The organism is Rhodococcus sp. IEGM 1406 (assembly GCF_030056745.1).
GTDB classification, from domain to species: domain Bacteria; phylum Actinomycetota; class Actinomycetes; order Mycobacteriales; family Mycobacteriaceae; genus Rhodococcus_F; species Rhodococcus_F erythropolis.
In genome coordinates this window covers 115,344-173,014 of record NZ_JASHKO010000002.1, presented here as the reverse complement: position 1 = coordinate 173,014, position 57,671 = coordinate 115,344, and the positions used below count along the sequence as shown (strand labels likewise).

Annotated in this window: 43 protein-coding genes and 1 riboswitch (2 of these 44 cut by a window edge); of the genes, 18 read left to right on the top strand and 25 right to left on the bottom strand. The window is 64.1% G+C overall.

Going from position 1 to position 57,671, the window contains the following annotated elements:
* On the bottom strand, positions 1–16,311 hold the 5' portion of the coding sequence (locus tag QM596_RS10200) for a non-ribosomal peptide synthase/polyketide synthase (RefSeq protein ID WP_283308876.1). It extends 10,272 nt beyond the left edge of the window; the window shows 16,311 of its 26,583 coding nt (coding positions 1–16,311); the start codon lies at positions 16,309–16,311; its stop codon lies beyond the left edge, outside the window.
* A gap of 279 nt (positions 16,312–16,590) precedes the next feature.
* Positions 16,591–16,947: a hypothetical protein gene (locus tag QM596_RS10195; RefSeq protein ID WP_080657174.1), complete on the bottom strand. Its 357-nt coding sequence runs from the start codon at positions 16,945–16,947 to the stop codon at positions 16,591–16,593.
* Between the two features lie 189 nt (positions 16,948–17,136).
* Here QM596_RS10195 and QM596_RS10190 point away from each other — a divergent pair, with 189 nt between their 5' ends.
* Entirely contained in the window at positions 17,137–17,475 is a 339-nt protein-coding gene (locus tag QM596_RS10190) for an RNA polymerase-binding protein RbpA (RefSeq protein ID WP_019748472.1), read from the top strand.
* A gap of 358 nt (positions 17,476–17,833) precedes the next feature.
* Here the strand turns inward: QM596_RS10190 and QM596_RS10185 are convergent, their stop codons facing one another.
* The 7 genes from QM596_RS10185 to QM596_RS10155 form a co-directional block, all read right to left on the bottom strand.
* On the bottom strand, positions 17,834–18,487 hold the full coding sequence (locus QM596_RS10185; RefSeq protein WP_283308875.1) for a PrsW family glutamic-type intramembrane protease: 654 nt from the start codon (positions 18,485–18,487) through the stop codon (positions 17,834–17,836).
* Positions 18,403–18,996, bottom strand: a complete 594-nt coding sequence (locus QM596_RS10180; RefSeq protein WP_283308874.1) for a PrsW family glutamic-type intramembrane protease — start codon at positions 18,994–18,996, stop codon at positions 18,403–18,405. The genes QM596_RS10185 and QM596_RS10180 overlap by 85 nt, the downstream gene beginning before the upstream one ends.
* The gene (locus QM596_RS10175; protein WP_283308872.1) at positions 18,993–19,652 is read right to left on the bottom strand and encodes a hypothetical protein; all 660 of its coding nucleotides are present in this window, start codon (positions 19,650–19,652) and stop codon (positions 18,993–18,995) included. Before QM596_RS10175 ends, QM596_RS10180 begins: the two co-directional genes overlap by 4 nt.
* 130 nt (positions 19,653–19,782) lie before the next feature.
* Positions 19,783–20,628 (bottom strand): DUF3159 domain-containing protein, encoded by an 846-nt coding sequence (locus QM596_RS10170; RefSeq protein WP_283308870.1) that lies wholly within the window; start codon positions 20,626–20,628, stop codon positions 19,783–19,785.
* Positions 20,629–20,720: 92 nt separating this feature from the next.
* Positions 20,721–22,289: an apolipoprotein N-acyltransferase gene (lnt, locus tag QM596_RS10165; protein ID WP_256064607.1), complete on the bottom strand. Its 1,569-nt coding sequence runs from the start codon at positions 22,287–22,289 to the stop codon at positions 20,721–20,723.
* A gap of 37 nt (positions 22,290–22,326) precedes the next feature.
* A complete protein-coding gene (locus QM596_RS10160; RefSeq protein WP_020969641.1) occupies positions 22,327–23,961 on the bottom strand; it encodes an amidohydrolase in 1,635 nt (544 codons plus the stop codon).
* 12 nt (positions 23,962–23,973) lie between these two features.
* The gene (locus tag QM596_RS10155; protein ID WP_003944915.1) at positions 23,974–24,534 is read right to left on the bottom strand and encodes an FxsA family protein; all 561 of its coding nucleotides are present in this window, start codon (positions 24,532–24,534) and stop codon (positions 23,974–23,976) included.
* A 250-nt stretch (positions 24,535–24,784) separates the two neighbouring features.
* Here QM596_RS10155 and QM596_RS10150 point away from each other — a divergent pair, with 250 nt between their 5' ends.
* On the top strand, positions 24,785–25,444 hold the full coding sequence (locus tag QM596_RS10150; protein WP_020969642.1) for a hypothetical protein: 660 nt from the start codon (positions 24,785–24,787) through the stop codon (positions 25,442–25,444).
* 37 nt (positions 25,445–25,481) lie between these two features.
* On the opposite strand, the gene QM596_RS10145 is transcribed toward QM596_RS10150, so the two are convergent.
* The gene (locus tag QM596_RS10145; protein ID WP_003945024.1) at positions 25,482–26,141 is read right to left on the bottom strand and encodes a response regulator; all 660 of its coding nucleotides are present in this window, start codon (positions 26,139–26,141) and stop codon (positions 25,482–25,484) included.
* A 57-nt stretch (positions 26,142–26,198) separates the two neighbouring features.
* Complete coding sequence (locus tag QM596_RS10140; protein WP_019748480.1) at positions 26,199–27,362, bottom strand: sensor histidine kinase; 1,164 nt, start codon at positions 27,360–27,362, stop codon at positions 26,199–26,201.
* Positions 27,363–27,400: 38 nt separating this feature from the next.
* Here QM596_RS10140 and QM596_RS10135 point away from each other — a divergent pair, with 38 nt between their 5' ends.
* From QM596_RS10135 to QM596_RS10120, 4 genes are read left to right on the top strand one after another with little or no spacing between them, the layout of a single operon-like run.
* Positions 27,401–28,168, top strand: a complete 768-nt coding sequence (locus QM596_RS10135) for a TSUP family transporter (RefSeq protein ID WP_080910376.1) — start codon at positions 27,401–27,403, stop codon at positions 28,166–28,168.
* A 30-nt stretch (positions 28,169–28,198) separates the two neighbouring features.
* Positions 28,199–29,719, top strand: coding sequence for a TldD/PmbA family protein (locus QM596_RS10130; RefSeq protein ID WP_197942234.1), 1,521 nt, complete (start codon positions 28,199–28,201; stop codon positions 29,717–29,719).
* Complete coding sequence (locus QM596_RS10125; RefSeq protein ID WP_256064489.1) at positions 29,716–31,074, top strand: metallopeptidase TldD-related protein; 1,359 nt, start codon at positions 29,716–29,718, stop codon at positions 31,072–31,074. The genes QM596_RS10130 and QM596_RS10125 overlap by 4 nt, the downstream gene beginning before the upstream one ends.
* Positions 31,074–31,979: an epimerase gene (locus tag QM596_RS10120; RefSeq protein ID WP_256064484.1), complete on the top strand. Its 906-nt coding sequence runs from the start codon at positions 31,074–31,076 to the stop codon at positions 31,977–31,979. Before QM596_RS10125 ends, QM596_RS10120 begins: the two co-directional genes overlap by 1 nt.
* Positions 31,980–31,984: 5 nt before the next feature.
* Here QM596_RS10120 and QM596_RS10115 read toward each other — a convergent pair whose 3' ends face one another.
* On the bottom strand, positions 31,985–32,365 hold the full coding sequence (locus QM596_RS10115; protein WP_029255376.1) for a PPOX class F420-dependent oxidoreductase: 381 nt from the start codon (positions 32,363–32,365) through the stop codon (positions 31,985–31,987).
* Between the two features lie 218 nt (positions 32,366–32,583).
* Between QM596_RS10115 and QM596_RS10110 the strand changes: the two genes are divergently transcribed.
* Complete coding sequence (locus QM596_RS10110) at positions 32,584–34,224, top strand: GMC oxidoreductase (protein WP_483633442.1); 1,641 nt, start codon at positions 32,584–32,586, stop codon at positions 34,222–34,224.
* Between the two features lie 36 nt (positions 34,225–34,260).
* Here QM596_RS10110 and cobN read toward each other — a convergent pair whose 3' ends face one another.
* Positions 34,261–37,881, bottom strand: coding sequence for a cobaltochelatase subunit CobN (cobN, locus tag QM596_RS10105; RefSeq protein WP_283308867.1), 3,621 nt, complete (start codon positions 37,879–37,881; stop codon positions 34,261–34,263).
* 39 nt (positions 37,882–37,920) lie between these two features.
* A riboswitch (cobalamin riboswitch) is annotated at positions 37,921–38,053 on the bottom strand.
* Between the two features lie 51 nt (positions 38,054–38,104).
* On the opposite strand from cobN, the gene cobG reads away from it, so the two are divergent.
* The 9 genes from cobG to QM596_RS10060 all read left to right on the top strand — a co-directional run bounded on the left by cobG (position 38,105) and on the right by QM596_RS10060 (position 43,856).
* Positions 38,105–39,247, top strand: a complete 1,143-nt coding sequence (gene cobG / locus QM596_RS10100; RefSeq protein WP_029255379.1) for a precorrin-3B synthase — start codon at positions 38,105–38,107, stop codon at positions 39,245–39,247.
* Between the two features lie 19 nt (positions 39,248–39,266).
* Positions 39,267–39,893: a precorrin-8X methylmutase gene (locus QM596_RS10095; RefSeq protein WP_007729839.1), complete on the top strand. Its 627-nt coding sequence runs from the start codon at positions 39,267–39,269 to the stop codon at positions 39,891–39,893.
* Positions 39,890–41,377 carry a precorrin-3B C(17)-methyltransferase gene (gene cobJ, locus QM596_RS10090; protein ID WP_283308866.1) on the top strand — a complete coding sequence of 496 codons (1,488 nt, stop codon included), beginning with the start codon at positions 39,890–39,892 and terminating at the stop codon, positions 41,375–41,377. The genes QM596_RS10095 and cobJ overlap by 4 nt, the downstream gene beginning before the upstream one ends.
* A gap of 26 nt (positions 41,378–41,403) precedes the next feature.
* Complete coding sequence (locus QM596_RS10085; protein WP_078377497.1) at positions 41,404–41,763, top strand: HNH endonuclease; 360 nt, start codon at positions 41,404–41,406, stop codon at positions 41,761–41,763.
* Entirely contained in the window at positions 41,760–42,164 is a 405-nt protein-coding gene (locus QM596_RS10080; protein ID WP_283308865.1) for a nuclear transport factor 2 family protein, read from the top strand. Before QM596_RS10085 ends, QM596_RS10080 begins: the two co-directional genes overlap by 4 nt.
* Positions 42,165–42,269: 105 nt before the next feature.
* The gene (locus QM596_RS10075) at positions 42,270–42,521 is read left to right on the top strand and encodes a hypothetical protein (RefSeq protein ID WP_283308863.1); all 252 of its coding nucleotides are present in this window, start codon (positions 42,270–42,272) and stop codon (positions 42,519–42,521) included.
* Complete coding sequence (locus tag QM596_RS10070; protein ID WP_037119480.1) at positions 42,518–42,850, top strand: type II toxin-antitoxin system HicB family antitoxin; 333 nt, start codon at positions 42,518–42,520, stop codon at positions 42,848–42,850. The genes QM596_RS10075 and QM596_RS10070 overlap by 4 nt, the downstream gene beginning before the upstream one ends.
* Before the next feature lie 98 nt (positions 42,851–42,948).
* A complete protein-coding gene (locus QM596_RS10065) occupies positions 42,949–43,188 on the top strand; it encodes a PLDc N-terminal domain-containing protein (protein WP_283308862.1) in 240 nt (79 codons plus the stop codon).
* A 77-nt stretch (positions 43,189–43,265) separates the two neighbouring features.
* The gene (locus QM596_RS10060) at positions 43,266–43,856 is read left to right on the top strand and encodes a dihydrofolate reductase family protein (RefSeq protein WP_283308861.1); all 591 of its coding nucleotides are present in this window, start codon (positions 43,266–43,268) and stop codon (positions 43,854–43,856) included.
* A gap of 415 nt (positions 43,857–44,271) precedes the next feature.
* On the opposite strand, the gene QM596_RS10055 is transcribed toward QM596_RS10060, so the two are convergent.
* The 9 genes from QM596_RS10055 to dprE2 all read right to left on the bottom strand — a co-directional run bounded on the left by QM596_RS10055 (position 44,272) and on the right by dprE2 (position 51,564).
* Positions 44,272–45,054 (bottom strand): alpha/beta hydrolase family protein, encoded by a 783-nt coding sequence (locus QM596_RS10055; RefSeq protein WP_283308860.1) that lies wholly within the window; start codon positions 45,052–45,054, stop codon positions 44,272–44,274.
* A 200-nt stretch (positions 45,055–45,254) separates the two neighbouring features.
* Positions 45,255–45,770, bottom strand: coding sequence for a DUF1990 domain-containing protein (locus QM596_RS10050; RefSeq protein WP_283308859.1), 516 nt, complete (start codon positions 45,768–45,770; stop codon positions 45,255–45,257).
* On the bottom strand, positions 45,770–46,129 hold the full coding sequence (locus QM596_RS10045; protein WP_021344312.1) for a VOC family protein: 360 nt from the start codon (positions 46,127–46,129) through the stop codon (positions 45,770–45,772). Before QM596_RS10045 ends, QM596_RS10050 begins: the two co-directional genes overlap by 1 nt.
* A gap of 10 nt (positions 46,130–46,139) precedes the next feature.
* The gene (locus tag QM596_RS10040) at positions 46,140–46,781 is read right to left on the bottom strand and encodes a ScbR family autoregulator-binding transcription factor (RefSeq protein ID WP_283308857.1); all 642 of its coding nucleotides are present in this window, start codon (positions 46,779–46,781) and stop codon (positions 46,140–46,142) included.
* 159 nt (positions 46,782–46,940) lie between these two features.
* Positions 46,941–47,840 (bottom strand): HAMP domain-containing protein, encoded by a 900-nt coding sequence (locus QM596_RS10035; protein ID WP_225320034.1) that lies wholly within the window; start codon positions 47,838–47,840, stop codon positions 46,941–46,943.
* A gap of 166 nt (positions 47,841–48,006) precedes the next feature.
* Complete coding sequence (locus QM596_RS10030; RefSeq protein WP_256064464.1) at positions 48,007–48,753, bottom strand: cobalt-precorrin-6A reductase; 747 nt, start codon at positions 48,751–48,753, stop codon at positions 48,007–48,009.
* 23 nt (positions 48,754–48,776) lie between these two features.
* Positions 48,777–49,526 carry a precorrin-4 C(11)-methyltransferase gene (gene cobM / locus QM596_RS10025; protein ID WP_283308856.1) on the bottom strand — a complete coding sequence of 250 codons (750 nt, stop codon included), beginning with the start codon at positions 49,524–49,526 and terminating at the stop codon, positions 48,777–48,779.
* Positions 49,523–50,806: a precorrin-6y C5,15-methyltransferase (decarboxylating) subunit CbiE gene (gene cbiE / locus QM596_RS10020; protein ID WP_283308854.1), complete on the bottom strand. Its 1,284-nt coding sequence runs from the start codon at positions 50,804–50,806 to the stop codon at positions 49,523–49,525. Before cbiE ends, cobM begins: the two co-directional genes overlap by 4 nt.
* Positions 50,803–51,564 (bottom strand): decaprenylphospho-beta-D-erythro-pentofuranosid-2-ulose 2-reductase, encoded by a 762-nt coding sequence (gene dprE2 / locus QM596_RS10015; protein WP_021344316.1) that lies wholly within the window; start codon positions 51,562–51,564, stop codon positions 50,803–50,805. The genes cbiE and dprE2 overlap by 4 nt, the downstream gene beginning before the upstream one ends.
* A gap of 30 nt (positions 51,565–51,594) precedes the next feature.
* Between dprE2 and QM596_RS10010 the strand changes: the two genes are divergently transcribed.
* Positions 51,595–52,020: a PPOX class F420-dependent oxidoreductase gene (locus QM596_RS10010; protein ID WP_019748505.1), complete on the top strand. Its 426-nt coding sequence runs from the start codon at positions 51,595–51,597 to the stop codon at positions 52,018–52,020.
* On the opposite strand, the gene QM596_RS10005 is transcribed toward QM596_RS10010, so the two are convergent.
* The gene (locus tag QM596_RS10005; RefSeq protein ID WP_021344317.1) at positions 52,021–53,157 is read right to left on the bottom strand and encodes a M24 family metallopeptidase; all 1,137 of its coding nucleotides are present in this window, start codon (positions 53,155–53,157) and stop codon (positions 52,021–52,023) included. It abuts the gene before it with no gap.
* Positions 53,158–53,194: 37 nt separating this feature from the next.
* Between QM596_RS10005 and QM596_RS10000 the strand changes: the two genes are divergently transcribed.
* On the top strand, positions 53,195–54,160 hold the full coding sequence (locus tag QM596_RS10000) for a 5'-3' exonuclease (RefSeq protein ID WP_151532074.1): 966 nt from the start codon (positions 53,195–53,197) through the stop codon (positions 54,158–54,160).
* A gap of 4 nt (positions 54,161–54,164) precedes the next feature.
* Here the strand turns inward: QM596_RS10000 and QM596_RS09995 are convergent, their stop codons facing one another.
* Positions 54,165–54,998 (bottom strand): DUF4333 domain-containing protein, encoded by an 834-nt coding sequence (locus QM596_RS09995; protein WP_256064458.1) that lies wholly within the window; start codon positions 54,996–54,998, stop codon positions 54,165–54,167.
* A gap of 52 nt (positions 54,999–55,050) precedes the next feature.
* Positions 55,051–57,671 carry the 3' portion of a DEAD/DEAH box helicase gene (locus QM596_RS09990; protein ID WP_021344319.1) on the bottom strand. Its footprint extends 91 nt past the window's final position, so only the last 2,621 of its 2,712 coding nucleotides appear in the window; its start codon lies off the right edge, out of view; its stop codon occupies positions 55,051–55,053.

Sequence of the window (57,671 nt, the reverse complement as noted above, 5' to 3'; positions counted from 1 at the left end):
GCGGCCGATCAGGAGCCGCGCCAGGCGGTTCGCGCGCCCGTCCAGTTCGGCGTACGTCATGGCGCCGTCGCTGTCGTTGACCGCGGTCGACGACGGATGTGCTGCAACAGCTTCGAAGAATCGGTCCGCGATGTTGTCGGCCGGAGCCGGTTCGGCGTGAGTGTTCCACTCGGTCAGCATCTGTCGACGCTCGCCGGCGCCCACGACGTCGATGTCACCGGTAGGAGTCGACGGCTCTCGTGAGACCGCATCGAGGAGGGTGAGCAGTCTGCGCGAGAACGACTCGATCAATCCATCGTCGAACAGGTCTGTGGCGTAGATGAATTCGGCGTCGATTCCATCCGTTCCGCCATCCGCGTCGTAACGCTCGGTGACCGAGAGTTGCAGATCGAACTTGGCGACGGGTAGGTCGAACTCGACTCCCGAGACCGACAGCCCTGGCAGTTCGAGTTGCGGTAGCGCGTTGTTACGGAACTCGATGAGGATCTGGAACAACGGAGTGTGCGACGTCGAGCGTTCCGGGGCGAGTGCGTCGACCAACCTTTCGAAGGGCAAGTCGGTGTGTTGGAACGCGCCGAGGTCGCCTTCGCGAACCTGGGCGAGGACGTCCTCGAACGACGCGTCGGGCGTGATCTGTGTTCGCAGCACAAGAGTGTTGACGAACATTCCGACCAGGTGATCGAGTTCGGCCTCGCCGCGCCCGGCGACAGGTGTACCGATGGCGATGTCCTCGGTACCGGCCAGGCGTGCCGCAAGTACCGCCAGTGCTGCGTGCATGACCATGAACATGGTGCTGCCGTGCACGCGGGCCAGGTCGGTCAGCGCCCGATGGGTCTGCGGCGATACCGCGAACCGGTGAACAGAGCCGACCATGGACGGCTTTGCCGGACGTGGGAACGACGTCGGCAGGGCGATCGGCTCGCCCAGTCCCGCGAGTCGGTCCTTCCAGTAATCGAGCTGACGGGTCAGAGCCGAGTCCGGATCTTCCTCGGAGCCGAGCACTTCGTGCTGCCACACAGCGAAGTCGCCGTACTGCACGGCCAGTTCCGACCAGCTCGGCGCACTGCCGGCGCTGCGGGCCGCATATGCCGCTGCCACGTCCGCTGCCAGGGGGTTCATCGAGAACCCGTCGGCGACGATGTGGTGGACGACGATCACGAGTACATGCCTGCGCTCGTCCCCGTCGACGCGCAGGACCGCGCAGCGGATCGGAACTTCGGCCGAGGCGTCGAAGCCTGCCGAGGCCAGCTCGAGGATTCGATCGGACACTCTGGCAGCAGTGACGATTTCCGGCTCCAGGATCGGCATGACCTCGTCGCTGGACATCACCTGCTGCACCGGCTGTCCGTCGATCGAGGGGAACTTCGTCCGCAAGCTCTCGTGGCGACCCAATACGTCCGCTACCGCGGCCTGCAATGCGGCGAAGTCCAGATCGCCGTCGAGGCGCACTGCCAGGGGAACGTTGTAGGCCGGCGAGGTCACGTCGAACTGGTTGAGGAACCACATCCGCTTCTGTGCCAATGACACGGGCAGTGGATCCGGGCGAGATCGCCGAGTCAACGGTGGTCTGGGGTTCTCGCCGCGGCCGACACTCTCCGCCAGACGAGACAGCTGCCGAACTGTCGGAGACTCGAACAATCCTCGAACGCCGATGTCGGTGCCGAGAAGTGCGTTGACGCGGGCGATGACGCGGGTCGCGGTCAGTGAGTTTCCGCCGATGTCGAAGAAGTGAGTGTCGATACCGATCGGGGACACTCCGAGCACGTCCTCGAAAACGCCCACCACCAGCCGTTCGAGCTCGGTCGCCGGTGCAGCGAGTGTTTCGGGATCGGTGTCGAAGCGAGGCGCCGGAAGAGCAGCCCGATCGACCTTGCCGACGCCGGTCAGTGGTAGCTCGTCGAGCACGACGACGCTCGCTGGCACCATGTGTGCCGGCAGTAGCTCCCGTGCCGCCGCCCGGATGTCCTCGGCGCTCACCGGGCGTTCGTCGTCGCAGACGACATATGCCGCCAAGGCCTGCTCGTCGGAGGGTCCGCGCACCGCCAATGTGACCGCGTACTCCACACCGGGCAGCTGACCCAACGCCGTGTCGACCTCGCCGAGTTCGATACGGAACCCGCGGATCTTGACCTGGAAGTCGCTGCGTCCGAGGTACTCGATGGTGCGGTCACTGCGCCAGCGCACCACGTCTCCGGTGCGGTACATCCGCTCCCCCGGCTCGCCGTACGGGTTGGCGACAAACCGTTCGCTCGTCAGCGGTGAACGCCCGTGATAGCCGCGCGCGAGTCCAACTCCGGCGACATACAGTTCGCCCGGAACTCCGACGGACACCGGTTGAAGTCTGCGATCGAGGACGACCTCGCTGAAGCCGCGGTTCGGCGGCCCGAGATAGACCTTCTCACCGGCTGGGATGGGGTCACTGAGGTTGCAGGAGATGGTGGTTTCGGTGGGTCCGTAGACGTTGACGAACGATCTTCCCGGCGCCCAGGTGCGCACCAGGTCCGCCGAGGGCGCCTCGCCACCGACCGTGATGGTGGTCAGTTCGTCGAGTCCCTCGGGATCCACCGACGTCAGCGCTGCGGGCGTGATGAACGCGTGCGTGACATGTCCCTCTCGGAGAACGTCGGCCAGTTCGGCCCCTCCGTAGACGGTGGTGGGAGCTACGACCAGTTCGCCGCCGACGGCGAAGGCGAGCAGATACTCGAGAACGGAGGCGTCGAAACTCGGCGAGGCGAAATGCAGTGCGCGTGAATTCTCCGTGAGACCGTAGCGATGACGCTGTTCGTCGGCGAAGTTCTCGAGACCGGTGTGCGTGACGACGACACCCTTGGGCCGGCCGGTCGAGCCCGAGGTGTAGATGAGGTAGGCAGTGTTCTCCAGCCGCGGGGTTCCCCGGCGCTCGTCTTCGCGTAGCGGTGACGTGGACACTCCGGAGAGCCGAGTGGCGTTCTCCGGGTCGTCGAGTTCGAGCCACTTCGTTGCGCCACCGCCGGCCGGTGCGTGTGCAGCCGTGGTCATTCCGAGCGATGATGCCGAGTCCTCGAGCATGAACGAGATCCGGTCACTCGGGTAGCGAGGATCGATCGGCACGAAGGCGGCGCCGGTCTTGGTGATCGCCCAGACCGCTGCGACGGATTCGAAGGACCGTTCCACACAGATCGCCACCCGTGAGTCCGGGCCCGCGCCTTCCGAGATGAGCACGCGCGCCCACTGATTCGACGCCTCGTCCAGCTCTCGATAGGTCATCTTTCTGTCACCACAGGACAGTGCGACCCGTTCGGGGAATCTGCTCGCGGTGTCCGAAAAGATGCGATCGAGTGTCCTTACCGAGCGGCCTTGCCGGCCGCGCGCGGGAACCAATTGCTGCACTTGCGAATCCGGCATCAAACGCAGTTTCGCCAGCGGAAGATCCGGTTGTGCGGTGATCAGTTCGAGGGTGCGGAGCAGCCGGTCCGCGATCGCGTCGATGTCGTGATCGCCCAGGACTCCCGGGAAATACTCGAATTTGAGCCGCAGTCGCCCGTCTGCCGCAGAGGCAACGATCGCGAGTGGATAGTGCGCGGCATCCTCGGCGTCGTGGACGTCGAGAACGTGCATTCCGGCGATGTCGGTGCCCGAGGAGAGTCCACCGCGGTCAACGGGATACGACTCGAACACAGTCAGCGTGTCGAACGATGCAGCGGCCCCCACTGCCGAAGTGATGTGCGAAAGCCCCACATGATGGTGATCGGACAACCGCGCCTGTTCCGCTTGGACACGAACGCACAGCGCTGCCAGTGACTCTCGCGGGTCGAGGCGAACTCGGACGGGGACAGTGTTGATGAACAAACCCACCATCGACTCGACGCCGGACACCTGGGGTGGTCGGCCGGAGACGGTTCCACCGAAGACGACGTCGTCGCGGCCGAGGAGTTCGGCGAGCACGATTCCCCAGGCCACCTGGATCAAGGAGGCTGTCGTCAGGCCACGGGAGCGGACGAATCCACGCAGAAGTTCCGTCTCACGTTCTCCGAGGGCTGTGGTGGTCGAGCGTGAGGTGGCGCCGTCCTCGTCGACGGCGTGAGTTCCGGTCAGCAGCGTCGGGTCGCCGAGTCCGCGGAGTGCTTCGCCCCAGGCTTCGATCGACACGCTGTCGTCGCGAGTGCTGATCCAGCTCAGATAGTCCCGGTAGGGGTGCACGCGTGGGATGGCACTGTGATCACTGTCGGTGGCGTAGAGCGTCAGTAGGTCACGGACCAGCAGCGGCATCGACCATCCGTCGAGGAGGATGTGGTGGTTGGTCAGGATCAACCGATACGCGTCGTCTCCGGTTCGCAGAAGCAGGAACCGCAGCAGGGGCGGCGTGGCCATGTCGAAGCCTCGCACCCGATCCGCATGGAGGAGCTCGCGTATCTCGGTTGCCTGTTCGGTGGGGGCCAACGGAGAGATGTCGATCTCGGTCCACGGCACGTCCACGTCGGCGCTGATCACCTGCACCGATCGCCCACCGGTGTCGGTCGTGAACGCAGCTCGCAGGTTCTCATGACGGTCGAGCAACGCCTGTGCGGCGCGGTGCAACCTGGACGCGTCGACGCCGTCGAGTTCGAGTGCGAGTTGGACGGTGTACGCGTCGACTGTGTGTTCGGCGTAGCGGGCGTGGAAGAGCAGTCCGGATTGCAGCGGTGAAAGGGACCAGACGTCGGTCAGTGTCGGGAACTCGCGCTCGAGGTGGTCGATGGACTCCTGGTCCAGTTCGATCAGGTCGATGTCCGACGGTGTGAGTCCCCCGCGTTCGCTGTGTTCGGCGTAGGTGGCCAGAGCGCGCAACGACTGCACCCAGAGTTCGGCGATGGCGCGAGCATCGCGCTCTGCCAGCACGCCGGTGGGATAGGCGATAGTGGCACCGATGTGCGGTGCACCCGAGATTTCGGTGGTGACGACATTGACGTCCAGGACCGAACCCACGGGCATCTCGGACCGAGCTGCCGCTTCCAGATCGACGTCGCGGGCCAGCGCCCAGTCCCCCAGCGACTCTCCTGCCTCGGTGCCGGAAAAACGACCGAGATAGTTGAACGAGATCTGCGGTTGACGGAGATCTTCCAGTTCCGCTCGGCCCACCTCGTCGAGATAACGCAGAACTCCGTACCCGATGCCACTGTCCGGAACTCCCAACAGTTCTTCCTTGACCCGCTTGAGAACCACCGCTGCCTCGGGGCCGCTGCTCATCACGTTCGCGATGTCGATGTCGGCGAGGTCGATTCGCATCGGGAAGACACTGGTGAACCAGCCGACGGTGTGCAGGACGTCCGCACCGGGCACCACGTGAGCCTCGCGTCCGTGACCTTCCATCGAGACGAGCACGTTGTCGGTTCGTATGCCCTGTGCCTGCCTCCACTGCGTCAGTGCCAGCGCGAGAGCAGCAACGAGACCGTCGTTGACGGATCCACCGAAGAGCGCGGGAAGCGTGGTCAGGACTGTGTCGGACAGTTCGACGGGCACGTCGGCGACAACTCGGCCGACCGAATCGAACGTGTCGAGCCGCGGGTCCAGCGGCCGGGTTCCGATCAGGGGGTCGTCACCTTCGAGGATCGAACGCCACCGCGGCAATTCGACTCTTCGATCGGGCGCGATGTCACGGAGCGCATGCGACCAACGACGAACCGACGTGCCCGAATACGACGGCTCCGGCTCCTCGCCGGCGTCGATCCGGTGGAAAGCGGACGCAAGTTCCGGTACGAGCACGCGCCAGGACACACCGTCCACCGCGAGGTGGTGGATCACCAGGAGCAACCGGCCGGTGTTGCGTACGCCGGACAACCAGACGACCCGCACCATCTCGCCCCGGACGGGGTCGAGTTCTCGACGTGCATCACCCAGGGCAGCGACGATCGCCGCGTCGAACACTGCGGAGCCCGGCTCGGCCTCGACCTCGACTACCCGGCAGATGTCCTCGGCTGCAACAGATCCCGGATCGTCGACAACGAGCCCGCGCTCGCCGTCGAGTTCGAGACGCGCGCGAAGGATGTCGTGACGATCGAGAACAACTTGAAGCGCTGCGGTCAACTGCTCCACACTGCGAAGCCCGTGCGGCGCATTGAGAAGGGTCGCTTGGGAGAACGAATCGAGCCCCTGCAGATCGGAGCCGAGCCGGTCGAGCCACCACTGTGCCACCGGCAACAACGGCACGTGGCCGACGCCGCCTCCGGGAAGTTCCTCGAGCACCTCGGGTTCGTCGTCCTTGGTCGATGCCAGCAAAACCGCAAGACCGGCGACCGATTTCACCTCGAAGACGTCACGCGGGGTGAACACGAGCCCGGCGTCGCGGGCACGGGCGACGAGCTGAATCGACATGATCGAATCGCCGCCCATCGAGAAGAACGAGTCGTCGACGCCCACCGATTCGACACCGAGGACATCGACGAACAAGGCGGCCAGCGTGCGCTCGGTATCGGATTCGGCAGCCCGCGAGCGCGCTTGGGTTGCTCGCAGGTCGGGAACCGGCAGGGCTCGGCGGTCGAGCTTTCCGTTGGCAGTCATCGGCAGTTCGTCGAGAACGACCACCGCCGCAGGAACCATGTACGGGGCCAGAGCCGAGCCCGCGAACGCGATGACGGCCTCGGGATCCACAGTCTGAGCATCGTTGGCGGGCACGACGTATCCGACGATTCGCGCGGCGCCTCCGTCACGTTCGAGCGTGGTCACCACGGAATGCGCGACCCCGGGGTAACGAGCCAGAACTGCTTCGATCTCGCCGAGTTCGATGCGGAACCCACGAATCTTGACCTGGAAATCACCTCGGCCCTGGTACTCGAGTTCGCCGTTCTTGTTCCACCTGGCGAGGTCGCCGGTGCGGTACATCCGTGTGCCCGCACTGCCCGCGGGATTGGGCACGAAACGTTCTGCGGTGGTGCCGGCGCGGTTGCGGTAACCGCGGGCGAGTCCGTCGCCACTGACGTACAGCTCCCCCGTCACTCCGACCGGGACGCGGTGCAGGCGATTGTCGAGGACCCACGCAGTGATGCCTGTCGACGGGCGACCGATCGTCACTCGATCGGCCGGGGACATCGGCTCGGTGATGCTGGCGACGACCGTCGATTCGGTCGGTCCGTAGGCATTGATCATGATCCGGTGATCACTGACCCAGGCGGCGACGAGATCGGGCGGGCAGACGTCGCCACCGGTTCCGATGCAAACCAGCTCGTTCAGTTCGCTCGGATCGACCGTGGCCAGAGCGGCCGGGGTGATGAAGGCGTGCGTGACGTGCTGATCGGCGATCAGGCTCGTCAGTTCGGTTCCGCCGATGATGCTCGGTGGAGCGATGACCATCGTGGCCCCGGCACCAACGGCCATCAGGAGTTCGAGAATCGAGGCGTCGAAGCTCGGTGAGCTGAAATGCAGCGTGCGCGAAGTCGATTCCACCCCGAATCGAGTACGTTCCTGTTCGGCGAGTGCCGAAAGCCCACGGTGAGTGACCATGACACCTTTGGGGACGCCGGTGGAACCGGAGGTGTAGATGACATAGGCGGGATTGTCCAGAGACACCGTCCCCGCCAGTTCCGAGGCCTCCAGCCGCTGATCTCCGAACTGTTCGAGGGTTGCCAGTGTCTCGGCCTGATCGAGCAGAACTGCGTCTGCCTCGTCGGGGACGACACCCACATGCTCGGCGGTGGTGAGGACGACGCCCGCTCCCGAGTCGTTGATCATGTGATGTACGCGGTCGACGGGGTACGCCGGGTCGACGGGTACGAATGCGGCGCCGGTCCGAGCAACCGCCCAGATCGCGACCACGGATTCCAGTGAGCGTGGCAATGCCAGGGCGACAACGGATTCCGGACCTGCCCCGCGGCCGATCAACAGTCGTGCAAGCCGATTGGCCCGGCGGTCCAGATCGGAGTACGTCAGATGTCGGTCGCCGAAAATCAGTGCAGTTCTCTGCGGTTCGTCGACGTACTTCCGCTCGAGCAACGTCGAGAAGTGAATCTGGCCGGGAAGTTCCGGTGCAGACACGACGCTCATCGTGTCGGTGTCGACCACGAGATCGATGTCGCCGACCGGCGTGTGCGGTGATTCGGTCACCGCACCGAGGATCCGAACAAGATATCGAGCGAAGCCTTCGACCGTCGACTCGTCGAACAGGGCGCTCGCGTAGGTGAACCCGGCCTCGATTCCCGCCGGCCGGCCGTCGTCGTCGAATGTCTCGGCAAGCGTGAGTTGCAGATCGAAATTCGAGACGGCGGATTCGAGTTCGAGGACCTCGACCTCGAGGTCCGTCAGACGAACTGCTGGTCGACTGGTGTTCTTGAACTCCAGCATCACCTGGAACAACGGTGAATGCGAAGTCGACCGCTCCGGAGCGAGCGCATCGACGACGCGCTCGAAGGGGACGTCTGCGTGAGCGAAGGCGTCGAGGTCGGTGCTGCGAACTCTGGCCAACAGATCGGTGAACGAGGCTGCGGGGTCGACATCGGCGCGCAGCACCAACGTTCCGACGAACATACCGACCATCGGATCCAGGAGGGCATTTCCGCGTCCGGCGATCGGTGAGCCGATCGTGATGTCTTCCATGCCGGACAATCTGGCCACGAGCACCGCGTACGCGGCGTGTATCGCCATGAACATACTGCTTCGGTGTTCGATCGCGGTTTCGCTCAGACGACGATGAATGCCGGCATCGATGTCGAATCGAACGACGCCGCCCGAGAGATCCTGTACGCGCGGCCGCGGGCGATCTGCGGGGAGCGCGAGAAGCTCGGGCACACTTGCCAGCTGACGTGTCCAGTACTCGAGCTGGCCGGCGAGGGTGCTCTCCGCTTCGTCTATCCGTCCGAGAGCCCTTTCCTGCCAGATCGCGAAGTCCGCGTACTGGACCGGGAGAGGAGACCAGTCGGGTGCCTCACCTCGATGCCGTGCCGAGTACGCGCTCATCACGTCGAACGCCAACGGTGCCATCGAGAATCCGTCGGCGCAGATGTGATGGACGACCACAGCCAGGACGTGATCTTCTGCGTCGACCTCGATCAGTTCCGCCCTGATCGGTGGAGCCTGCGTCACGTCGAAGCCCCTCGAGGTGACGCGTTCGATCTCCCCGAGTACCGCTTCGGTGCTCGCGCCGACAATCGGTAGCGACCCCAACGCTTCACCGGGTTCCACGATTACCTGCGCCGGCACTCCCTCGATCATGGGAAACAGCGTGCGCAGCGATTCGTGGCGATCGAGCACATCGGTGATCGCGCCTTCCAAGGCCGCAACGTCCAACCGGCCTCTCAGCCTGATCGCTATGGCCACGTTGTACGCCGCGGAGGTGACGTCGAATTGATTGACGAACCACATGCGCTTCTGGGCCAGCGACAGCGGAATCGACTGCGGCCGCGGCAACGCCTCGAGCGGAAGAACGGCTGCTCCCCCTCGCGCCGTGGCGCACTCGACCGCCAACTGCGCAACGGTCGGCGCGTCGAACAACTCTCTGATCGACAGGTTCAACGAGAGTGAATCGTTCACGCGCGCCACGGCTCGGGCAGCGACGAGACTGTTTCCGCCGATCTCGAAGAAGTTGTCGTGAACACCGACTGCCCCGGATTCCAGAAGCTCCTCGAAGATCGCCGCCAACTGTGCTTCGAGCGGTGTTCTCGGCGCCAGATACGTCTGCGAGCTGTCGAAGCTGGGCGCGGGCAGAGCTTTCCGATCGAGCTTGCCGGTCGAGCCGAGCGGAAACACGTCGAGGGCGATGACCACTGCGGGAACCATGTAGGCGGGAAGGAGACCTCTCAACTCTGCGCGCAGGCCGTCCGTGTCGATCGAGGTGCCGGTCTCGGCGATGACGTAGCCGACCAAGCTGTCACCGACCACGTCGTCGTGATGGACGAGAGCAGCAGCTTGCGTGACACCGGGCAGCCTGAGCAACGCTGCTTCGACCTCGGCGAGCTCGATGCGCTGGCCGCGGATCTTGACCTGGAAATCGCGTCGACCGACGTAGTCGAGTAGCCCGTCGGCGCGCCACCGGACGACATCACCGGTTCGGTACATCCGGGTGCCAGCCGGGCCGTACGGATCGGCCACGAATCTGTCGGCGGTGAGATCGCTGCGCCCGAGGTATCCACGCGCCAGTTGCACTCCCGCCAGGTACAGCTCGCCGTGAACGCCGACCGGAACGGGATGCAGCCGCCCGTCGAGGACATAGAGCTGGGTGTTCCACACAGGAGCACCGATGGGAACGGTGACGGTCATGTCTGGGGTGAATTCGGCGGCGCTCACGTCGACGGCAGCCTCCGTGGGTCCGTACAGGTTGAACAATCCTGCAGAACTCAGACGGGTGAACGCCTCCGCGGTGGTGGGAGCGAGAGCTTCACCGCTGCAGAACACCTGACGCAGGCTTGCGCACTGCCCGGCAGTCGCGACCGCGACGAATTCCGCGAGCATCGACGGAACGAAGTGCGCCGTCGTGACGCCTTTTTCGGCCATCAACGCCGACAGGTACCCGGGATCACGGTGCCCCTCCGGTTCCGCGATCACCAACTGCGCACCAGTCTGCAGGGGCCAGAACAGTTCCCACACCGAGACGTCGAAGGTCACCGGAGTCTTGTGCAGCACCACGTCCGACGCGTGAAGTGGGTACGCGTCTTGCATCCACAGAAGGCGATTGACGATCGAACGGTGTGATACTGCAACGCCTTTCGGCCGACCGGTCGATCCGGACGTGAAGATCACGTATGCAGCATTGTCCGGGAGGAGGGGTCGGATCCGATCAGCGTCGGTGATCGGCACCGTCGTGGACACGGGACGATCGAGATCGATGTCGACGATCGGCACTCGCGCGGGAAGTGAGCCGTGGTCCTGGGGCCGGCTCAGCACACAGATCGGTGCGGCGATGTCGAAGACGTACGCGATCCGTTCGGCCGGATGGTCGGGGTCCACCGGGACATACGCCGCACCGGCACGGATCACGGCGTGGACCGCGACGAGTAGTTCGGGTGACCGGCGAATCGACACCGCGACGCGCATGTCCGGGCCGACACCGTGGGCGATGAGGGTTCTGGCAAGTTCGCTGACCCTCGCGTCGAACTCCGCATACGTCAGTGTCCGCTCGCCGTAGATGAGCGCGGCCCCCTCGGGCGTCCGGGCTGCCTGCTCCGCCACCAGGTCGGAGAGGGTGGTGATCGGTACGGCGTGTTCGGTGGCATTCCAGCGCTCGAGGACCAGTTCCGCCTCGCCCACAGCTGTGAGATCGACGTCGCCGACGATTGATTCGGGGTCGGCCGCTACCGCGTCGAGGAGCATCGTGAAGCGATCAGCGAGGCCCGACATGGTGTCCGAGTCGAAAAGTTGGCTGGCATAGTTCAACTGGCCGTCGAGATGGTCGCCGCGGTCGGTGAGAATGACCTGAAGATCGAACTTTGCTGCACCCGTGGACAGTTCGTCAACCGTGACGTCGAGCTCGGGCAAGGTGACCTCGGCGGGAGCAGCGCCTTGCATCACCAACATGACCTGGAACAGCGGTGCCTGGCGCTCTGCGAGGGATTCGACGAGTACGTCGTACGGCACTTCGGTGTGCTGCAAGGCCGCCACGTCGACGTCCCGGACGCGGGTGAGAACTTCACCGAAGGTGAGTCCCCCGTCGAGAACCGTCCTCAGCACCACCGTGTTGACGAACATTCCGACGACGTCGTCGAGGGCGCGCTCGCTACGCCCGGCCACCGGGGTGCCGATCGTGATGTCGTTCGCTCCACATTCTCGACTGAGCAGGACGGCCAGCGCGGCGTGGATCACCATGAACACGCTGACGTCGCATCGCGCCGCGATCTCGCCGACCCGGCGGTACGTCGCGGAGTCGATCCGGAAATCGAGATCTCCACCGCGCAGCGAGACACCTGCAGGCCGCGGGTGATCCATCGGCAGTTCCGCGAGCTCACCGCGTTCGGCGAGCGTGTGCGACCAGAACCGCAACTGCTCGGCGAGAATCGAATCCGGGTCGGATGCTTCGCCGAGCGCTCCTCGTTGCCATTCGCTGAAATCGCCGTACTGCACTTCGAGCGGCAACCACGCCGGTACACGCCCGCTCGCCCTCGACGCGTAAGCGACCATCACGTCACGAGCCAGCGGCGCCGTCGACAGGCCGTCCGCTGCAATGTGGTGAACGACGAGGACCAGGGTGTGCTCGCGTTCGTTCACCTCGAGCAGAGTGGCGCGGATCGGCACCGATTCGCTGACGTCGAATCCCGTTCGTGCCAGTTCGCTCGCCCGCGCTGCGGCCGCTGCGGCAGGCACCGTTTCCACCTCGAGATGATCGAACATCTCGTCCACACCGAGAACGTGCTGGACCGGACCACGGGCGCTCTCGGGGAAAACGGTCCGCAAGACCTCGTGCCGAACGATCACGTCCCGCAGTGCGGTGAACAGTGCGTCGACGTCGAGATCGCCGGTCATCGAAACCGCGATCGGAATGTTGTACGCCGGCGAACTCGGATCGAGTTGATTGGTCAGCCACATACGTTGCTGAGCCAGAGATACCGGTATCCGGTCAGGGCGATCGATACGCGTCAGTGCTGGGGCGCGCGTGTTCCGCGAGTCCGCGAGGTCTGCGCGAGCAGCCAGAGCGGAGACGGTCGGCGCCTCGAAGAGGTCGAGAACGCTCAGCGTCGTCCCGAGTGCTCCGTTGACCCTCGACACGACTCGGGTCGCGATCAGCGAGTCACCGCCGAGGTCGAAGAAACTGTCGTCTGCTCCTGCCCTGGTGATGCCGAGCAGATCGCAGAACACCGCAGAAATTCGCTTCTCGGTCGAGGTCTCGGGGGCACGGTATTCGGCCGTGCCGCCAGCCGAATCGATGTCCGGTAATGCTTTCCTGTCGATCTTTCCGGCGGGAGTCAGTGGAATGGAATCGAGTACGACGATCCGCGACGGAACCATGTGCGCTGCCAACGAGGATCCGGCGTGGGCGATCAATTCGGAGTTGTCGATGTGCGTGCCCTCAGCCGCCGTGACGTACGCCGCCAACAGTGTTTCCCCACTCGGGCCCGAAACTCCGGCGGTGACGGCCTGCGCGACGCTCGGATGGCGGCGCAGTACGTCGTCGATCTCGCCGAGTTCGACGCGGAAACCGCGGATCTTGATCTGGAAGTCGCTCCGTCCGAGGTACTCCAGCTCACCCGCGCCGTTCCACCGCGCGAGGTCACCCGTGCGGTACATGCGCTCTCCCGCAACGCCGTTGGGGTCGGCGACGAATCGTTCGGCCGTGATCGTGGCTCGCGCGTGGTATCCACGCGCCAAACCGATACCGCTCACATAGAGTTCGCCGGCGACACCGATCGGCACCGGTTGAAGCCGCGAATCCAGGAGGACGGCCGCGGCGCCGCGCATCGGCTTTCCGATGGTGACGGGAACATCGCTGCTCAGCGGTCCGGTCAGGGTGGCGACGACGGTGGTTTCGGTCGGTCCGTACGCGTTGAACATCGAGCGTCCGTGTGACCACTGATCTACCAGCGCGGGCGAGCAGGCGTCGCCGCCGGTCACGACCACTCGTAGATCCGGTAGGCCGGCGGGATCAACTGTTGCCAGCGCGGCCGGGGTGACGAAAGCGTGTGTCACCCGGCCGACGCGCATCACCTGGGCCAGTTCGTCGCCGCCGTACACGGTGGGCGGCGCTATCACCATCGTCGCCGCGCCGCCGAAGGCAAGGAGAAGTTCGAGTACCGAAGCGTCGAAGCTCGGCGAAGAAAAATGCAGGGTGCGGTCGCCTGGTTCGACTCCGAACCTGATTCGTTCTTCGTCGGCGAAGCTGCTCAGCCCGCGGTGACTGACCACGACGCCTTTGGGGACGCCGGTAGATCCCGAGGTGTAGATCAGGTAAGCCGGGTCGTCGTAGCGAACGCGTGAGCGACGTTCGCCATCGTCGAGCGGTGCGTCCGAGCGGTACGCGTTCGGTTCGTCGGTGCTGAATTCGTCCAGAAGCAGCCAGTCCACCGAATCGGCGAGCCCGGCATGGTGCTCCCCCACGCTGATTCCGACAACAGCTCCCGAATCGGTGAGCATGTGCCGAATACGATCCTCGGGGTAGTGCGGATCGATCGGAAGGAAGGCGCCGCCGGTCTTGGCCACTGCCCACGTCGCGGTCACCGATTCGATCGACCTCGACAGTGCAAGGGCGACGTAGGTGCCTGGGCCGACTCCCCTGTTGATCAGTTCGCGGGCGAGTGTGTTCGACTCGGCGTCGAGTTCCCGGTAGCTCACCTCACGATCACCGAAAACGAGCGCCGGGGCATCGGGGTTCACAGCCGCGGCCCGGCGGAGGATATCGGGCAGGGTCAACGGCGCGGACGCGGTCGCTCCCCGTGCCGGCATAAGGAACTCACGCTCGAACTCGTCGAGAAGATCGAGATCTCCGACCGACGTTCGCGGGGCTGCCGCTGCGCCCGCAAGGATCCGCACCAGTCGCGAGAGGAAGGCTTGGACCGTGGATTCGGCGTAGTGCTGCGTGGAGTACGCCACCTCGAGGGCGCCGGTATCCGCGTGGACGTCGATCGCCACATCGAGGCCGGCAATCGTGGTCTCCTGCGAGCCGTCGTTGAGATGGACGTGCAACTCGGGCAGCTCGGGGATACCTGCCGCCGATCGAACCAACAACGTGTCGCGTTCTCGAGCAAGAAAACTCACGAACTCGTCGAACGGCGCCGCCGGATCGACCTCGCAGCGCAGCGGCGAAGTCCCCCACTCGGTCCTCGTTCCGATCAACACGTCACGGCGCTCGGTCGATCTCGACAACAATGCCGCAAATGCCGCGTGGACAACGGCAAAGAGTGAGACATCTTCCGTACGTGCAAGTTCGGCGACCGCGGGATCGAGCGGGAAGCTGAGCCGATTCGTAGTGGTCGGCTCCGATTCTGCGTCGATTCGCTCGAGCCCCAGCGCCGAACCCTCGTCGGAGTCCCCCAGATATCCAGCCCAGAACCTTTCGGTTTCCCTCCGCTGCGCACTGCGTGCCCCGGCCTCGGCGCTTGCCGGATGAATCCGGTTCATCGGCGTACCGGCCGGTGCTGCTGTCAGTTCTGCGACCAACTCGGTGAACGCCCGGTGGTGTTCAACCAGTTCGTCGTGACCGTAGCGATTGGGGTTGCCACGAAAGTCGATCAACGTCTGAGCTGGGTCGCCACTCTGGTACACGTTGACCAGGAGATCCTCGACGGGCCCCGACGTGACGATGTGAAACTCGCCGGTCAGTGATCCCAGTGTTATCTCCTGCCGGAAGAGCATCACATTCATCATCGGACCGGACAGTCGTGCGTCGCCGACCGCCAAGCCCGCATCGCGCCTGATGTCTTCGAGACTGCATCGCTGATGACGAAGCGCGCCGAGGAGTTCGAGTTGGACCCGCCCGACCAGATCGTCCACGCTTTCGTCGGGGTCGACGTGGATGTGAAGGGGCGCGACGTTGACCAGCATTCCGCCGGAGCGTTGCAGCGGTGCCGTGGTCCTCGCCGAGACCGGCAGATTTATCAGAACGTCGTCGTAGCCGGTGTTGCGAGACAAATAGCACGCCAGTGCAGAAATCAGCACCGCCGCCGCAGTGGCACCGGAACGCGAATTCCACTCGTCCAAGGCAGCAAGGCTGTTCGCCGACATCGCGGCACTGACGAGTTCGCTACGCGCAGTCGGAGGTCCCTCACGCGTTGCCAACGTAGAACCGTGCTCGACGCCGGACACTCGCTGGGCCCAGTATTCGCGGTCGGCCTCGAACCGACTCGATTCGCGGTACTTCTGATCGAGTTCGGACAGCGTCGTGACGTCGAGCGCCTTGTTTACCGCAGGCTCCCGGCCCTCGACTGCTGCGGTGTAGATCGCGGCAATGCGATTCACTATCGTCATTCCGCTGTATCCGTCGAGAGCAACGTGGTGAATCCTGGTGTACCACAAGTAGTCTCGATCGCCAGTTTGGAGAATTGTCATCTCGACGAGACGATCACGCGTCAAGTCGAGCGTCGTCGCGTAATCGTTGTCCATCCACTCCGACGCAGCCTGCCGAGGGTTCTCACGCTCGCGGAAGTCGAAGTAGTCGATACCCGGATCGATCGTGAAGTCCACGATCTGGCACGGCTCACCATCGGGGTACATCAACCGCAGAAATGGCGACTCGAACTCGTGGGCGGCCTCCACTGCAGCGCGGCTGAGCAGTTGCATGTCCAGGTCGCCGTGGAACTCGATGTACTGCGCAATGAAATACGGCACCGTCGGGTGAAGTTGCTGCGCAAACCACATACTGCGCTGCACCGCTGACAGGGGAAACGCCCCTGCCGGCAGGCTTCGCGATCCGGTCAGCGGATCGATCCTCTTGTCGGTATCCATCACGACCACCCCCACACAGCGTTGTGACGATCAGCACCGGGAACTGTGGCTCGGGGATTGAAGAGAAACATCGCACCGCCTCGATATCGAGTGGAAACCATGTGGCGATCCTGCGAGAGCGCAGCCGAAGGTCATCGACCTCGACGAAGGGTCGCTTCGAAGTCCGAACCTCCCCGAAGGTCCGAACTCAGGATCAGAATTTGTCGTCGTCAGGCGTCAGGCGCACCGCAGTGCTGCGGTGCTCAACGCAAGGCTAGAAACCGGTTGCCCACACCTGCTTCACCGGAAACGTTCGGCTTCACGGGCAAGTTCGGTCAACCGTTCACACAACTGTGCGAGTTCCGAACTTTCGGCTCCCTCGGCAACAGCAGTCGCCACATCTTCGGCGGCGCAGCGAACCTCGAACATCCGATCCACCAGTTCGACGGCCTCGACGGCGGTCAAGATGACGGCGTCAGCCGGGATCGACGTGCCCTTGACGGCATTGCGCTGCTCGTACGCGCGCTGGCGACAAGACTGGCTGCAGTACCGGCGACGACGACCCACTCCCGTCACCGCGACCTCGCGGCCGCACCACACACACGGGTTTCCGGAACGCGCAGTCTGCGGTGATCCGACGCGTGTGCTCTCAGCCATGAGTCGACACTGTACTCGAGATTCGGACGCCTTCGATGAACGCGCGCGGTACCCGGTAAGATGGAGAGGTTGCGTCTTCTCGCCACACGGGAACCAATCGGGTGCTCGTGGCGTTGTAGATGAGTGTGAGCGTCTACTCCCCAAGTCAGGGCGCCCACCAGCGGTGACGAACGAAGAGAGGACACCACCATGGCAGATCGCGTACTTCGAGGTAGCCGTCTCGGAGCTGTGAGCTACGAGACCGACCGTGACCATGACCTCGCGCCCCGTCGTATGGCCAAGTACAAGTGCGAGAACGGCGAGATCTTCGACATCCCGTTCGCGGACGAAGCCGAGATCCCCGGCACCTGGTTGTGCCGCAACGGCCTCGAAGGCGCCCTCATGGAGGGAACTGCCCCCGAAGCCAAGAAGGTCAAGCCTCCCCGCACCCACTGGGACATGCTGCTCGAGCGTCGCTCGGTCGAGGAACTCGAAGAGCTCCTCAAAGAGCGTCTCGATTTGCTGAAGGCCAAGCGTCGCGGCGCATGAACTAGCACTTCGATCAAGACCGTCCGGTTCTACACCGGGCGGTCTTTCTCGTTCTACGGGGAGTGATCGTTCACAAGTCGACGTCATACTTCGGCCCTTCTTCGACGTGGCAACTTCAGGATGCTTCGCGGTCCTCAAAGACACTTCAGGGCAACGTCATTCAGCATCCAGGCGCACTCGCGAGCCGACAGTGCGCGAATTCGCGATTCGCGCTGGAGAACCATCGGCACTGCTTCGTGCACCAGTGTGAGCTGTATCCCCCACCCCGCGACACACCAAACTTCGGTACCCCACTCACGCCGACTGGGGTGTGGGTAAATGACTTACGGTGCTGAACGGTACTTCCGCTACTTCGCGGTCACCGATCGATGCTCTGTGCCGCGGTTCCTTGGCGGAGGCGGGTGATTTCGTTGCGTGATTCGACGACCTGGGAGCTGTCGTCGCCCTTGCTGACAGCAAGGTCGCTGCACAGATCCAGCGCGGCACGAACGATATGTCGTCGTTGGCGACGTTCGGTGCGAGTGGGTGCGGCTTTCGCGTAAGTGCGTTGTTGTCGCCATCCGCCGGCGGCTGTCACCTCGGCGTCGGTCAGGACGCCGGACTCGATTTCCGGGGCGAGAATGTCACGGACGAAGTGGGATTCACGTGGGTGCGCCCAGACGAACGCGATCCACAAGGCAGTGAAAGCGAAGACGATGTCGCCGATCATGATGACGAACACGAGCGAACTGCTGCCGCCGGCGATCGCGAGCATCGAATCCCACACGCCGTGGATCAGGATGGGTGCCACGATCAACGCCAATCCGCGTCCGATCCGCCGGGGCTGGGCCGGGGTGCCGATCAGATAGATCACGCCGGCGCAGAAAAGGGCTGTAAAGAGGGGATGAGAGACGATGTCGGAGTAGGTGCGGGTGGCGATGGAACCGATCAGGCCGTCGGTTTGGTGGGCGCCGAAGCCCTGCGTCGCGCCGGCAATCGAGTACAGAAAGTCTTCGCTGGTCTGAAATCCCAAGCCGATGAAAGCGCCGAGGAGCAGTCCGTCGGTTGCGGTGCAAGCGCGAGGAGGACGACGATGCCGATGCCTTTGGCGGTTTCCTCCACGAACGGTGCAGAGAGGCCCGCATGCCAGTCCTGAGCCCATACCTGCCCGAAAATTTTCGTGTAGAGCGAGCCGACTGCTCCGTTCGCGGGTACCGCGATAGTGAACGTTGCTGCGGTGGCGCCCCAGATGAAGCCGGTGACCACTAGTCCTACGGGTTGGCGTTCGTAGCGGTCGATGTGCCGGAACCACCATGTCCAGACCGCGGCGCTGATGATGCCGACGATGCCGGCAACGAGGAGTGCGCGCCCGAAGTATCCGGCGAAGGGGGCGAACATCTGCCAGCCTTTGACGAGGCCGAATCCGCACATCCACAGGTATATCCAGAACACGACGTTGCGTGGTTGGAAGAAGTGAAATTTCTCGCCCCAGGCCGTCGTATCGAATGCGCGGGAGCGGGTTTCGAGGAGATCGCTGCTCACTTGGTTGCTCCCTCATGTGTGCCGATGGAGGCGATCATGTCGGTGATTTCTCGACTGCGGGCGGCGATCTGATCGGGTGGGCCGACTACCTGTACCCGAATTCCCTCGCCGTCGGCGACGAATGTGGTCACCGATCCGGCGGACCGCGGAGTGTCAAAGCTGACCTGGACGCCGCTCAGACCCCCGTCGGTGCTGATCGGCTGGCGTGTACCGGAGACCGCAAGCACGGAACTGCCGTTCGTCGCAAGACTCACGGCATCTGTTTGGGAGAGGAGCTCGTCGGCAGTTCCACTGAATGTGTCGGCGTCGACGCTCACGGTGACGGTGCCGCCGGTCAACGTCACACGTGGGAGCGAATCGGACGCGCCATATTGGTCGGTTCGGAAACCACTCTCGACATTCCAGCCCGCAGGTGCGGCGAAGGAGACCGTTTCGGTCACGGCCATTCGGTCTCCGGCGCCGGTTGGATCTTCGGAGGAGACAGCGGAATCGATGGCGGGCACGATCACGGTCCAGAGCATCCACACCCCCAAGATCGCGAGGGCGTGTGGGAAGACGCGTGTGTCGAGTCCGAGGAAGCGGTGATCCGCTGGTGGACGTCGTCCGTGTATGGGCTCGTGCTTGTGTGCAGTACTCGAAATAACGCTCAATTTCACTCGTTTCCATTGCACGGCAGGTGCACTGACTATCGCAGAAACGGACAAATTCCGTGCATCAGCCGGCACCTGCCGGTCATCGAGACGATCGTGCACCAAGTTCCCGTCGGCGCGAGATCACCGAGCGCTCCTAGTCGACGGTGAACCGTCGCATCGCCAGATGTCCGAACACGCCGACCAGAATCAACGTGACGCCTGCGGTCACGGAAACGGAGTCGGTCACCAACCCCGCGATGCCGGTCACGGCTACGAACACCGGCAAAAAGTCGAACAGCCTGAAAATCGACTGCGGTGGTTCGGTTTCGAGGCCCTGAGCCTGAGCGGCCTTGTTCGGCGCATACTCGGGGTACCACTCGGTGAAGGAGATCGCGAAGAAGGTTCCGAGCAACTGCAGAATCCATCCGGTCCAGAAGTTGTCTCCGTCGTGCAGCAGTGCGTCTCCGAACAAGCCCACTGCGGCCGACCATGTGAAGGCGAGCGCCCACACTGCGGTGATGACGTAGTTGATGCGCAGAAACAGTGGCGTCGTCCAATACTCTTCAGGCGTCGACTCTTTCGCGTACTGCAAAGTGAAAGGATTGCGGAGCAGGATCGATCCGAAGGCAAAGACCACCAGCGCGATGTTGGTCAGTTCGCCTCCCCAGAGTTCGAACCACCGAATCGTGGTCGCCGACGCGAGGAGGCCGATGGCCGCCAGAACGCCGAAGAACACGACGTCGAAGACCTCCAACAGCTTCACCGTGCCGCCGCGCCGGTGACTGGCCGCCAAGATCAGCAGCGACAACCCGAGCGCGGCGGCCGCGGATTCCTCGAACCTTCCCGGCCCGGAGAGCAAGGACAGCAGGATCCACGGTGACAGCCCCGCGAGCGGTGACTGCAGCACCGCGTCGACGACACTGGTCTTGCGAACTGCAGTCTGGGGCTCGGTCTTCTCAGGCTGGGCCTTGTCTGGCTCAGTCTTGTCTGGCTCGGTCACAGGAGGCCGCCTTTACGCAGGAACGGGTGGCACAGCGAGTACCCGCGTAGGCGCCCCTCGGAACATCGGCAGCCCGATATCCGTTGCTCGGGTCAGATTGCCGCAGCCTCCTCAGGTGATTGCTCGGCCCGATCTCGGCGCCGGGCTACCAGCGCCATGGCAATCGCACCGACCGCGATGATGCTGAGCACGATCTCCGGCGCCGGACCTACTCGGGTAGCGAGGGTGGAGCTGGTCGAGAGCGGCACCTTGGCCACAAGTGCCGCCGGCACGAACAGGTCGGTCTGCGACGTCACTGCCCCGTCGGGAGCGATGATGGCGCTGACACCACTGGTTGCGGCCACAACGACGGCACGGCCGTGCTCGACTGCCCGCACACGGGACATTGCCAGCTGCTGATACGTCATCTCGGTGTCCCCGAAGGTGGCGTTGTTGGTCGGTACTGCCAGCAGCTGCGCACCATTGCGCACCGATTCCTGGAACGCCCGGTCGAACGCAACCTCGTAACAAGTCGCGACGCCGATCGGTACACCCGCTGCGTGGACAACGCCGTTGCCCTCGCCGGGCACGAAATTGCCCGCACGATCGGCGTACGAGGAGAAGTTCCGGAAGAAGCTTCGGTATGGCAGGTATTCACCGAACGGCTGGATGATCTTCTTGTCGTGCTGTTCCTGAGGACCATCGGCGCCGTCCCACACGATCACTGAATTGGTGGTCGTCCGATCGGCATTCACGAGTACGGTGCCGACAAGAATCGGGGCTCCGATCGCTTCGGAGGCTCGGGTGATGTCGGCCGCGGCATCGGCGTTTCGCAGTGGGTCGATGTCCGAGGCATTTTCCGGCCAGATCACGACGTCAGGCTGATCGACGCGGCCCGCGTCCACCTCGGCTGCCAGTTTCACGGTTTCGGCGACGTGGTTGTCGAGGACCTGCTTGCGTTGCGAGTTGAAGTCCAAGCCCAACCGCGGAACGCTGCCCTGGATCGCGGCGACGGTGATCGTTCGGTCGCCGGAATCCATGGTGGCAAGAAACGGCGACACCACGAGAGCAACGATCACGGGCACGATGGCGGCGGCAACGGCTCCGAAGAATCCTCGGTCCCATCGTTTTGCCGCGACAGCGACGACGACTGCTGCCAAGCCGGTACCGGTCAGGGCCACCGCGAAGCTGAGCAGCGGCGCACCGCCGATACTCGCGAGTGGGAGGAGCCACCCTTCGGATTGACCGAATGCGAGCCTGCCCCAAGGAAATCCGCCGAAAGGGACGCTGGAACGAAGCCACTCGGTAAGCGTCCAGGTCGCGGCAATCCACAAAGGTGCCCAAGGCAACCTCGCCACCAGTACCGCCAGCAACCCGAACAGTCCGATGAACAACGACTCCACCGCGGCCAACGCGATCCACGGGACCGCGCCCACGAACACACCGATCCACGGAAGCAACGGCACCAGGAATCCGAGACCGGCCAGGTACCCGTAACCGAAGCCGGCACGAAGACGCAATCCGCCTCGACCGAAGTTCGTCAACACGCACGTCAGAAGAGCGATCCCGACTGGCGCCAGAAACCACAGCGGACGAGGTGGGAACCCGGCGAAGATCAAGAATCCGCCTGCGGCTGCGTACAGCGAACGTAGCCATGCCGAACCGGTGAGCACAGCGTTCACGCGGGAGCGATCGCTGCTGGGCGCCTCTGCGCCGCCCTCACTCACTCGTCGAGCCGCGCTGGTAGACGACGCGTCCGCGATGCACCGACTTGATGCAGACCGGAATCGGCGCATCTTCCGCCAGCCTGGGCAGCGCGGGTACTCGCGAGCGCGGATCGGTAGACCATCGCTGAACCGAATCGGCCGGTGCACTGACTTCGAGTTCGCCTGCCTCCCACAACACGTAGGAGGCGGGTGCACCCGGATTGAGCGTTCCCGCGGCGCCGTCCCGCACTCCGCCCGCGCGCCAGGCGCCGCGCGTTGCGGCGGAGAAGGCCGCACGCGGTGAGATTCCACTTCCGTCGGTGCGGTGCTGGACAGCGGCGCGCAGCATCGCCCACGGCTCGATGGGGGTGACCGGGGCATCGGAGCTGAATGCGAGCGAGACACCCTTACCGGCAGCAGGTGCAAACGGATTCAACGCTGCTGCGCGGTCGACTCCCAGGCGCGTGGCGTACAGACCGTCGGTACCGCCCCACAGTGCGTCGAACACCGGTTGGACGCTCGCGATGACACCCAAGGCCGCGAAGGTTTCCGCGTCGGCCATCGACATCATTTCCGCGTGCTCGAGGCGGTGACCCAACGCGGCGACCTTGGGGCCACCCAGTTCGTCGGCGACCTTGCGGAACGCGGCCGCTGCCGACGAGACGGCACCGTCGCCGATGGCATGGAAGCCGGCCTGGACACCCGCGAGGGTGCAGGCCCGGATGTGTGCGGCGATCGCGTCGACGTCGAGATAGGCGTTGCCCGTCGAATCAGGTTGGTCTGCATAGGGTTCGAGCAGCCACGCGGTATGCGAACCGAGCGAACCGTCGATGAAGAGATCCCCGCCGAGTCCGTCTGCTCCGGTTTTGTCGAGGAGTGCGCGAGCATCCTCTTCGGTGTCGACGCGCTCACCCCAGTAACCCCGAACCTCCACTCCGTGGTCGTGGGCCAGTAGTTCCTGGAAATCGGTCAGTCCCGAGATGTCCGGTCCGCCGCACTCGTGCACTGCGACGATCCCGCGGGAGGCGCACAGATCGAGCGCCGCGGTACGAGCAGACGCGCGCTGAGATTCGGTCAGCAGGTTCCGAGCCGCATTGCGCGCCAGGTGGTGTGCGTCGAAGGTCAGCGGGCCGTCGGCCGAGTATCCGGCAGTGTCGGCGAGGCCGGAGATCCCGTCGCGTAATGCGCTCGAGCACGCGGCCGAGTGAACGTCGATCCGCGAGAGATACACCTTGCGGCCAGGGGCAGCCGCGTCGAGATCCGCGGTCGAAGGCGGCGTCTGATCTGCCCACTCGGTGTCATCCCAACCATGTCCCCAGATGACTGCGTCGGGATGGGCAGTTTCGGGGTTTGCCGCTGCGAATGTTCGTACTCGCGAGAGGCATTCGTCCAGTGAGTTCGCGCCCACGAGATCCAGACCGACGAGATTGAGTCCCAATGCAGTGATATGGACGTGGGTGTCGACGAACCCGGGAGTGACAAACGCACCGCCCAGGTCTTCGATCTCCGCGGCGGGGTGCAACGCCCGTCCGGCGCGCTCGTCGCCGACCCACACGACGGTGCCGTCGGTGATGGCGATCGAGGTCGCGTCAGGTGCAAATGAACTGTAGATCCGGCCGTTGACCAGCAGACGAGTAGTCACGAGCACCCAGTCTGCCTGTTAGTACTGCGGCCCCCGCGAACGGGTGGGTGTATCCGTGTCCAGAATCTCACCCTCGAGGACCAGTTCCTTGCCGTTGCTTGCTACGTACTCGGTGGTTTCGGGTGTCTCGACGATGATCTCGCCGTCGATCACCTCGCCGTTTCCGCGCATGCGCGCCGCGTAGCCGACGGTTCCGGCGAAGGCGTCACCACCGGCGGCAAATGCTGCTGCGCGCTTGCCTGCCAGGAGCACCGCAAGCGGGCGGAGCGCCCACCGGGTCGGCGGAATCAGAAGCAGAAGGCCCAGAACGGAAGTCACGAGTCCGGGTACGAACATCAACGCGGAGCCCGCCGCGACCAAGGCGCCGTCGGCGACCGCCAGTGACGGCGATCCCTCACCCCTCGTTGCCTTGCGGAATCCGTCCATGACTCGTCGCCACTGCGAACGCATGAGGATCAATCCGACAAGCGAACCGGCGAGAAACAGCAGCACTGTCCAGGCGACACCGATGGCGTTGCCCACGATGACCAATGCGGCGATCTCGACGATCACGTAGAGGAGGAATACGGCGGCGATCATGACGTCCCCTTTCAGACGGTCTATCCGTTCAACGCTCGAGGGGCCGGATTTTCTCCCGACAACGACGCAGAGGTGCAAAACAGGCGAGTGCCGTGAGTCACACGGGCCTTCTCTCGCGCACGTGCGACTTGCCTGGCGTTAACTAACGCTCCGCTAACGATTCTAAACCTCAAGTTGACGTTGAGACTATTCGCATGGTCAAGTCACTTCGGGCCGCATTTCCCGGCCTCATGAAATGAAGGAGCCCGACATGAGCCGACTCCCCGGCAAGACACTCGCCCGACGCATTCCCGCTGCCATCGCCGGCACTGCCGCCGTCGTGGCACTCACCGCCGGCAGCACGATGATCAGCGCGGGAACCGCGGCCGCAGAACCGGTAGTACCCGAAGGAATTGCCGCGCTGATCGCGCAGGCCGCAGCCATCTCCCCCGAAGCCTCTGCTGCTGTTCAGCAGTTGATCGGCACGGCAGGCGCTGATCAGATCACGACCGCCCTCGATCTCCCGGACATCGGCGTCACCAAGCCGCAATCGTTCATGTACCCCGCACCGACAGTCGGGTGTGGCGTGGCCGGTGAACCTGTCACCGTCACCCTCAGCTCCGCACAGGCCGGTCCGAACTTCCCGTTGCCGCCGTGGGTCGAGGCCGACCATCTCCGGTTCCAGGCAATCCCGGGTTACGTCGGCATACCCAAGACCTCAGGGTTGAGTGTTGCCTGGATCAACGTCGGCACCTTCAAGGGTGGCATCGTCCCGTTGGACGAGAAGTTGCCCGTACTCGATACGCCGTTGCTCTCGAAGGTCGTCGACACCGGCGACGGCAAGGTGTTTGCCGCTCTGTTCGGCAATGTCGATTACGCAGACGGGAAGACCTGCATCGTGCTGCCAACAGTGGGCGCTTTTGATGCCTGAGCAGACCGAAACGCTCGCTGCCTGACAGGCGGCTGGCCTACGCGCCCGGAGTCACCAGTCCGGTCTCGTAGGCCAGCACCACCGCCTGCACACGATCACGCAGATCGAGTTTGGTCAGAATGCGTCCGACGTGCGACTTGATCGTCGATTCGGACAGGTACAGCTGCTGTGCGATCTCGATGTTCGACAGTCCCGTGGCCACGTGCCCGAGGACTTCGCGTTCGCGTTCGGTCAGGACGTCGAGAACCACCGGATCGCGTCGCGGCGCCGGACCGTCCACGATGAACCTCGACAGCAGACGACGTGTCACCTTCGGGGAAACAACCGCATCACCGGCCGCCACGCTGCGGATAGCCGACACGAGGTCCTCGGGCGGGGTGTCCTTGAGAAGAAACCCACTCGCTCCGGCACGCAGGGCGCCGAGCGCGTGTTCGTCCAGGTCGAACGTCGTCATCACCAGGACCCTGGATTCGATCCCGGAGGCAAGAATCTGCTCCGTCGCTTTCACCCCGTCGACAATCGGCATCCGCACATCCATCAACACGACGTCAGGCTTCAGCGCCACCGCCGCTGCGACCGCCGCGGCTCCGTCACCGGCCTCACCGATGACCGAGATGTCCTCATGTGCTTCGAGCACCATGTTCAGGCCCATCCGCATGAGTTCCTGGTCGTCGACTAGCAGCACGGTGATGGGCACGGCGTAAACCTATCGGGCCTGAGACGTCGGTGCCAATGCGATTGCGGCGAGCCGGTATCAATCGTGGATCTCGAGCGGCAACTCTGCGTACACACGCCAACTGCCGTCGGGGCGTCGTCCCGTCTCGAGTGTCCCGTGCAGTACCGCCACCCGCTCACGCATGCCGACCAGTCCGTTGCCCGAACCGTGAGCGAAGGTCGAGCTCGACGTTCCGTTGTCGACGACCTCGAGCAGTACCGCGGTCTCGGTGCGGCGCACGGTGACTCGGGCCTTCGGGTTCGCGCCGGCGTGGCGGAGGACATTGGTCAGTGATTCCTGAACGAGGCGATGAATGCCCAGGCTGACCGATGGACTGACGTCGTCGAGCTCGCCGGTCAGCTCTAGGCGCACGCCGAGACCGGCGGCACGCATCATCTCGACGACCTTGGCGATGCCGGCCGTTCCGTGTTGCGGCATCAAATCGCTACTGACCTCGGTGCGCAGAAGCGAGACGGTCCGGCGAAGCTCGGCAAGCGCATCACGTCCGGTGCTGGAGATATTGCCGAGCGCCTTCTTCGCCAACGCCGGATTGGAATCGACGGCGTACGAGGCGCCGTCCGCCTGAACGATCATCACGCTGACCGCGTGTGCGACGACGTCGTGGAGTTCGCGGGCGATCCGGGTTCTTTCCGTCGCCACCGCATCCTCGGCGCGGCGGTCCCGTTCGTATTCGGCCACTTCGAGTCTGGCGGCCACTTCCTCGTCGTAGGCACGTCGCGCGCTCAAGAACTCGGCGGTGATCCAGGCCAGCGCATAGAGCAGCGTCGCGATGATGATCGTCAGGATCACGTCTTGGCGGATGACGAGCAACGAGAAAGTCATGTCCAGGGCAAGGAAGCACGCGAATATCGCCCCGGTACGCCGATCGACGTACGCAACGAGTGTGTAGAGCGAAACTCCGAGCGCCAGCAGGCCTGGATGTTCCGCAGCCGGATCCCCGGTCGCCCACATCATCAGGGTCGCGAAGTACGACATCGACAATATGGACGCAGCGGACACACGCGGATATTTGCGACGCCACACGACGGGAAGGCAGATCAGAAATCCGACGACGAGCTGAGGCCACCGCTCCTCACGCGGCGAACTGACGAACGTGACTACCTCGAGCGCGAAGAACACGAGCGCCAGCGCGCTGTCCGCGATCATCGGCTTTCCTCGCAGCCACAGGCTGAACCTCCGCATGTGCTCAAGAGTGTCACAGCTGTGAAAGAGTCACCGCCGTGGATATTGCTGATTGGGGACTGCTGATGACGGCAGCAACGGCGGCGGGTTGGGTGGACGCCGTCGTCGGCGGCGGCGGATTGATTCTGTTGCCCGCGCTCTTTCTGGTCGCCCCGCAATTGACCCCGCAGGCCGCACTGGCCACCAACAAACTGACGGCATTCACCGGGACGAGTGCTGCGGTGTACACGTTCTCGCGTCGAATCCCGATGCAATGGCGGCAGATGGCGCCGGCAGCCGCCTTGGCAGCGGTGACGTCCGCGTGCGGGGCGGCGGCCGTTTCACTGATCGACAAGAAGTACTTCATTCCGATCGTGATGGTCGTACTCGTCGCTGTCGCCGTCTTCGTGACAATGCGGCCGACGCTGGGCACCACGATCGCCACTCATCGTCCGACGCAGCGCAAGACCGTCCTCGTCTTGCTGCTCTCCGCCGGACTCATCGGGCTTTACGACGGTCTGCTCGGACCCGGCACCGGCACTTTCCTCATCATCAGCTTCGCCACCTTCCTCGGAACCGAATTCGTTCGAAGCGCAGCCATGGCGAAGGTGATCAATCTCGGTTCCAATTTCGGCGCGCTCGCCTACTTCGCCGTCACCGGGCATGTCTGGTGGAGTTTGGGTTTGGCGATGGCGGTGTGCAACGTGCTCGGCGCGGTCATCGGTTCGCGGATGGCGCTGAGCAAGGGATCCGGATTCGTCCGGATCACGCTGTTGGTGGTCGTGATCGCCATGGTGATTCGCCTCGGATGGCAGCAGTTCGGTTGAGATCGGCGGTCGTCGGCTAGCGTCGTGTGCGTGACCGTCACCCGAGATGTCGATGCAGATTTCCTCGCCCTCCCGCTGCGAGCTGTCGCTGATGCGGCGCTGTCGGCAGCGAGAACAGCCGGCGCTCAGCACGCCGATGTTCGTGTCCACCGCGTGCTCACACAGTCGATCCGCTTGCGCGACGGCGTAGTTCAGGCGGTGTCCGACGGAGACGAGATCGGGGTCGCCGTCCGTGTGATCGTCGACGGCACGTGGGGATTCGCCTCGCACGCCGAGGTATCCCCTGACGTCGCGGCTGCGCTGGCACGCCAAGCGGTCGAGGTTGCGAAGGCATTACGCTCGCTCAATCGGGATCCGGTCACCCTCGCCGACGAACCCGTCTACGCCGACGCGACGTGGGTGTCCCCGTACCTCGAAGATCCCTTCGCGACACCGACGGCCGACAAGGTAGCGCTGCTGGTCGACTACTCCGGACGGCTTCAAGCCGCTGACGGTGTGGATCACGTCACGGCGAGTGTCCTCCAGGTCAAGGAGCAGACTTTCTACGCGGATCTGGCCGGTTCGTCGATCACCCAGCAACGGGTGCGTCTGCACCCCGAGTTCGAGGCGACCGCCGTCGACAAATCGGCCGGCAGCTTCGAATCGATGCGCACCTTGGCGCCGCCGGTAGGTCGCGGATGGGAGTACCTCGGGGCGGAGAGCACATGGAACTGGGGTGAAGAGCTCGCGCAGATCCCGGAGTGGCTGGCCGAGAAGACCAAGGCGCCCACTGTCGAAGCAGGTCCGACCGACCTCGTGATCGATCCGACCAATCTGTGGCTCACGATCCACGAATCCATCGGACACGCCACCGAATACGACCGGGCGATCGGCTACGAAGCGGCCTACGCCGGTACGTCGTTCGCGACGCCGGACAAGCTGGGAACGCTGAAATACGGAACGCCACTCATGCACGTGACCGCCGATCGTAACGAAGAGCACGGCCTGGCCAGCGTCGGATTCGACGACGACGGCGTCGCCTCTCAACGGTGGGATCTGGTGGCAGACGGAACACTGGTCGGGTATCAACTAGACCGCGTGTTCGCGCCGAGGCTGGGGCTGACGCGTTCCAACGGCTGCTCGTACGCCGACTCCGCACATCACGTTCCCATCCAGCGAATGGCCAACGTCTCGCTCTCCCCCGACCCTTCTACGGACACCTCGACCGCAGACCTGATCTCGCGAGTCGAGAACGGCATCTACGTCGTCGGTGACAAGTCCTGGTCGATCGACATGCAGCGCTACAACTTCCAGTTCACCGGTCAGCGGTTCTTCAAGATCCGTGACGGAAAGCTCGACGGTCAGGTGCGTGACGTGGCGTATCAGGCGACGACGACGGATTTCTGGGGCTCGATGGAAGCCGTTGGCGGTGAGTCGACCTGGCGCCTGCAGGGCGCATTCAACTGCGGCAAGGCGCAACCCGGTCAGGTTGCGGCGGTCAGCCACGGCTGCCCGTCCGCTCTGTTCCGCGGAGTCAACATCCTCAATACTCGTTCGGAGGCTCAGCAGTGATCGATCCGCAGCAGGTCGTCGAGCGTGCATTGGCCGCGAGGACGGTAGACGAATCGTTGGTGATCGTGACCGATGCGAGTGAGGCGTCGCTGCGGTGGGCCAACAATTCGATGACCACCAACGGAGTTTCGCTGTCCCGGACGTGGACGGTGATCTCGATCGTGCGCGAGGGTGACATCGCGAAGGTGGGCACTGTCAGTTCCAGCAGTGTCGATCCGGAGCAGATTTCCGCACTCGTACAGGCAAGCGAACAGGCTGCGCGCACAGCCACTCCGGCTGACGACGCGTCCGACCTGATCACGCAGTCGGCGGCAGAGACCGACTGGGACCTGCCGGCCGCCCTGACCGACATCGGTGTCTTTGCGCAGTTGGCTGCCGACCTGTCCACGGCCTTCGACGGTGATGACCAGTTGTTCGGCTTCGCTCACCACCAGTTGCACACCACCTGGCTCGGAACTTCGACGGGCGTGCGACGTAGAACGGCTCAGGCCACCGGCTCCGTGGAGATCAACGGCAAGCGCGGCGACGCCAGCGCCTGGGTCGGATCCGGAACTGTCGATTTCACTGACATTTCAGCGCCGAACCTTTTGTCGCAGTTGACCACTCGACTCGATTGGGCGGAAAATTCGGTCAGTCTGCCCGCCGGCCGCTACGAGACGATTCTTCCGCCTTCGGCTGTCGCGGACCTGATGATCTATCTGATGTGGACCATGGAGGGGCGCGGCGCCGAAGAGGGCCACACCGCACTTTCCACCACCGGTGGTACCCGGATCGGCGAGAAGCTCGGATTGCCACTGACACTCACCTCCGACCCCCGCGCCGAGGGCTTGCAGTCCGCGCCGTTCGTGATCACGACGTCGTCGAGTGAATCCGTCTCACTGTTCGACAACGGTATGGAGATCGAACCCGTCGACTGGGTCCGAGACGGCGTCGTCAATGCACTGGCGTACCCGCGCCACGCTGCACGAGAATTCGGTCGACCTGTCGCAGTTCCCGGCGACAATCTCATCCTGACCGGTGGTGACGACACCTCGATCGAGGACATGATCGCAGGTACCGAGAAGGGGCTACTGCTCACAACCCTCTGGTACATCCGTGAGGTGGATCCGACGACGCTGCTGTTGACCGGACTCACCCGTGACGGGGTGTATTTGATCGAGGACGGCAAGATCGTCGGCGCCGTCAACAACTTCCGTTTCAACGAGAGCCCGCTCGATCTCCTGCGGCGGGTCACCGAGGCTGGACGCACCGAGATCACGCTTCCCCGCGAGTGGAAAGACTGGTTCACCCGCACGGCCATGCCGCCCATGCGGATTCCCGACTTCCGCATGTCCTCGGTCAGCCAGGCGCAGTGATGACGAAGGTCGTGATCGCCGGCGGCACCGGCGCTCTCGGCCGCCGAATCAGCGACGATCTCGCCGACCGTGGGTATGACGTCGTGGTCCTGACTCGGTCACCGAAACCCGGCGGGCACAGGCAGGTTCAGTGGGACGGTGTCACGGTCGGCGACTGGGCAGGAGAACTCGACGGCGCCGCGGTGATCAATCTGGCCGGCGAGTTGGTCGATCGCCGACCCACCCCGGCAAACATCGCACTGCTCACCAACTCCCGAGTCGGTCCGACCCGCGCGCTGGTCGAAGCGTCGAAACTACTGGCGCACCCTGTTCCGGTGTGGATCCAAGCGAGCACGCTCGCAATCTACGGCGACGCCGGAGAGACCCGACTCGACGAGGCTTCCCCACTCGCTGACGGACCACCTCAGATGACCGACGTCGCAAAGGACTGGGAGGCAGCGGTCGAGGGAGCAAACACGTCACGAGTAGTGATCCTGCGAACCAGCGTCGTATTGGAGAAGGGCACACCGGCGCTAGAGCGACTCCTGTTGCTCGTACGTCTCGGTCTGGGCGGACGCGTTGCGTCAGGTCGACAATGGACAAGTTGGATTCACATCGACGACTGGCTGTCGATCGTTCGTTGGACCCTCGAACCCGATTCGGCTGCCTCGGGCGTGGTCATCGCGACTGCCCCGGATCCCGTCCGCAATTCAGAACTGATGGCCGGGCTGCGCAAGCACCTTCACCGGCCACCTGCACCGCCGACGCCCGCTGTCATGGTCAGATTCGGCGCGTTCCTGCTGCGCAGCGACGCTGCCTTGGGCCTGACGGGTCGTCACGCCGTGTCGAAAGTGCTGACGGACAACGGCTTCCCCTTCACCTATCCGCGGTTCGATTCAGCGTTGGACGATCTGCTCGGCAACTGACGCGGTCAAGCTGCAGTGATGGCAAGTCCGATCGTTCCGGTCTTGCCGCGGCGCAGGAGACTGCCTTTCATGGTGATCCAGCCAAGGATTCCGTAGCGACGCGCGATCGCGTCGCGAGCATGATCGGTGCCCGGCGCGTCGAGGATCTCGGCGACGGCGGCAACCGGTTCACCCTTCGGATTTCCCCGCGCGTCACACGCGGCGACTGTGACCGAGGGGTTTCGCTTGATGCGCTTGACCTTGTAGGAATCGGTGACGGTCCACATCAGGAGCTTGTCGCCGTCCGGCGCGGCCCAGAGCGGCGTCGCCACCGGCGTTCCGTCCTTGCGGAAGGTCGTGAGTAGGACGTACTTGGCCTCGGAGACGCGCTTGAAGTCGGAGTTCACTCCTCGAGGATAGGGGCGGGAACCTCTCACTGGACACCGATGAGCCTCGGCGACTATCCGGCGACCTTCCACAATCGGCTGAAACATGCCACTTATGCACGTTTTATCCGGTTTCTGCGCACATCCAACATGCCGTTTCGTCCCCAACCTCCATCTCGAGTTATTCTGAGGCAAATCGTCGAACTGGGGAGTCGAACAAACACATGCAGCGTCGTGACATGCAGCGTCGTGACTTTTTCAAAGCGGCCGGAGTGGGGGCAGCAGTTGCAGCCGCGACACCGCTCATGTCGACCTCGATCAGCCACGCCGCCCCCGCGCCTCTTCGTGCGCTACCGATGGGTGCCGATCACTACCGCGCACTCGTCCCCGAGTTGTTCGTACCCTCGCCCACTCCCCCGGAACATTCCGAAGCCATCGTCATCGGGTCAGGTTTCGGCGCCAGCGCGACCGCTCTCCGGTTGGCGCAGAGCGGCACCCAGGTCACCATCCTCGAACGCGGACTCCGATGGCCGCATGATCCGCAGCGGGAGATTCACACCTCCGACATGCTGGCCGACGGCCGCGGAGTTTTCCGGCGCACATCGTTCACCAACCTCACCGGACTCCCGGTGGTGTGCGACTACTTCAGCGGCGTCCTCGATGCCACCGACTACGAACACATCTCGGTCTGGCGCGGCGCTGCAGTCGGCGGTGGTTCCATCATCTTCACCGGCGTGATGATCGCGCCCGAGCGCCGATTCTTCGACGCAGTCTTCGGCAACTCCCTCGATTACGACGAGATGGCGTCCACCTGGTACCCCAAGGTGCGCCAGATGCTGCGTCTGAGCCCGTTGCCCGAAGACATTTACCAAACCCCGAATTTCGGCCACTCGCGTCGTTGGGATCAGGACGCTCGTCGTGCCGGATTCGATCCGCAGCGGATCGACGGGATCTGGAACTGGGACGTGGTGCGCTCAGAACTCGACGGCCGAACCCGAGCCTCGGCCACTGTCGGTGACAGCAACATGGGTAACTCCAACGGCGCGAAGTTCGACCTCACACAGAACTACATTCCTGCCGCCGAAGCCACCGGACGAGCCACCGTCTGTTACGGACATCAGGTGCTCGCGATCAGTCGCGAACGTGATGGACGCTACGTCGTCGACGTCGAATCGACGGATCCGACGGGTGGCGTTCTGGCCCGGAAGACTCTTACCTGTGACCGTCTGTTCCTCGGCGCCGGCTCGATCGGCACGTCCGAACTGTTGGTACGCGCCCAGGCGACGGGCGCGCTGCCGAACCTCAACGAACACGTCGGTAAGGGCTGGGGAACGAACGGCGACGCCGGGATGGTGCGCTCGTTCGGCTTCAGTGACGGCACTGCGCAAGCCGCACCGTCGGCATCACGCATCGTCGACGAGTCGGGAATGCCACTCTCCCTGGAAAACTGGTACGTCCCCGGCCTACCCGTCAACATCGGCATGCTCGGAACCTTGGGTATGACCCTCGATTCGCAGCGCGCCGACTTCGCCTACGACGGGGGCAACGATCGGGTGGTGCTGAACTGGCCGAAGAACGGCAACGACGCCACCGTCGAGGCCCTGCGCGCCGTCCAGAACAAGATGGCCTTCGCCGGCACCACGCTGCCGTCCGCCTTGCCGTTCGCGAAGGACGTCAATTCCTCGTTCACCGCGCATCCCCTCGGCGGTGCGGTTCTGGGCAAGGCCACTGACAGCTACGGGCGAGTCAAGGGCTACGACGGCCTGTACGTGATGGACGGCGCTGCTATTCCGGGCAGCACCGGCACCGTCAATCCGTCACTGACAATCACTGCTCTGGCGGAGCGGAACATCGCTCAGATCATCAAGTCCGGACGCTGAAGCACTTCAGCGCCCGGACCTGCCGGTGATCGAGGTTTACTCCCCCTCGAGTTCGCCTTCGGTTTCGAGGTACACCTGACGCAAGCCGTCGAGTGTCTTCTGCTCGGGGTGCTCCCACATGTTGCGCTCGGCGGCTTCGAGGAGCCGCTCGGCGATTCCGTGTAGTGCCCACGGGTTGGATTGCGTCATGAACTTCTGGTTCTGCTCGTCCAGAACGTAGGTCTCGGCGAGCTTTTCGTACATCCAGTCCGCGACCACGTTGGTGGTGGCGTCGTACCCGAAGAGGTAGTCGACCGTGGCCGCCATCTCGAAGGCACCCTTGTACCCATGACGGCGCATCGCGTCGAGCCAGCGGGGATTGACCACGCGCGCCCGGAAGACACGTGCGGTCTCTTCCGAAAGTGTGCGTGTGCGAACCGATTCCGGCCTAGTGCTGTCGCCGATATATGCCTCGGGCGACTTTCCGGTCAGCGCGCGCACGGTGGCAACCATGCCGCCGTGGTACTGGAAGTAGTCGTCCGAATCGGCGATGTCGTGCTCACGTGTGTCGGTGTTCTTGGCCGCCACGTTGATTCGACGGTAAGCACTGCGCATGTCGTCGGCTGCCGGGATTCCGTCGAGCCCACGGCCGTACGCGAAGCCGCCCCAGTTGGTGTACACCTCGGCGAGGTCGTCGTCACCGCGCCAGGTCTTGGAGTCGATGAGTTGCAGCAGTCCGGCGCCGTAGGTTCCGGGCTTCGAACCGAAGATACGGGTGGTCGCACGCCTGGCGTCGCCGTGCTCGGCAAGGTCGGCCTGTGAGTGGGCGCGCACGTAGTTCTGCTCGTCCGTCTCGTCCAGTGCCGCGACCAGCTGAACGGCGTCGTCGAGCAGTGCGAGCACGTGCGGGAACGCATCACGGAAGAATCCGGAGATGCGGACGGTGACGTCGATGCGCGGGCGGCCGAGTTCTTCGAGATCGATGACTTCGAGGTTGACGACGCGTCGGCTTGCTTCGTCCCAGACGGGGCGAACACCGAGGAGCGCGAACACTTCGGCGATGTCGTCGCCGGAGGTACGCATGGCGGCGGTTCCCCACACCGACAGACCCACCGAGCGCGGGTATTCGCCGTGATCGGCGAGATAGCGAGCGGCGAGCGACTCGGCCATCGCCTGACCGGTCTCCCACGCCAGACGTGAAGGAACTGCCTTGGGGTCGACGGAGTAGAAGTTACGACCAGTGGGAAGAACGTTGATCAGGCCGCGCAGCGGCGAACCGCTCGGACCCGCGGCGATGAATCCGCCGTCGAGCGCGTGCAGGACCTGCTTGATCTCGTTGTCCGTCTGCCGCAGACGCGGAACCACTTCGGTGGCCGCGAACTGCAGGATCTTCACGACGGTCTCGTCGTCGCTGAGTTGTTCTGCCGCAGCGGGGTTCCAATCGGCGTCGTACATGCCGCGAACCAGAGCGTGCGCCTTTTCCTCGACGTCGTCGACACGGCTGCGCGACTCGTCGCCGTCTTCGCTGAGCCCGAGTGCTTCACGCAAACCGGGGACGCTCTGTTCGCCGCCCCACATCTGACGGGCACGCAGCATGGCGAGGACCAGTTCGATTTCGGCGTCGCCCTGGGGTGCACGGCCGAGAATGTGCAGACCGTCGCGGATCTGGACGTCCTTGATCTCGCACAGCCAACCGTCGACGTGCAGGAGCATGTCGTCGAACACGTCTTCTTCAGGCCGCTCGGCGAGGCCGAGGTCGTGGTCCATCTTGGCGGCACGCATCAGTGTCCAGATCTGCTGGCGAATAGCCGGGAGCTTGGACGGATCGAGTGCGGAAATGTTGGAGTGCTCGTCGAGCAGTTGCTCGAGGCGGGAGATGTCGCCGTAGCTTTCGGCACGGGCCATCGGCGGGATCAGATGATCGACGAGCGTCGCGTGAGCACGACGCTTGGCCTGTGTTCCTTCGCCAGGGTCGTTGACCAGGAACGGGTAGATCAGCGGCAGGTCGCCGAGCGCTGCGTCGGTGCCGCAATTGCTGGACATGCCGAGTGTCTTGCCCGGCAACCATTCGAGGTTGCCGTGCTTGCCGAGGTGCACAACGGCGTCGGCGCCGAATCCGCCGTTGTCCGGGGTGGCAGCGATCCAGCGGTAGGCCGCGAGGTAGTGGTGGCTCGGCGGCAGATCCGGGTCGTGGTAGATCGCGACGGGCTTCTCACCGAATCCCCGCGGCGGCTGGACCATGAGCACGATGTTGTTGAATCGCAGTGCCGCGATGACGATTTCGCCGTCCGGATCCTGCGAGCGATCGACGTACAGCTCGCCGGGCGCTGCACCCCAGTGTTCTTCGACACCGCTGCGCAGTTCCTCGGGCAGGGTGGCGAACCAGTCGCGGTACTTCGCTGCCGAGATGCGGATCGGATTGCCCTCTAGCTGCTCGGCAGTGAGCCAGTCGGGATCCTGGCCGCCGGCCGCGATCAGGGCGTGGATCAGCGCATCGCCGTCCTTGGCTGCCAGGCCGGGAACTGCGTCAGGGCCGTCGACCGGACCGAGGTCGTAACCGGCAGAACGCATTTCGGTGAGCAGATCGATTGCGCTCGCCGGAGTGTCGAGGCCGACGGCGTTGCCGATACGGGCGTGCTTGGTCGGGTACGCCGAGAGCATCAGAGCAACGCGACGCTGGGTGGTCGGAATGTGGCGAAGCTTGCCGTGACGGACAGCGATGCCGGCGACACGGGCAGCGCGCTCGACATCGGGGACGTACGTGGACAGCCCGTCGGAGTCGATTTCCTTGAAGGAGAACGGGACGGTGATGATGCGACCGTCGAACTCCGGCACCGCCACCTGCGTCGCGACGTCGAGAGGCGACAGTCCGTCGTCGTTCTCGTCCCAGGTGGCGCGGCTACTGGTCAGGCACAGCCCCTGCAGGATCGGGACGTCGAGTGCAGCGAGTGCGGCGACGTCCCAGGCTTCGTCGTCCCCACCAGCGGACGCGGTGGCGGGCTTGGTGCCGCCGGCAGCAAGAACTGTCACGACCATGGCGTCGGCGCGGCGGAGCGTGCTCAAAAGTTCGGCTTCTGCGGTTCGCAGAGATGCGCAGTAGATCGGGAGCGCGGTGCCACCGGCCTCGGCGACCGCGTCGCACAACGCCTGGATATACCGGGTGTTTCCGGCCAAATGCTGGGCGCGGTAGTACAGCACTGCGATGACGGGACCGCTCGCCGAGTCGAGATCGGGCGCGAAATCAGCGATTCCCCAGGAAGGCAGGTGAGCCGGCGGCTCGAAACCGTGACCGGTGAGCAGGACGGTGTCGGAGAGGAAGTGGTGCAGCTGTGCCAGATTCTGCGTGCCACCCTCAGCCAGGTAGTTGTGCGCCTCGGCAGCAACGCCGGCGGAGACCGTCGAGCACTCCATGAGGTCGGCATCCGGCGCGTGCTCGCCGCCGAGAACGACTACGGGGAGTCCGGAGGCGAGGACCATGTCCAGGCCGTCTTCCCAGCTGCGACGGCTGCCGAGGATACGAACGATCACGAGGTCGACGCCGTCGAGCAAGGGCGGCAAGTCCTCCGAGACCAGCAAGCGTGAGGGGTTGGCCCAGCGATAGGAGACGCCGTCGCCGGCTTCCTGGCTGGCGCGAGCGCTCAGCAGATCGGTGTCGGACGTGGAGAGCAGAAGAATCACGGGTGAAGCCTTCCTGGGGTTTCGCGCCCCGTGGCACAGATCTGTCATCGACGGCGGTTGAGGGTCTGACTCGTGTTTCCGAGCGGAAACACGTCCCGCTCGAGCAACACTCACAGTGGCGCGACCGCACCGGACTTTCACCGGTTTCCTCAACTGCCGTCACTGGTGGTGGTGATGCTACCGGTCCGCAGAAGGCACTCATGACAGGTCGTACCCTGGAGCCATGCCCACGGACCGTTCACAGCCAGACGCGTGCCCGGGTGCACTGCAAGTTCACCACGCCGCCGACGGCGCACTGGCACGCGTGCGCCTACCCGGCGGACTCCTCACCCCGGTCCAATTGCAGACGCTCGCCGACGCAGCGCGCGATCTCGGCAACGGGCAGATGGAACTCACCTCGAGGGGCAACGTCCAACTGCGCTCGGTCTCGGACCCCGAAGCCTTCGCGTCGCGAATCGCTTCGGCCGGCCTGCTGCCGTCCGCGACGCACGAGCGAGTGCGCAACATCCTCGCGTCCCCACTGTCCGGCCGTATCGGGGGCGTCGCCGACATTCGTGAACTGGTCCATCGGCTCGATTCGGCGATCCAAGCGGATCAGGCATTGGCGGATCTGCCAGGGCGAACGCTGTTCACCCTTGACGACGGGCGCGGAGACATCACCGGGCTACGGGGCGATTTCGGGCTCCATGCGCGCAGCGCCACCGAGCATTCACTGGTGCTCGCCGGTCACCACACCACTCACCGCGTCCAGGCGGATGACGCCGTCGAATTGCTCCTCGAGGCGGCTCGATCATTCCTCGACGTCCGCGACAAGCACTGGCGCCTGGCCGAGGTTCCGGACGGTATCGAACGCACCCTCGAGCAGCTGGGTCTGAGCGCCGAGTCCACCGGTGCTGCGGACCTCACGCCGGATGCACGGCCCACCATCGGCTGGCTCGAGCAGCGCGACGGGACCGTAGCCCTGGGCGGAGGCTTGCGATTCGGGCTGCTGGACGCTCGGCTGGCCGAGTTCCTGGCCGCCGTCGACAAGCCCGTTGTCGTGACGCCGTGGCGATCGGTGCACATCTTCGACCTCGACGAATGGGCTGCCGAGCAGGTAGTCCGGGTGTTGGCGCCGATGGGGTTGATCTTCGACGAGAACTCACCGTGGCTCGACGTCACCGCCTGCACCGGAAGCCCGGGATGCGAGAAGTCGCTCGCCGATGTGCGCACCGACGCAATCACCGCCGTCGAGCAGGCAGAACTGCCCGTCGTCGGGCGCCAGCACTGGGCCGGGTGCGACCGCAGCTGCGGACGTCCCCGCGGGGACGTAGCGGATGTGATTGCGACGGGTGACGGTTACCGGGTGAATCCGGCCGATCGGTGATGCCTCTATCGTGTGGCACATGATCGAGTACATCCGTGACGGCGCGGAAATCTATCGCCAGTCCTTTGCCACCATTCGGGCCGAAGCCGACCTGAGCCGTTTCCCGGCGGATGTCTCGCAAGCTGTAGTGCGCATGATTCATGCAAGTGGCCAGGTCGATCTCGTCGACGACGTCGCCTTCACACCCGGTGTCGTCTCGGCTGCGCGCGCAGCTCTGCGCGACGGCGCGCCGATTTTCTGCGACGCCCAGATGGTGGCTGCCGGCATCACGCGCAAGCGTCTGCCCGCCGGTAACGACGTCATCTGCACCCTCGGCGATCCGCGGGTTCCCGTGCTGGCGTCGACCATCGACAACACTCGCTCGGCGGCTGCTCTCGAACTGTGGGGAGCCAAGCTCGAGGGCGCTGTTGTCGCGATCGGAAACGCACCCACCGCACTGTTCCATCTCCTGAACCTCATCGAAGCTGGCGCACCCCGTCCGGCCGCCATCGTCGGAGGTCCGGTCGGCTTCATCGGCGCTGCCGAGTCGAAGGAAGCCCTCATCGAACACGCCAGCGGGATCGATCATCTCGTTCTCCGCGGCCGACGCGGCGGCAGCGCGATCACCGCGGCCGTCGTCAATGCGATTGCGAGCGAAGTCGAATGAGTGCAGGCAAGCTCTGGGGTGTCGGTATCGGCCCCGGCGATCCCGAATTGGTGACCGTCAAGGCCGCCCGCGTCATCGGCGAGGCCGATGTGGTTGCGTTCCACTCCGCGAGGCACGGCAAGAGCATCTCCCGCGGAGTTGCAGCGCCGTACATGCGCGAAGGACAGATCGAAGAACACCTCGTCTACCCCGTGACCACCGAGACCGTTGATCATCCCGGCGGATACCAGGGCGCGATGGACGAATTCTACGAAGCGGCTGCCGCACGGCTGGCAGTTCACCTCGCGGCCGGTCGAACCGTCGCGTTGCTCGCCGCCGGCGATCCGCTCTTCTACAGCTCCTACATGCACATGCACAAGAGGCTGGCCGATCGCTTCGACGCCGAGGTGATTCCCGGTGTCACCTCCGTCAGCGCGGCATCTGCTGCACTCGGAAAGCCGCTGGTCGAGGGTGAAGAAATCCTGACGATCCTGCCCGGAACGTTGCCGCAAGCCGAGCTGACCAGGCGGCTCAAGGAAACCGACGCCGCTGCCATCCTCAAGCTCGGACGCACGTTCCCCCCGGTCCTGCAATCGCTCGAGGATTCAGGCCGCTTGGATGAAGCGCACTACGTCGAGCGCGCGAGCACCACACGTCAACGCGTCGAATCCGCTGCCGAGGTCGACCCGGACGGAGTTCCGTACTTCTCGATCGCCATCGTTCCGAGCCCGTCGAACAACCCTCGACCTGCAACCGAATCCCGCGGCGAGGTGGTCGTGGTCGGACTCGGGCCGGGCGACACCGCCTGGACCACACCTGAAGTGGCGCATGAGCTTTCGTTGGCCACCGACCTCGTCGGCTACGGCCCGTACGTCGATCGCGTGCCGACGCGTCCGGGCCAGCGGCGCCATTCCAGCGACAACCGCGTCGAAGCGGAACGCGCCGCGATGGCGTTGGACCTGGCGAAGAACGGCGCCCGTGTAGCTGTCGTCTCGTCGGGAGATCCCGGCGTATTCGCCATGGCTGCAGCAGTTCTCGAAGTTGCCGCCGAAGACCAGTGGCGCGACGTCCCGGTACGCATCCTTCCCGGTATGACGGCGGCAAATGCTGTCGCCAGTCGCGTCGGCGCTCCCCTCGGGCACGACTATGCGGTGCTCTCGTTGTCCGATCGCCTCAAGCCGTGGGATATCGTCGCTCGCCGTATCTCGGCAGTTGCAGCCGCAGACATGGCATTTGCGGTCTACAACCCGGCGTCGAAGTCCCGGACGTGGCAGGTCCAAGCCATGAAAGACCTCGTGCTCGAGCACCGCTCCCCCGAGACTCCTGTTGTCATCGGGCGCGACGTTGCCGGCGCCGAGGAATCAGTTCGCGTCGTAACCCTCGGCGAGCTCGAGCCTTCCGAAATCGACATGCGGACTCTGCTGATCGTTGGATCGTCGATGACCACGGTCGTCGAAACCGGTTCGGGCCGTCAGGTGTTCACCCCGCGGCGCTACCCGGAGTAACCACCACTCGGCGATAGCATGGCGTCATGCCCGTCAACCGGACCCGGAAAGCCAGATACGCGCGCAAACGCAAACGCCGAATGGATCTGGTGGAGCACGACCTGTCCGTCGAGCAGTGGTCCGCGCTCAAAGCGGCCTGGGGTGGCTGCGCGTACTGCGGTGAGCCGGACGAGTCGCCGCAGCGTGACTGTGTGCTGGCGATCTCCCGCGGTGGGCGCTACACGCTCGACAACATCGCACCGGCGTGCCGCTCGTGCAATGCAAGCAAATGCAACAGCGAGGTCACTCTCTGGTTGCGGCGCAAGGGGTATGACGAGAAGGCCTTCCTCCTGCGACACGCGGAGATAGGTATCGAGATGAGGGCGCAGTTCTCGGAGCAGTCGTGACGACCCCGGACGAGTTGCGCCCGATCCTCGACGAGTTGATGCAGTTCGAACCTCTGTTTCACCGAACTCGAGTAGCGATGTCACGAGACGAGTTCGATGCGGTGGTCGACCCGGAGTTCCGGGAGATCGGAGCCTCCGGCGCTCGATACACCCGCGACTACGCGCAGTCGGTAGTCGCGGGCCGGCGACTCCGCGGCGAAGTGAACGACGCCGCCGAACTCGGGTGGAGGGTTGACCGGCCAGCACTGAGCAGGATCGCGCCTGACACGTATCTGGTGACGTACCGGCTGGCGCAGGCGCATCGGGTTACCGAGCGATCATCCATCTGGCGGTTCACCGAGAATCGATGGAGCGTGTTGTTTCATCAAGGCACAGTCGTCGAAAGTGGTCTGGAAGCGTGAACAGCTCCCGACTCCGCCTCGGGAGAGAGAATTGCACAGTGTGGGCACTTACACCTTGCGCACTCCGCTGACCCACGGTGATACTAGATGCAGTATCAATATTGCATGGGGAAGAGAGACAAGCTGCTCGCGCAAATGCGGACCGCGCCGCAGAACGTCACCTACGACGAACTGTTCGCACTCTGCATCGATGTCTTCGGTCAGGCCAGGCAGAACGCCGGGTCTCACGCCAAGTTCCAGACACCGTGGCCGGGACCACGCATCAACATTCAAAAGGGTTCGGGCGGTAAGGCCAAGCAGTACCAGGTAGGGCAAATTCTGGCAGCAATCGAACGCATGGAAGGAGAATCGCCGTGATCCCCGCAGTGGAGCACTACACATACCGAGTCGAGTGGTACGAACCCGACGGAGAGTTCCTGGGAACCTGCACGGAGTTCCCTGGCCTGTCGTGGCTCGCGGATACTCAAGCAGCCGCCCTCGACGGCATCCGTACAGCGGTGGCCGAGACGCTCGCGGACATGGCAGAGACAGGTGAGCGGATCCCCGAACCGCTGAGCGAGCGCGGATATTCGGGCAAGTTCCAGGTCCGGATCACCCCGACTTTGCACCGCAAGCTGGCACGAGCAGCCGCCGAGGAAGGGGTTTCCCTCAACGCGTTGGTCTCCGAACGTCTCGCGTCCGCGTAATCAACGGGGCATCGAGGGAACGTCGATCTCGCAGTAAGCCCAAGCGCTGGAGCGTGTTGTTCCAATCAAGTCACAGCGGTTGAAAGGGATTTGTAAGCGTGAACGAATCGATCCACAACCCCACCATTCCGCTTTGGGTGGACATCACCTTCACCGTCTTCGTTCTTGCCTGGATCTTCATCACGATTAGCGCGCTCGTGGCGATCGTGCGCACCGACTTCGACCGCTCGGGCGGCAAAGTCTGGTGGTCGGCACTGGTGATCGCGGTGCCTGTACTCGGTGCGCTCGTCTGGTTGCTGTTCGGTCGACCCCCGCGTGACTCCAGGTCCCGAACCTGATCTACACCGACGGCCCGGCAGTAGTCTGAGTACGGTCCGGTGCTGTCACTCTGCGCGTATCAGGGGAGAACAACGAGATGAGACCACTTCGATACTCGATCAACGTCACCCTCGACGGCTGCTGCCATCACGAGGCGGGGCTTCCACCCGACGAGGAGTCGATGCGCTACTGGACCGTTCAGATGGAACGCGCCGATGCTTTGCTGTTCGGCCGGGTGACCTACGAGATGATGGAGTCGGCGTGGCGGCGGCCCGCAACGGGTGCGTGGCCTGACTGGATGGACGAGTGGGAGATCCCGTTCGCCGAGGCCATGGACCGGGCGAAGAAGTACGTCGTGTCGAACACGCTGAGCGGGGTCGATTGGAATGCCGACCTGGTGCTGGGCGACTTGGGGCCAGCAGTTCAGCGACTCAAGGAGCAGCCCGGCGAAGGCCTGTGGGTTGGCGGCGTGACACTCCCCCTGGCATTGGCAGACCTGGGACTGATCGACGAGTACGAGTTCCTTGTGCAACCGGTCCTCGCCGGACACGGACCGACGTTGCTCGCCGGTCTGCGCGAGCGCATCCAGCTTGAGCTCGTCGACCGCCACGAGTTCCAGTCGGGTGCAGTCGCCGTGCGATATCGGCCCACTCAAATACCGCCCCCGGGTCAGGTATCGGACGGGTAGTCGACGCATGGCTGGACATGCGCGGTTGAAACACATGTCGTCGCCTCAGTTCGGACGCGAGAAGAGTTTCCAGTCTTGTTCGGTGTTCGGCATTGACCGGATACTCGGCACAGCAAGAGCATTAGCCACCGAAGTTCTCCGGACAATCCTCGACGAGATCGAAGCATCGAACTGGATCACGAACAAGTTCGTTCCGCCCGGCGGACCGTAAGGACCACTCGTCGCTATCGAACACTCTGGCCCCTTACTCCACGGGCACTGCACCTCGAGCTGTAAGCACCCCCGGTCGAGGGCCATGCTTGCGCGCACCCTCTCGCGCCTCAGCAAAAATGGCCAAGCTGGACGGCTACTAGCGAGCGAAGGATCAAAATCGTATCGGCGTCCGACACAGGCCGGACGCCGATACGTGTTCACGTCAGCTCACAGGAGCGCCACCGCTCCCGCCGAGGTGGCGGGCGAAGAACCGAGCCGAACTGTCTCGCTCGTAGTCGGGCACGGGATAGTGCCTGCCCGAGTAGGCGTGCAGCGTCTTCTCCTTCGAACCGAAGGCATCGAACAACGCCACCCCTGACGTGCGGTCGTAATCCTTGTCGTCCCAAGGGATCCGGTACTCGACCGGGACCGTGAGCTTTCGCGCTGCCTCGATGAGGGAGTCGTCCACAAAAACTCCTCCGAAGCTCACGGCAGCGATCCTGGATTCGACCGGGGCCAACATCAGCCCGGTCACGACCCCTAGCGACACGCCGCCGAAGCCGATCGGAGCGTCGACGTCGACGTCGGGCAGTGTTTGCAGAGCGTCGATGGTCGCCTGCCATTCCGGCACTGCACGCTCCGCCAACGATCGGTTGTACTCGACGACGATCGGGGCGATCGGCTCGTGGGCCGCCCTAGCCTGGTGGATCGCCTCGACCCACTGTTCGTCCTGTGTGTTCCGCGGCCGGTCGCCGTGTCCGGGCGCGTCGATCGCGGCGACTGTGAACCCGTGGGAGCTCACACTGTGGAGTGCGCTGGCAACCAGTCCTGGTGCCTTCTTGTGCATGCCGCCGGAGTGCCCGGACAGCAGAAGGGGTGATTCGACAGATCCGGACGCGGGTGACCAGAGCACACCGGTGATGTCGTCCAGAATGAAATGGCGTTCGGCGACCCCGTTCAACGTCGTCTCGGAAGTGAATTCGATGGTCTGAGAATTGGATTGCATGGTGTTACCTTTCGGGATGCCTACTCGAGGCGCTCCCGGCGACACCTACGTCAATCGCCGATCCGTGAACACGAGTGGGAGCACCCACATGGTTACAGCGTTCATGGGTCTCACCTCCTGGCGTGTTGTCACGGTCTCGCACAAGCTATCAATCCGAACCGAAGCTCGTCCAATCATTTTTCCAGCGCGCCCGACCGCGGTCATACCCGCGATCGGTCGACGCTCTCGCGGACGGCACGGATGTAGCGGCGCGTCACAAACGCCTGAACTCGACGTCCGATCGGAGCGCCGAGACGTACCCACCACGTTCCAGGCTTGGAGAATGCGACGATCTCGATACGAACCGCTTGGCTGGTCTCGTCGAACTGGACGGCGAACAATTCCTCCCCGCATTCGGGGTGGCCTGCGCGGGTTCCGTACGCGAAGCCCTTGCGATTGGCGTCGTCGACGACATAGACGATCCGAACCGGGATAGCCACCGGGCCGAGTCCGAAAGTCGCATCCTGACCTGCCACCGCGGTCGGGGCTGCCGTACGGACGGTCAGACCGGCTCCGCGGTGCATTCCCCATTCCAGGACGGTACGAGCTGCGACCTCGAAATCTTCACGTCCGGATCCGACGGTCGCGCTCTCGTGAACGTGGTGATAGCCAGCGGGGAGAACGCCTGACGTTGCGCCCACCTCGAGGTACGTCAGTCCTCCCGGGCCGGACGCCATCACTGCTCGCGTCGGTGGCTGAGGATGTTGATCACGTGACCGTCGGGGTCGGCAGCGAAGAACCTGCGCACACCCCACGGCTCCTCGGTGACGGGATAGACGATGGCGTCGCCGCGCTGCACCGCGGCCTCGTACGCCGCATCGAGATCGTCCACCTCGACGGAGACGTCCGGCACGACGGGCGCATGCGCGTCGTGCGTCATGACGCTGATCTGCAAGGACGGATCCGTCGGCGAAGCCAACGTCACGATCCACCCGTGATCCATGACAACTTCGAGGCCCAGCACTTCGGTGTAGAAGCGCTGCGCGGCCTCGAGCGAACTACTCGACAGATCCGAAACTATCCGCGTGACGGCCATGTCCCGCAGGCTACGCCGCCGCCGGAGTCCACCGCGACTTGACGAGGCGCTCGATGTCACTGGAAAGTTCGTCGCTGACGATTCCCGGAAGCAGGATCTGCCACATCTCGTCGACACGATCCGGAAGGTCCGAGCGTCGGGTGAGAACGTTCGAAACCAGCTGTACCCCGGTGAATGCCGAGGGCATGAACCTGCCGAACGATTCTGCGCTGACCGATTTTCGGATTTCACCTTCCGCCTGAGCTCTGGCGGTGAGATCGGTGATTGCCGAGATCCATTCGGCGTACGGTTCCACCGGCCCCTCGTACGTGCTCAGTTCCAGCGTGAGGCGAATGCCCGCGCGAACGATCGGCTCGTCGACAATCTGGCGTGCCATTTCGTGCGTGAGCATGATCATCTGTTCCAACGGGTCCTTGCCCGTCGCGGAAATCGCCTGCACCGATTCGATCGAGAGCCGATGCTGTTCGGCAATGATGAATTGCGCGAGCTCGTCCTTCGACGCGAAATGGAAGTACAACGCGCCCTTGGTAGTACCGGCCCCCGAGACTATGTCGGCCATGCTGGTGCTGCCGTAACCAGTCTTCTCGAACTGCGCGGCCGCGCCGGCAACGATTTGCTGCCGAGTCAGCTCGGCGCGTGCTTGCTTGACCACTGAATCCCTCTCGTCCTCCAAAGGCCCCCGCCCAGCAAACCCCACGGTTCGCGCCACACTCCAGCTATACCCAAAAACTTCACAATTGCCCCACATTACCAGCGCTCCTTCCATTGCTTCAATTACGAATGCAACAAAGGCGCTGGTCAGACGTCCGATTTAGAGGGAATCTCCTCTCCCCAACGTGCTTTCGTCAACCCGCGCACGGTCCACCAACTCTCCGACGAGGAGCGTCAACTCCATCATCTGGTCCGTGATTTCCTCACGCAACTGCGTTGCATCTGCCTCGGAAATCGCGCCGGACTTGGTATCGAAAGACATCAACAACTCGATATTGGTGCGAAGTGCAGTTAACGGAGCCAGAAGGTCCTGGCCCGCTTCGGTGATCAGACTTCTCTGGCGCGCCCGCGATTCCGACAACGTCCCGAGCATCCGATTGAAACTGACTGTCAACGACGCCAACTCGTCGTCGCCGGTCACCGGAATCGGCGCAAGATCATCCGTTTCGGCAACCCGCCGCGTTGCCGCAGTGAGTCGCGCAATTGGCCGTAATCCTGTGCGTGCCACAGCGTCTCCGGCCGCGTAAGCGAGTGCGATACCGGCCGCCCCGAGTGCCGCCAACACCACTGCGAGTCGCTTGAGGACCGAACGTGTCGGCCCCAAGGATTGGGCGACAACCAAAGTCTGGCCCGCAACCGAGGGCTCGACAAGAATTCGATACGCATCGACGGTTGCGATCGTCTGCGACGAATTGCCGTCTGCGATCGACCTGATGGCGTCTGCGCTGGTGCTGAACGGCGGCAGACCGGGAGTCGCCGTCACCAATGCGCCGTCGGCAGTGAGAAGCCCCACCGCCTGGATGACCGCTGTATCCGCGCCGGCCGTCAATCCCAGAACCGGTGTGACACCGCCGAAATTGACGGTGTCGGTGATCGCGTCACTCGTGCGCTCGAGTTGTCGATCGACGTTGCCTTGCAAATACGCGTTGAACACGATGTACACCGCCGACGCCGACACGATCACCGCGATCGCCACCAGGCCTGCAGTCAGCAATTTCACGCGCGCATGGAGCGTCCGCACGTGAATTCCCGATGGTTTTCGACGGCTCATTCCGGGAACCGACACTCTCATGCGCGGTCCCGCAGTGCGGCGTCGAAAGATCCCAACATCCCTCCAGTATGGTCACGGAACCTTAGACGAACCTGAAGCGAACGCGATGTCGGCCTCACAGCGCCGTTCCACTACCGAAAGCCGTGAGCCAGTCCACCGCCCCGGCTTCGGTGTCGAATGCCGGAGCGGTCGCCGGGATCGGTGGTCGTTCGACGACGATCACCGGGATCGACAATTGCCTGGCGGCGGCGATCTTTGCGTACGTCTGCTCGCCGCCACTGTTCTTGGTGATCACGACGTCGATGCCGTGAGTTCTCATCAGATCGACTTCCGCTTCGACGTCGAATGGGCCACGTGCGAGCAGCAATTGCGAATGAGGCGGCAATGTCCCTGAAGGCGGATCGATGGAACGCACGAGAAACGAGACGTTCTTCACGCGGTCGAACGCCGAAACTCCTTGCCTCCCGATCGTCAGAAAAGCGCGTGAGCCGATCGTCGGCACCAATTCTGCGGCGTGATCGAGATCGCGTACCGGAAGCCAGGTGTCGCCGGGTTGCTCGCGCCACGGGGGGCGTCGGTACATGGCGTACGGAACGGAATTCGCGAGGCACGCGTCGAATGCATTTTTGGTGATGCGAGCGGCAAACGGATGTGTGGCGTCCAGCACTGCACGAATATCGTTGTTCGACAACCACTCCGAGAGGCCTTCGGCTCCCCCGAACCCACCGATGCGTACTTCCCCCTCCGGCCATCGAGGATCACGAACCCGGCCGGCCAGCGATGTGACAACTTCGAGGTCGGTTGAACCGGCCAACCGAGAAGCGATCACTCGACCTTCACCCGTGCCGCCGAGCAGGAGCACGCGATGACGAGTACCCGTCGGGGTCAGTGTGTGCTTCTCTCACGCGCCGCCGAGTAGAGATAGCTGTCCGGGAATCCTTCAGCAGTCAACACTCGGCCGACGATCACAACGGCCGTCTTCGTGATGCCGGCTGCATGAACAAGTTCGACGATCGTCTTCAAAGTGCCTCGAACAACGATCTCCTCGGGCCGCGAGGCGAAGGCGACGACCGCCACCGGGCAGTCCTCGCCGTAATTGTCGGCCAACTCGGATGCGATCTGTTCGATGCGATGAGCGCCGAGGTGAACCACCATCGTTGAGCCGCTGCGGCCCAGGGACCGCAGATCCTCGCCCTCCGGCATTGCCGTCGACAAGGTGGAGACTCGGGTGAGAACAATGGTCTGCGAGACGCCTGGGACGGTCAACTCACGCCCCAGTGCAGCTGCTGCCGCGGTAAATGCAGGAACACCGGGAATCATGTCGAAATCGACACCCGCGGCGTCCAGGCGACGAGCCTGCTCGGCCACCGCGCTGAAGATCGACGGATCACCGGAGTGCAGACGCGCGACGTCCAGCCCGGCGGAATCCGCTTCGACAAGGATTGCGGTGATCTCGTCCAGGCTCAGGCGAGCAGTGTCCACGACCTGCGCCCCGACCGGGCACCACTCGAGCAACTCCGCCGGGACAAGGCTGCCGGCGTACAAGCACACAGGGCTCGCAGCGATGATGCGTTGCGCGCGGACAGTGATCAGATCTGCCGCACCGGGACCCGCACCGATGAAATGAACGGTCATTGTGTGGATTCCTCCGGCGTATCTGTGTCTGCGCTTGCAGACGGCTGACTTTTTGTGACGGACCATTGGACCACCGGAAGTTGCGGTCGCCAAACGTTGAACGCGCCCAAAGGCTCGGCGCGCTGCACCTGAAAGCGTCGCAGCGTCCCACCATGGCGACTCATCCAGCCGAGCAGCAACGATTCGGACTCGGCGGTCACGGCGTTGGCAACCAGACGCCCGCCCACGCTCAACTGCTCCCAGCACGCTTCGAGCATTCCCGGTTGCGTGACGCCGCCGCCGACGAACACCGCATCGGGACGCCGAACCTCTTCCGCAAACGCCTCGGGCGCGGTCGCTTTCACTGCCAACGCAGGCACGCCGAGATTGATTGCATTGGCACCGATCTGCGATACCCGGCTCGCCACCTTCTCGAATGCTGTTGCAGTGCAACGCGGGTGGGTTCTCATCCACTCGATGGCGACGGTTCCCGACCCTCCGCCGACGTCCCAGAGGTGTTCTCCCGGCGCCGGTGCGAGTGCACACAACGTCAATGCGCGGATCTCCTGCTTGGTCATCTGACCGTCGCCGACAAAGGCAGCATCCGGTAGACCCGGGATTCGAGTCAGCCGCAACGGATGATCGACCGAGATGCACTCGACGGCCAGAACGTTCAACGCGTCCACGTCCTCGTCCGCGTGATCCCACTCGTCTGCCACCGTGACGGTCCGCGATTCCTCGGCCCCGCCCAGCTGGGCCAGCACGGTCACGATCGATCGTCCGAAGCCCGCGCCGGACAACAGACGAGCCACCTCCCCCGGTGTCGAGCGCCCGTTGCTCAGAACCAACAGGCGCGCGCCATCGACCACTGCCGCCAAGACGGTCGCCGAGTCTCGGTTCACCAGGCTCACGACGTCGACCTCGGCCGATGCCCATCCCATTCGCGCGCTCGCCAACGCCACCGACGACGGGTGCGAGATCACTCGCACGTTGTCCGCGCCGAGCAGCCGGACCAACGTGACGCCGAGGCCGTGGAACATCGGGTCACCGCTGGCGAGCACACATACTTTGCGGTCCGCGTTCTCGGCGAACATCGACGGCAACGCCGGAATCATCGGAGACGGCCAGGTGAGCCTGGTGGGCGCACGCCGTGCCCCGAGATGTGCCGCCGGGACCAAGTCCAGCTGGCGCGGCGACCCCATCAGGACCTCCGCACCGAGGATTGCACCCTGCGCGCTCTCGGACAGCCCTTCCCAGCCGTCGGCGCCGATGCCGACGATCACCACCGGGTGTGCGGTCATCGCGGCATCCGGCGCCAGATCGTCTGAGGCAGAAGCCGCATGACGAAGAACACCGGCTGCAGAATTCGCGGAACCCACACACGCGTCGCCCCGGAGTTCAGTCCCCGTACGACGGCGTCGGCGACCTGCGACGGAGTGCTCGACATCGGGGCAGGCGACATTCCCTCGGTCATCTTCCCGATGACGAACCCTGGCCGTACCAGCATCAACTGCACGCCCGAACCGTGCAGCGCGTCGCCCAGACCGCTGGCAAAACCTTCCAAGCCGGCCTTTGCGCTCCCGTAGACGTAGTTGGCGCGGCGAACCCGAACGCCGGCGACGGACGAGAACACCACGATCTTTCCGGTTCCCTGTCGGCGCATGATCTCCGCGAGGTGCGTGAGGATGCTGATCTGAGCCACGTAGTCGGTGTGCACCACCGCGACCGCATGCGCCGCGTCGGTTTCGGCACGCGCCTGATCGCCGAGAATTCCGAAGGCCAGCACTGCAACCGAAATCCGACCGTGCTCGGCGACTACGGCGCCCAGGAGGTCTCCGTGCGTGTCGACGGCGTCGGCGTCGAACTCGACGGTGGAGACGCCGACCGCTCCGGCGTTCCTGAGCATCTGCTCCTGCTCCGACAGCTCGCCGCTGCGTCTGGCAGCCAGAACGATGTTGCGGCCCGGCGCGAGCCTGACCGCGATCTCGAGGCCGATCTCACTTCGTCCGCCGAGGAGCAGTACCGTCTCGATGTCATTCACGTTCGCACCCGCAGTCACCGCTCCAGTGTCCTGGATTACCGTCGTGGCATGACGCTCACCCCCTCCACCACGCCATCGGCACAGCAGACTCTCACCGAAGACGGGCTGAAGTTCGTCGGTGAATACCACCTCGCGACACTCACGACGTTGCGTCCGAACGGCACCCCACACGTCGTGGCCGTCGGGTTCACCTGGGACCAGGAAGCCGGAAAGGCGCGCGTGATCACCAGCGGTGGTTCACAGAAGGCGATAAACGCAGCGCGTGGCGGATACGCCGCAGTCAGTTCGGTCGACGGTGGTCGCTGGCTCACGCTCGAAGGGCCGGCACGCGTGCTCGCCGACGAGGACTCGGTGGCCGACGCCGTTCGGCGCTATGCCGAGCGGTACCGCCAGCCACGGGTCAACCCAGCGCGCGTGGTCATCGAAATCGACGTCACCCGCATCCTCGGGTCCGCGGCGTTCAAGGAAAGCTGATCAGCCGAGGACAGTCAGGCCGTGCGGACGGTTGTTGAACGACTCGCAACCGTCCGCGGTCACGACGACGATGTCCTCGATACGGGCACCCCAACTGCCGCGGAAGTAGATTCCCGGTTCGATGCTGAAGGCCATACCTTCGACGAGTTCGATGGTGTTGCCCTCGACGATGTACGGCTCCTCGTGCACGGACAGCCCGATACCGTGACCGGTGCGGTGAACGAAGACCTCCGCAAGACCTTGTGCGGCAAGCACTTCGCGGGCGGCAACGTCGACGGATTCTGCGGATACTCCTGGCCGCACCGAATCGACGGCAGCCTGCTGTGCCGCTTCGAGTACCGCGAACTGCGCTGATACCTCGGCGGACGGCTGTCCCATGCTGTACGTGCGGGTGGAATCCGAGTTGTAGCCGGGCTCGACCGGTCCGCCGATGTCGATCACGACGACATCGCCGCTCTCGATCACCCGGTCCGAAACCTCGTGGTGCGGATCGGCGCCGTGCGGGCCTGATCCGACGATCACAAACGCGGCCTCGGTGTGCCCCTCTTCGAGAATCGCCTCCGAAATCGCCTCGCCCACTTCGGCTTCCGTACGGCCGACGATCAAGAACTCGGCCATGCGGGCGTGAACACGGTCGATCGCCGCACCGGCCCGTCGCAACGCCTCGATCTCGGCGTCGTCCTTGACCATCCGCAATTCACGCAAGACGCCGGTAGCGAGGATCGGCAACGCGCCCAAGGTGTCTGCGAGCGGGATCAGGTGCAATGCAGGCATCGCATCCGTCACCGCAACCTTGGCGCCGGTCGGGAGTTGCGCCGCCACAATCGCATACGGGTCGACACCGTCGACCCAGTCGAGGACGGTCAGCCCGAGATCGCCCACCGCCGATTCCTTCAACGACGCCAACTCCAAGCGAGGAAGCACGACAGACGCCTTCGCCGTGTCCGCAGCGATGACCAACGCGGTCAAGCGCTCGAAGGAGTCGGCCCGAGAACCCGTCAGGTACCGCAGATCCGGGCCTGGAGTCACCACCAGACCGTCGAGTCCTGCTGATCGAGCCAACTCCGCGGCGCGAGCGATACGTGCGCCGTACACGGCGCTGGAGAATCGGGAATCCTGTTCGGCTGGAGACGTCATGGCTTACAGGTTAGTGCCGACTGGCAGGATGGTGACCATGAGTGGGCCATTGCTTCTCCTCGACGGTGCCAGCCTGTGGTTTCGTGCGTTCTACGCGCTGCCCGAGTCATTCGTCGACCCCGACGGAAGACCTGTCAACGCCGTGCGCGGTTTCACCGACATGGTGGCTTCCCTGATCACCAAACACCAGCCGAGTCGTCTCGCGGTGTGCCTGGACTTGGATTGGCGACCGCAGTTCCGCGTCGATGCAGTCCCGACGTACAAAGCGCATCGCGTCGAAGAAGGCTCTGACGGTTCGTCCGAAGAAGTTCCGGACACGTTGACGCCTCAGGTCGACATGATCATGGACGTGCTCGCAGCAGCAGGAATCGCGACAGCGGGTGCCGTCGGACTCGAAGCCGACGACGTGCTGGGAACGCTCGCCGCCACCGAGCGCGAAGATCTCACCGTCGTCGTCAGTGGTGACCGAGACCTCTTGCAGGTCGTCACCGACGAGTACGTGCCCGTTCGTGTCCTCTACGTGGGCCGTGGCTTGTCCAGGGCCGAACTCTTCGGACCGGTCGAGGTTGCCGAGAAGTACGGAGTACCCGGTGACCGTGCGGGCGAGGCATACGCCGAACTCGCGGTACTGCGCGGAGACGCCTCCGACGGTCTACCCGGCATCAAGGGTGTCGGTGAGAAGACTGCGTCGACGCTGATGCTGCGCTACGGCTCGTTGGCCGGACTTCGCGCGGCCGCAGCTGATCCGGAATCCGACATGGCCAAGGGGATTCGCGCAAAACTCACCTCACCAGAGGCCATCGCTTACCTTGATGCTGCGTTGCCGGTAGTACGAGTGGTTCGCGACGCGGACGTTCAGTTCTCGAAGGACGACCAACTCCCGGCGACCCCCGCCGATCCCGCACACTTCGAGGAAGTGGCGGCCTCGCTGAACATCGAGCGCTCGGCCGGACGGCTTGCCGCCGCGCTCGCGGCTGCGGCGGCAGGCCGTTCCGACCAGTAGAGCGTCAGCTCGGGCGGCTGACCTCGTACGTGCCGTTGTCGTCGACAAACGTCACAGTCACGTTCGACTTCACACCCGCGATCGAAAGCGTGCAGGTGAACTTGTTGCCTGACTTGACTTCCTGATCCGCGGGGCACTGAACGTTGCTCACGTTCTTTGCCCCGTAGGACTCGGTGACGATCTTCTCGACGCCGGCCTGAGCCGCGCTCTGATCGAGTGTGTTCTTGCCGAAGACACCGAACACCAGGGCCACCACGACAGCAGCAAGAACGACGAGAACACCGATCGCACCGAAGATCAAGGGCTTCTTCGACTTACCCGACTGGTTTCCGGGCGCACCGGGACTCGGGAACGGCTGAGCCTGGTTCCACTGATTCTGCTGTCCCGGCGCTTGGCCGGGAGCGGCGGCGCCCCATGCCTGCTGAGGTGCGGCAGCAGGCGGCTGACCCCAGGCCTGGGTTGCGTCAGGTGCCTGCTGTTGCCCGGGCTGACCCCACGGCTGAGAGGGAGGCTGCTGCTGGGGTTGTCCCCACGGCTGTTGCTGGCCGGGTTGTCCTTGTCCAGGTTGCTGCGGCTGACCGTACGCAGGCTGACCACCAGGCTGCCCGGGCTGGCCGTAGGCAGGTTGTCCCCACGGCTGTTGCTGGCCGGGTTGTTGACCGGGCTGCGGTGTTTGACCAGGCTGACCCCACGGCTGCTGCTGGCCGGGCTGCTGACCAGGCTGCTGCTGACCGCCCGGCTGCTGAGGATTCTGCCCCCACTGCTGCTCGTTCGGCTGCTGCTGATCACCAGGACCCCATTGCCGATTCGGATCGTTCGGTCCGTAAGGCCCGCTCATGTTCGCCTCCCACTCGAAATACCAGTCTGCGAATCAAACCACATAGTTGCGGTCATGCTGCGTCGACAGCAACTACCCCGCGACGAATTGCAGCTACCGCCCGCGCCGCAGTCTTCGCGACGTCGGCATCCGTCGATGTCAGGCGGACCTGATCGAGGAGATCGATCACCTGACGACACCAACGTACAAAGTCACCCGCAGACAGCGCACGGCCTTGCACTCCGGCCGCGATCAGTGCGTCGACAAGCGAGTTCTCACTCGCCCAGTGATAAACGGCGGTGACGAATCCGAGATCCGGTTCCCGCGTCGGCGGCAGCTTGTGACGAATCTCGTCCGACCGCAGTTCGCTCCACAATCGTTGAGTGTCGTTGAGTGCGTGACGAAGCGCCGCTGTCGGCACCCGATCAACGGTGTCACCGTCCCGACGTGATTCGTAGACCACCGAGGAGACGACGGCCGCCAACTCGGCCGGGCTGAGACCTGTCCACGCCCCGGTCCGCAGGCACTCGGCGACCAGAAGGTCGCTTTCGGAGTAGATGCGGCTGAGTCGTCGTCCGGATTCGGTGACTTCGGGCGCTGCTTCGGCAGTCATGTACTCACGTTCTTTGAGTAGCGCAATGATGCGGTCGAACGTCCGCGCCAACGAGTTGGTGGTGGCCGCTGCCTTTTCCCTCATCGACTGCGTTTCCCGGGCCAGCCGGTTGTAGCGCTCACCGATCCGGCTCAGATGTTCACGATCGGGCCAGCTGTGGCACGGATGCGAGCGAATAGCGCGTCGCAAAGTAGCGACCTCGGCGTCTTCGGACGCGCCCGCCTTGTGGCGCTTCTTCCGCCGGGGAGCACTGATCCCGGTACTACGCAATGCCGAGGCCAGATCGCGCCGGATCCTTGCGGTGTGGTGATCGACATGCTTGGGCAGGCGCATCTTTCCCAGAACGTCGGCTGCTTCCGGGAAATCACCCGAGGAGAGTCGGCCGGCCCACTGATCGGCAGTCAGAACCAGCGGACGCGGGTCCTTCGGATCGTTGTCCGGGACGAGGACCACTGCCACCCCGGAATGACGACCGATGGGAATTGCGATCACGTCACCGCGGGCGAGTGCACGGAGGGACTCCACCGCATCTCCGCGTCGATCTTCGCGGCCCTTACGTTCGAGCGCGCGCTCGCGCGCACTGAGCCGCTCACGCAACGACGCGTATTCGAAGTATTCGCCGTCCGCACCGCCGAGTTTCTCCTGCAAACCCTTCAGGGCTTCTTCGTTCCGCTCGATGCCACGCACCAGGCCGACCACCGAGCGATCCGCTTGGAATTGTGCGAAGGAACGCTCGAGCAGCTTCCGTGAATCGGCCGCGCCCATGCGTTCGACGAGGTTGATCGACATGTTGTACGAGGGGCGGAACGAACTGCGGAGCGGGAACGTCCGGGTCGACGCCAAGCCGGCGACATCCGTGGGCTCGACCCCGGGCTGCCACAGGACCACAGCGTGCCCTTCGACGTCGATGCCGCGTCGGCCTGCCCGACCGGTCAGCTGCGTGTACTCCCCCGGTGTCAGTTCGGCATGCGATTCACCGTTGTACTTGACCAGACGTTCGAGGACCACCGTGCGTGCCGGCATGTTGATGCCGAGGGCCAGCGTCTCGGTCGCGAAGACCGCCCGCACGAGACCTTTGACGAACAGTTCCTCGACTGTCTGGCGAAATGCCGGCAACATGCCGGCATGGTGAGAGGCCAGTCCGCGTCGCAGTGCCTTGCACCAGTCCCGATATCCGAGAACTTCGAGATCCTCCTCGGGTAGTTCCCCGGTGTGTTTCTCGATGATGGTGTCGATCTCGCGAACCTGCTCCGGAGAAGTCAGATCCAGTCGGGACCGCAGGCACTGTGCAAGAGCCGCATCACAACCGGCGCGGCTGAAGATGAAGGTGATCGCCGGGAGCAGTCCGGACTGGTCCAGCTGCGCGATGACGTCGGGGCGTGGCAAGGGTCGGAAATCGTTGGAACTCTGGTAGCTGCCACGACGCCCGCGGCCACGCGGCTGCCAGCTCTCGACGCGTTCGAGAGCCTGACGCTGCTTGACGTGGCGAACCAGATCCTGATCGACGAGCACGGTCTTCGGCCCAGCGGCAGGATGACTGCGGCTGTCGAAGAGATCGAAGATCCGTCGACCGACCATGATGTGCTGCCACAGCGGGATCGGCCGCGTCTCGTCGACGACCACGGTGGTGTCGCCGCGGACGGTTTCCATCCAGGAGCCGAATTCTTCGGCATTGCTCACGGTCGCCGACAAACTCACCAGCCGAACATCCTCGGACAGGTGCAGGATCACTTCCTCCCACACCGCACCACGGAACCGGTCCGCCAGGTAGTGCACTTCGTCCATGACTACGTGCGAAAGCCCGCGCAGTGCCTCGGAATTTGCGTAGAGCATGTTCCGCAGGACTTCAGTGGTCATGACGACCACCGGTGCGTCGGAGTTGATACTCGAATCACCCGTCAGCAGGCCGACCTCGCTCGGGCCGTACCGCTCGACGAGTTCTGCGTACTTCTGATTACTCAACGCCTTGATCGGCGTCGTGTAGAAACACTTGCGGCCCGCCGCGAGAGCCAGGTGGACAGCGAACTCGCCGACCACGGTCTTGCCTGCGCCGGTCGGCGCGCAGACAAGGACTCCGTGGC

Bases quoted from the DNA above. Each gene is read 5' to 3' on its own strand.
- QM596_RS10005 (WP_021344317.1), bottom strand. From the start codon at position 53,157: ATGACGTCTCCAGCCGAACAGGATTCCCGATTCTCCAGCGCCGTGTAC.
- QM596_RS10150 (WP_020969642.1), top strand. From the start codon at position 24,785: ATGAGCCGACTCCCCGGCAAGACACTCGCCCGACGCATTCCCGCTGCC.
- cobJ (WP_283308866.1), top strand. From the start codon at position 39,890: ATGAGTGCAGGCAAGCTCTGGGGTGTCGGTATCGGCCCCGGCGATCCC.
- QM596_RS10155 (WP_003944915.1), bottom strand. From the start codon at position 24,534: ATGATCGCCGCCGTATTCCTCCTCTACGTGATCGTCGAGATCGCCGCA.
- cobM (WP_283308856.1), bottom strand. From the start codon at position 49,526: ATGACCGTTCATTTCATCGGTGCGGGTCCCGGTGCGGCAGATCTGATC.
- QM596_RS10120 (WP_256064484.1), top strand. From the start codon at position 31,074: ATGACGAAGGTCGTGATCGCCGGCGGCACCGGCGCTCTCGGCCGCCGA.
- QM596_RS10075 (WP_283308863.1), top strand. From the start codon at position 42,270: ATGGGGAAGAGAGACAAGCTGCTCGCGCAAATGCGGACCGCGCCGCAG.
- QM596_RS10110 (WP_483633442.1), top strand. From the start codon at position 32,584: ATGCAGCGTCGTGACTTTTTCAAAGCGGCCGGAGTGGGGGCAGCAGTT.
- QM596_RS10000 (WP_151532074.1), top strand. From the start codon at position 53,195: ATGAGTGGGCCATTGCTTCTCCTCGACGGTGCCAGCCTGTGGTTTCGT.
- QM596_RS10085 (WP_078377497.1), top strand. From the start codon at position 41,404: ATGCCCGTCAACCGGACCCGGAAAGCCAGATACGCGCGCAAACGCAAA.
- QM596_RS10050 (WP_283308859.1), bottom strand. From the start codon at position 45,770: ATGGCGTCCGGCCCGGGAGGACTGACGTACCTCGAGGTGGGCGCAACG.
- QM596_RS10045 (WP_021344312.1), bottom strand. From the start codon at position 46,129: ATGGCCGTCACGCGGATAGTTTCGGATCTGTCGAGTAGTTCGCTCGAG.
- QM596_RS10190 (WP_019748472.1), top strand. From the start codon at position 17,137: ATGGCAGATCGCGTACTTCGAGGTAGCCGTCTCGGAGCTGTGAGCTAC.
- cobG (WP_029255379.1), top strand. From the start codon at position 38,105: ATGCCCACGGACCGTTCACAGCCAGACGCGTGCCCGGGTGCACTGCAA.
- QM596_RS10095 (WP_007729839.1), top strand. From the start codon at position 39,267: ATGATCGAGTACATCCGTGACGGCGCGGAAATCTATCGCCAGTCCTTT.
- QM596_RS10060 (WP_283308861.1), top strand. From the start codon at position 43,266: ATGAGACCACTTCGATACTCGATCAACGTCACCCTCGACGGCTGCTGC.
- QM596_RS10140 (WP_019748480.1), bottom strand. From the start codon at position 27,362: ATGCGGAGGTTCAGCCTGTGGCTGCGAGGAAAGCCGATGATCGCGGAC.
- QM596_RS10010 (WP_019748505.1), top strand. From the start codon at position 51,595: ATGACGCTCACCCCCTCCACCACGCCATCGGCACAGCAGACTCTCACC.
- QM596_RS09995 (WP_256064458.1), bottom strand. From the start codon at position 54,998: ATGAGCGGGCCTTACGGACCGAACGATCCGAATCGGCAATGGGGTCCT.
- cbiE (WP_283308854.1), bottom strand. From the start codon at position 50,806: ATGACCGCACACCCGGTGGTGATCGTCGGCATCGGCGCCGACGGCTGG.
- QM596_RS10055 (WP_283308860.1), bottom strand. From the start codon at position 45,054: ATGCAATCCAATTCTCAGACCATCGAATTCACTTCCGAGACGACGTTG.
- QM596_RS10195 (WP_080657174.1), bottom strand. From the start codon at position 16,947: ATGGCTGAGAGCACACGCGTCGGATCACCGCAGACTGCGCGTTCCGGA.